Genomic DNA, 54,337 nt, shown 5'->3' with positions numbered 1-54,337 from the left:
CCGTCAGGCGCTCTCCAAGGCCGCCCAGGCGGCCACGGCGGGCCCGGACGGCTCCGGGCCCTCCCTGGAGCGGACGGGGCTCAAGGACTGGAGCATCGGCACCCTGACGAAGGTCTTCGAGACCAAGCGCGGCGGGCAGCCGGTGAAGGCCTACCCGGCGCTGGTCGACGAGGGCGACAGCGTCGCCGTCCGGCTCTTCGACTCGGAGGCCGAGCAGGCGCAGGCGATGTGGCGCGGCACCCGGAAGCTGATCATGCTGAACATCCCGGTGAATCCGGCGAAGTTCGCCTCCGACAAGCTGACCAACCAGCAGAAGCTGGCCCTGTCGGCGAACCCGCACGGCTCGATCCAGGCGCTCTTCGACGACTGCGCCACCGCCGCCGCCGACCGGCTGATCGCGCAGCACGGCGGCCCGGTGTGGGACGAGGAGTCCTTCCGGAAGCTGTACGACAAGGTCCGCGCCGACCTGGTGGAGCTGACCGTCCGCACGGTGGGCCAGGTCCAGCAGGTGCTGGCGGCCTGGCAGGCGTGCGAGCGGCGCCTGAAGGCCACCGCGAGCCCGGCGCTGCTGCCGAACCTCCAGGACGTGCGGGAGCAGCTGGCGTGGCTGATGCCGGCCGGTTTCGTGACCCGTACGGGGCTGAAGCGGCTGCCGGACCTGATGCGCTACCTGGTGGCGGCGGACCGGCGGCTCCAGCAGATGCCGACCGGGGTCCAGCGGGACACCACCCGGATGGAGAAGGTCCACGAGATGCTCGACGAGTACGCGTGGCTCCTGGAGCAGCTGCCGCAGGGGCGACCGGTGCCGACCGAGGTCACGGACATCCGCTGGATGATCGAGGAGCTGCGGGTGAGCTACTTCGCGCACGCGCTGGGCACCGCGCACCCGGTGTCGGACAAGCGGATCGTGAAGGCGATCGACGCGGCCGTGCCCGCTCCGGCGCGGTAGCGGGTCCCTCGCCGTCGGTGAGTTCGACCGGACCGCTGACCTGCTGTACAGTTCTTCTCGCAGCCACGCACGATCGGTTGCGAGGGTCCTGTGGAGCAGTTGGTTAGCTCGCCACCCTGTCAAGGTGGAGGTCGCGGGTTCAAGTCCCGTCAGGATCGCGTTGGAAGAAGGCCCGCATCGTCTCGATGCGGGCCTTCTTCGTCATGTCGTGCGCCGTCGTCATGTCGTGCGCCGTCCACGGGCGCTGCCGCCCTGATGCTTCGACTCCACTCGAACGGGGGACGAAAGTCCCACCGGCCGGTGACCTACGGCGGGTTGGGGGACACTTTCGAGGTGGCAGGCTGGTTCTGCGGCAAGGCTTCGGGAGTGTGACGGGAGTCACGTGAAGCCCTTCGGGAACCCCCTCTTTTACACCACTCCTACAACGTCCCAATTTAATACGTGCAATTGCACCCATGTTCGACGGGTGGGAGCGGGCCCAAAACGACGATCGCGCTGGACCCGGCGGAGTCCAGCGCGATCGGTGACGGTGGCCTGTTGGGGCAGGAACCGCCGGCAGAGCTATGGGGTGGGCGACCGGATTGGGGGACCCGGACAGGCCCGGTGTTACGGGGTGTTGCGTGTCTCGCGTAAGCCTCAGGCCTCGCTGCGCTGCTGCGGAATGCCCGCCAGCAGGGCGCGGACCTCGGCCTCGCGGTACCGGCGGTGCCCACCCAGGGTGCGGATGGACGTGAGCTTGCCGGCCTTGGCCCAGCGGGTCACCGTCTTCGGGTCCACGCGGAACATCGTGGCGACCTCGGCAGGGGTCAGCAGCGGCTCGGCATCAGGGGTGCGAGCGGTCATGAGCGGCCTCCTCGGGAGAACCGAACCTTCTCGGTTCTTTCCTCTAAATTCTGCACCTTGACCCGCCTTGCCCGAAATGGCAGAAGCGGGTCGAGTCGGTTATAGGACGAACGGCTTGTCCTCGGCACTACAACTACACCATCCGTCCAGCCGCGTCGGCCAAACCGATGGAATTGCCCTCGCAGGTGTTCATCAGCGGCGGAAGTCGACTGACCATGCCATAACGGACAGTCACGCCACTGTGACGATCAGTCACAGAGCGATCAGGAGTCCTCAGACCCCCCATAGAGTGCAATGCTGAGCGTTCCGCCCAAAGTTGGGCGGAAGGAACCCTCCCCGGACTCCTTGTCCTATTTTGGCACGAGGGTAGGTGATCGACGCAAGGGTACGTTTAGTGCTGTCCGTCACCCTTGAGCCAAAGGCCCGGTTCAGGACCAACGTCCCGCCGGATCCGGCCAGAACGATCCGGCCAGCCACCATGAAGATCATTTACCCCGACGGGACATGTCTTGTCCATGCACACCTGACGAAGATGCCCGTCCTATGTCAATTCGCGTGCCGGAGGTCCCTGACGGACCGCCACCGCTCCGCCAGCCGCGCGTACACCTCCGCCGCCGTCGCGTCGTCCCCCGCCCGCAGCGCCGCGAGCCCCTCCGCCACGTCCGCCGCCGACCGGTCCGCCGCCAGCCGCTCCTCCGCCACCGCGTGCACCAGACCGCCGTAGTCCAGCTCGACCAGCGCCCGCGGATGGAACTCCTCCAGCCAGCGCCCCACATCGACGAGCCCCTGCGTCAGCGCGCCCTCGTCCACCGAGTCCCGCAGCGCCCGCAGGGCCCGCGCGAGCCGCCGCCGCGCCTGCGCCATCGTCGTCCGGTAGCGCAGCACCGGCGCCCGCCCCGCCGACCGGTCCCCCGCCTCGTAGCACCGCTCCTCGTCCCCGAAGAGCGCGAACCAGCGCAGCGGGACCTGCCACACCGCCGTCCTGATCCACGGCCGCGCGTCCGGGTTCCGCTCCAGCCACCGCTCGTGGTCCGCCTCCACCTGGGCCCGCACCACCGGCGGCAGCATCGCGTCCAGGACCGACGCCGGCAGCCCGTTCTCCGCCACCAGCTCCCGCAGCGCCAGCCAGCCCCGCAGCCGGGTCCGCCACGGACAGACCACCACCACCCCGTCCAGGTGCGCCACGAACGCCTCGCCGCTCTCGTGCACCGGCACCGGCACCGGCGGCACCGGCACCAGGTCCGCCAGCGAACGCCGCAGCTCGTCCTGGGCGCCCGGGGTGCGCGGCCGGCGGGCGTACCGCGACCAGTGGGTCCGCTCCGGCTCGGGGAACGCGGCCAGCGGCTCGTACACCCGGAGATAAGAGGCGTACGGGACGAGCAACGTGGAGTCGACCGACATGCCGCGAATCCTTCCACGCGGGTACTCCGCGAGGGGGTGATCCCGCCCACTCCGCCCTACCTACGCCCAGGTAGGACTTAATCTCATGGCGCAATGGGTCCTCCCCCACCCGCAGGGGGGACCTTCCGCCGCTTCTTCCTTGGGAGTCACCACCGTGACCGCAACTGACGGCGTCCTCCACACCCTGTTCCACTCGGAGCAGGGAGGCCACGAGCAAGTCGTGCTCTGCCAGGACCGCGCCACCGGCCTCAAGGCCGTCATCGCCCTGCACAACACCGCCCTCGGCCCCGCCCTCGGCGGCACCCGCTTCTACCCGTACGCGACCGAGGCCGAGGCCGTCGCCGACGCCCTCAACCTCTCGCGCGGCATGTCGTACAAGAACGCCATGGCCGGGCTCGACCACGGCGGCGGCAAGGCCGTGATCATCGGAGACCCCGAGCTGATCAAGACCGAGGAGCTCCTCCTCGCCTACGGCCGCTTCGTCGCCTCCCTCGGCGGGCGCTACGTCACCGCCTGCGACGTCGGCACCTACGTCGCCGACATGGACGTGGTGGCCCGGACCAACCAGTGGACCACCGGCCGCTCCCCGGAGAACGGCGGCGCCGGCGACTCCTCCGTCCTGACCGCCTTCGGCGTCTTCCAGGGCATGCGCGCCTCCGCCCAGCACCTGTGGGGCGACCCGACCCTGCGCGGCCGCAAGGTCGGCGTCGCCGGCGTCGGCAAGGTGGGCCACTACCTCGTCGAGCACCTCCTGGCGGACGGCGCCGAGGTCGTCATCACCGACGTCCGCGAGGAGTCGGTGCGCCGGATCACCGACAAGCACCCGCAGGTCCAGGTCGTCGCCGACACCGAAGCGCTGATCCGCGTCGAGGGCCTCGACATCTACGCCCCCTGCGCGCTGGGTGGCGCCCTGAACGACGCCACCGTCCCGTTCCTCACCGCGAAGATCGTCTGCGGCGCGGCGAACAACCAGCTCGCGCACCCCGGCGTCGAGAAGGACCTGGAGGAGCGCGGCATCCTCTACGCCCCGGACTACGTGGTGAACGCCGGCGGCGTGATCCAGGTCGCCGACGAGCTGCACGGCTTCGACTTCGACCGGTGCAAGGCGAAGGCCACGAAGATCTTCGACACCACCCTGGAGATCTTCGCACGTGCGAAGGCGGACGGCATTCCGCCGGCCGCGGCCGCCGACCGCATCGCCGAGCAGCGGATGGCCGAGGCGCGCCGGGCCCACGCCTGACGCCCCACGGGGGCCGTCCCGTCCGCCGTCCGGGAGACTTCGCTCACGCCGGTCGGCGGGTCGGCCCCCCAGAAGAGGTTAAAATCGCGATTGACCAGCGAGGAAAGGGCACCTCGATGGTTCTGTACCGGGGTATGTGATGCGCGCGGCGTACCGTAGACCCGAGGAAACAGGTACCGTTGAAGCCCTACGGACCGGTCTCTCCGTCGAGAGCCCGTTTCGCATCATGAACGCGTGTCAAGACTCTGGGGCCAGCGAGCCCCGTCACCGAGGGGGTCGAGCCATGGGGCGCGGCCGGGCAAAGGCCAAGCAGACCAAGGTCGCCCGCCAGCTGAAGTACAGCAGCGGCGGGACTGACCTGTCGCGTCTGGCCAGCGAGCTGGGCGCTTCGACTTCGAGTCAGCCGCCGAATGGCGAGCCGTTCGAGGACGACGACGAGGAAGACGACCCGTACGCGCAGTACGCGGATCTCTACAACACGGACGACGAGGACGAGGACGACGAGTCCGGTCCGCAGTCTCCGCAGCGTCGCGCTTGACCTTCTGAACGCCGAAACTCGGTCCGGGCCACCCGGACCGGGTTTTGTGCTGCTCAGGGGCGGTACGAGCGGCTCTGGGACACGAGGAAGGGGCACCCCGCCCGGCGGGGTGCCCCTTCGTCGTGCGTCCGGGTGGTGACTACTTCGCGTAGTCGCCGACCAGCTCCGCGCCGGAGTCCTTGTCACCGCGCTCGGTGATCTCGCCGGCGACCCAGGCGTCGAGCCCGCGGTCGGCCAGCGTGGTGAGGGCGGCGTCGACCGACTCGGCCGGGACGACGGCCATCATGCCGACGCCCATGTTGAGGGTCTTCTCCAGCTCCAGGCGCTCCACCCGGCCCGCGGTGCCGACGAGGTCGAAGATCGCGCCCGGGGTCCACGTGGAGCGGTCCACGGTGGCGTGCAGCCCGTCCGGGATGACCCGGGCGAGGTTGGCCGCGAGGCCGCCGCCGGTGATGTGGCTGAAGGCGTGCACCTCGGTGGTCCGGGTGAGCGCCAGGCAGTCCAGCGAGTAGATCCGCGTGGGCTCCAGGAGCTCCTCGCCGAGGGTGCGGCCCAGCTCGTCGACCCGCTGGTCGAGGCTCATGCCGGCGCGGTCGAAGACCACGTGGCGGACGAGCGAGTACCCGTTGGAGTGAAGTCCGGAGGAGGCCATGGCGATGACCGCGTCCCCCGTACGGATGCGATCGGCGCCCAGCAGCCGGTCGTGCTCGACGACACCGGTGCCGGCACCGGCCACGTCGAAGTCGTCCGGGCCGAGGAGGCCCGGGTGCTCCGCCGTCTCGCCGCCGACCAGGGCGCAGCCGGCGAGGACGCAGCCCTCGGCGATGCCCTTGACGATGGCGGCGACCCGCTCCGGGTGGACCTTGCCCACGCAGATGTAGTCGGTCATGAAGAGCGGCTCGGCGCCGCAGACGACGATGTCGTCCATGACCATGGCGACCAGATCGTGGCCGATGGTGTCGTACACGCCCATCTGGCGGGCGATGTCGACCTTCGTGCCGACGCCGTCGGTCGCCGAGGCGAGCAGCGGACGCTCGTAGCGCTTGAGGGCGGAGGCGTCGAAGAGGCCGGCGAAGCCGCCGAGGCCGCCGAGGACCTCGGGGCGCTGCGTCTTCTTCACCCACTCCTTCATGAGCTCGACGGCGCGGTCGCCCGCCTCGATGTCGACGCCCGCAGAGGCGTAGCTGGCACCGGTGGTCTGAGACATGGGGTTCAGAGCTTTCGTGTCGTTACTGCGTCACTGCGGGGGTGCAGCGGGGGCTGTCACGGACGGCGCAGGGCGTCGGCGGCCGCGGTCGCGGCGGGGCCGGCGGCCAGCTCCGTCTCCAGGAGCTGCTTGCCCAGCAGCTCGGGGTCGGGCAGCTCCATCGGGTACTCGCCGTCGAAGCAGGCCCGGCAGAGGTTCGGCTTGGCGATGGTGGTCGCCTCGACCATCCCCTCCAGGGAGATGTACGAGAGCGAGTCCGCGCCGAGCGACTTGCCGATCTCGTCGACGGACATGCCGTTGGCGATCAGCTCCGCGCGGGTGGCGAAGTCGATGCCGAAGAAGCAGGGCCACTTGACCGGCGGGGAGGAGATCCGGATGTGGACCTCGGCGGCGCCGGCCTCACGGAGCATGCGGACCAGGGCGCGCTGGGTGTTGCCGCGGACGATCGAGTCGTCGACGACCACGAGCCGCTTCCCCTTGATGACTTCCTTGAGGGGGTTCAGCTTCAGCCGGATGCCCAGCTGGCGGATGGTCTGCGAGGGCTGGATGAAGGTGCGGCCGACGTAGGCGTTCTTCACCAGGCCGGCGCCGAACGGGATGCCGGACGCCTCCGCGTAGCCGATGGCGGCGGGGGTGCCGGACTCCGGCGTCGCTATGACCAGGTCGGCCTCGACCGGCGCCTCCTTGGCGAGGCGGCGGCCCATCTCCACGCGGGAGAGGTAGACGTTCCGGCCGGCGATGTCGGTGTCGGGACGCGCCAGGTACACGTACTCGAAGACACAGCCCTTGGGCTTCGCTTCCGCGAATCGAGAGGTACGGATGCCGTTCTCGTCGATCGCGATCAGCTCGCCCGGCTCGACCTCGCGGACGAAGCTGGCGCCGCAGATGTCGAGGGCGGCGGACTCGGACGCGACCACCCAGCCGCGCTCCAGCCGGCCGAGGACCAGCGGGCGGATGCCCTGCGGGTCACGGGCGGCGTAGAGCGTGTGCTCGTCCATGAAGACGAGGGAGAAGGCGCCCCGGACCTCGGGGAGGACCTTCGCGGCCGCCTGCTCGATGGTGAGCGGCGTGCCGTCCTCGTCCACCTGGCCCGCGAGGAGCGCGGTGACCAGGTCGGTGTCGTTGGTGGCGGCGACCTGGGTGGCGCGGCCGTCCTTCTTGGGAAGGTCGGCGACCATCTCGGCCAGCTGCGCCGTGTTCACCAGGTTGCCGTTGTGGCCGAGCGCCAGCGAACCGTGGGCGGTGGCCCGGAAGGTCGGCTGGGCGTTCTCCCACACGGACGCTCCGGTGGTCGAGTAGCGGGCGTGACCGACCGCGATATGACCTTGGAGGGAACCGAGAGAGGTCTCGTCGAAGACCTGGGACACGAGGCCCATGTCCTTGAAGACGAGGATCTGGGAGCCGTTGCTGACCGCGATTCCCGCGGATTCCTGACCCCGATGCTGGAGGGCGTAGAGCCCGAAGTACGTGAGCTTTGCGACCTCTTCACCCGGAGCCCAGACACCGAAGACGCCGCAAGCGTCCTGGGGGCCCTTCTCGCCGGGAAGCAGGTCGTGATTGAGTCGACCGTCACCACGTGGCACGTCTTCGAGTCTAGGGGACCTCGACCGCTGGTCCGAATGGGAGATCGGGGCGCGGACGGCCCCCGTGCGATCGCACGAAGAGATCGTCGCGAACTTGGAGGGGCCTACAAGGCAGGCGGGAAAAGGGTTCCCGGCCGCCGAGGCCCTCCGGACGCCCTCTCGCACACACCCGCGAGACCCTCCGGTATGTGACGCAGAACGCACGCACCGGCGGTTTCGCGAGCGTTTCGATCACACGAACTACGCGCGTCGACCCACCCCTCCGGCGTTGACGCTCCCCGCCGCTCGACCGGCTCCCGGCCCATGCGGCCCGCGCGTGACGCTCGGCACCCTCGTCCAGCGCCGGCGCGTGGACCTCGTCCGTGTCGCGAGCGCCGGCTGTCGCCGCGCGCGGCGACCCGTGCCGGGCGGGACCTGTTCTGGCGGGTGCGGGGCGAGCGGGCGCTGCGCGACACCCGTGAGGCAGGCCCGGCTGGCCGGGCTGCGGGCCGCGTGGGAGCGGATCGACGCGGGGCTGCTGCGCTACTGAGCCCGCTCCGCCCGGGCCGTGAGGCCCTCGCCGCCGCCGTCGGTGAGCGTCAGGGTCCGGTGCTCGACCCGGTAGGAGAGGGGGCCGTCGAGGAGCTCGTAGAGCTTCGTCTCCAGCGCCATCTGCGGGCCGGTGCACATCATCCGGGTCGTCGCGGCCGGGCCGTCGACGGTGAGGGTGCCGGCCTTCTCGTCGACCGTCGCGGTCGCGGAGAAGCCGTTGCAGCCGAGGTTGCCGGTGACCTCGCCGTCCGCGCCGATCACCAGGCGCGCCTTGTCCTCCGCGCCGGCCGGGAGGGAGGCGGCGGAGTCCTGGGAGACCAGGCCGTCGACCTTCCAGACGGTGCCGCGGAGCGGGGCGGACGGTTCGGCGGTCAGCTCGACCTGCCGCTTGCCGTCCGCGGAGGCGAGGGTGAGCGCGCCGTCCTTCAGGGTGCCCTTCAGCGGTCCCGTGAAGGCGGCGAGGAAGGCGGCCTCGAAGCGCTGCGGGTCATCGGGGCAGCCCCGCTCGGTGACCTCCTCCGAGGTGACGGTGACGGTGGCGCCGTCCACGGCGAAGGACGCGCCGAAGTGGTTGCAGCCGGTGTCGCCCTGCGCGCGGCCCCGGTCGGTGAAGTCGACCCGGGCACCGTCGGGGGCGGTCGACCGGCCGCCGTCGACGGTGACCGCGTCGACGGTCCAGTGGGTGCCGGAGAGCGGCAGGTCGGGATCGCCCGCGCCGCCGCCCGCGTCCGCCTGCTGGGCGCAGGCGGTGAGAGCGGCGAGCAGAGCGGTGGCGGCGGCGAGGGTGGTGCAGCGCGGCGTCGGCATGCCGGTGGGACGCGGCCGGCCCGTAACGGGTTCCCTCCGACGGGGCAGGAGACGGGCTAGCCCATGACCGGCAGCAGCGCCGCCAGGTCGGCCCGCTCGCCGCTGGCGGCGATCCGGGCCGCGTCCAGCTCGGTGGCCCAGTCGGTCCGCCCGGTGGCGAGGCGGATCCACGTCAGCGGGTCCGTCTCGACGACGTTCGGCGGGGTGCCCCGGGTGTGCCGGGGGCCCTCCACGCACTGCACCACCGCGTACGGCGGGATCCGCACCTCGACCGAGCCGCCGGGGGCCTTCACGGCGAGGGCGTCGGCGAGCAACCGGGTGCAGGCGGCGAGCGCCTGCCGGTCGTACGGGATCTCCGTCCCGGTCGCCGCGGCCAGGTCGTCGGTGTGGACGACCAGCTCGACGGTGCGGGTGACGAGGAAGTCGGCGAGGGTCATGGCGCCGAACCGGGTCGGGACGAGCCGCTCGCCGTCCGCGCCGGCCGACGCCTTCGCGAAGTCGTCCGCCACGCGCGCGTACAGCCCGGGCAGGTCGGCGGTGTCCAGGCCCCGGACGTCCTCGTCGATCCGCGCGGCGGCGGTGGCGGTGGCCAGGGGCCAGTCCAGGAGGACGAGCTCGCGGCGGGCGGGCTCCGGGCCTTCGAGGCCGCGGACGACCGAGCCGAGCGCCATCGTCACGTGCCCGGCCAGCTCCCGTACGGTCCACTCCCCCAGCCGGGTGGGCCCGTCGAGGGCTTCCGGCGCCAGGGCGAGGACCGCGTCCCGTACGTGCCCGAACTGGGCGGTGACGGCGGCACGGATCTTGGCGGGGTCGTAGCTGCGGGCGCGTTTCCTGGCGGGTGGCATGGGCCGAGGCTAACGCCGAGACTTGAAGGAGGGGGCCGAACCCTCACGAAAGGCAGTGGCGGGACCATGACCCATCACGAGCACCCCGACGCGGCTCTGGTGCGCCGAGGGTACGAGGCGTTCACCGCCGGCGACATGGAGACGCTCGCCTCCCTCATGACCGGCGACTGCACGCACCACTCGCCCGGCGAGAGCCAGATGTCCGGGCACTTCAAGGGACGCGACAACATCCTGGCCCACTACGGGAAGCTCATGGAGCTGACCGACGGCACCTTCCGCGTGGAGCTCAAGGGCATCTACCCGGACGGCAGGGGCCACGCCATGTCCGTCCACCGGTGGCACGCCGACCGGGGTGACCGGGGCATCGAGATGGACGGCGGCCTCTGGTTCACGATGATCGGCGAGAAGATCACCGACATCGACGAGTGCGTCGCGGACATCACCGAGTCCGACGCCTTCTGGGGCCCCGCGGAGTGAACGCGCACGGCCCCCGTCCCGAGGACGGGGGCCGTTTCACGTGAAACGTCAGGCCAGCAGGCCCGGGATGGTCGCCTCGTGCGCCTCGCGCAGCTCCGTGAGGGAGAGCGTGAACTCGCCCTGCACGTCGACCGCGTCGCCGTCGACGACACCGATGCGGGTCGCCGGCAGGCCGCGGGCGCCGCACATGTCGGTGAAGCGGAGCTCCTCGCTGCGCGGGACGGCGACGACCGCACGGCCGGCCGACTCGCTGAAGAGGAACGTGAAGGCGTCCAGGCCCTCCGGGACGACCAGGCGCGCGCCGTTCCCGCCGCGCAGGCAGGACTCGACGACCGCCTGCACGAGGCCGCCGTCGGAGAGGTCGTGCGCCGCGTCGATCATGCCGTCGCGGGAGGCCGAGATGAGGATCTCGCCGAGCAGCTTCTCGCGGTCGAGGTCCACGGCCGGCGGCATGCCACCGAGGTGCTGGTGGATCACCTCGGACCAGGCCGAGCCGCCGAACTCCTCCTTGGTGTCGCCGAGCAGGTAGAGGAGCTGGCCCTCTTCCGCGAAGGCGATCGGGGTGCGGCGGTTGACGTCGTCGATCACACCGAGGACGGCCACGACGGGCGTCGGGTGGATGGCGACCTCACCGGTCTGGTTGTACAGCGACACGTTGCCGCCGGTGACCGGGGTGCCCAGCTGCAGGCAGCCGTCCGCGAGACCACGGGTGGCCTCGGCGAACTGCCACATGACGGCCGGGTCCTCGGGCGAACCGAAGTTCAGGCAGTCCGAGATGGCGAGCGGCTTGGCGCCGGAGGCGGCCACGTTGCGGTACGCCTCCGCCAGCGCGAGCTGCGCGCCGGTGTACGGGTCGAGCTTGGCGTAGCGGCCGTTGCCGTCGGTCGCCATGGCCACGCCGAGGTTGCTCTCCTCGTCGATGCGGACCATGCCGGCGTCCTCGGGCTGGGCCAGGACGGTGTTGCCCTGCACGAACCGGTCGTACTGGTCCGTGATCCAGGACTTCGACGCCTGGTTGGGCGAGGAGACGAGCTTCAGGACCTGGTCCTTCAGCTCGGCGCCGTTCTGCGGCCGGGGCAGCTTGCCGGCGTCGTCGGCCTGGAGGGCGTCCTGCCACTCCGGGCGGGCGTACGGCCGGTTGTAGACCGGGCCCTCGTGGGCGACCGTGCGCGGCGGGACGTCGACGATCTGCTCGCCGTGCCAGAAGATCTCCAGGCGCTCGCCCTCGGTGACCTCACCGATGACGACGGCGATGACGTCCCACTTCTCGCAGATCTCCAGGAAGCGGTCGACGTGCTGGGGCTCGACGATCGCGCACATGCGCTCCTGCGACTCGCTCATGAGGATCTCCTCGGGCGAGAGCGTCGCGTCGCGCAGGTGCACCTTCTCCAGGTCGACCCGCATGCCGCCGGAGCCGGCCGAGGCCAGCTCGGAGGTGGCGCAGGAGAGCCCGGCGCCGCCGAGGTCCTGGATGCCGGCGACCAGCTTCTCCTTGAAGATCTCCAGGGTGCACTCGATGAGGAGCTTCTCCTGGAAGGGGTCGCCGACCTGGACGGCGGGGCGCTTGGCCGGCTTGGTGTCGTCGAAGGTCTCGGACGCGAGGACCGAGACGCCGCCGATGCCGTCGCCGCCGGTGCGGGCGCCGTAGAGGATGACCTTGTTGCCGGGGCCGGAGGCCTTGGCGAGGTGGATGTCCTCGTGCTTCATCACGCCGATGCAGCCGGCGTTGACCAGCGGGTTGCCCTGGTAGCAGGAGTCGAAGACGACCTCGCCGCCGATGTTGGGCAGGCCCAGGCAGTTGCCGTAGCCGCCGATGCCGGCGACGACACCGGGCAGCACGCGCTTGGTGTCGGGGTGGTCGGCCGCGCCGAAGCGGAGCGGGTCGACGACCGCGACCGGGCGGGCGCCCATGGCGAGGATGTCGCGGACGATGCCGCCGACGCCGGTGGCCGCGCCCTGGTAGGGCTCGATGTACGAGGGGTGGTTGTGCGACTCGACCTTGAAGGTGACCGCGTACCCCTGGCCCACGTCGACGACGCCGGCGTTCTCGCCGATGCCGACGAGCATGGCGTCGTTCTCGGGGGTCTTCTCGCCGAACTGCTTCAGGTGGACCTTGCTGCTCTTGTAGGAGCAGTGCTCGGACCACATGACGGAGTACATGGCGAGCTCGGCGCCGGTGGGACGGCGGCCGAGGATCTCGCGGATGCGCGCGTACTCGTCCTCCTTGAGGCCGAGCTCCTTCCAGGGCTGCTCGCTGTCCGGCGTCTCGCTCGCGTGCTTGACGGTGTCGAGGCTCATCAGGCGTTGACCAGCTTCTTGAGGATCGAGGTGAAGAAACCGAGACCGTCCGTCTTGCCGGTGCCGATCAGCGGCTCGACGGCGTGCTCGGGGTGCGGCATGAGGCCGACCACGTTGCCCGCGGCGTTGGTGATGCCCGCGATGTCGCGGAGCGAGCCGTTGGGGTTCATGTCCAGGTAGCGGAAGGCCACCCGCCCCTCGGCCTCCAGCTCGTCGAGCGTGCGCTCGTCGGCGACGTACCGGCCGTCCATGTTCTTGAGCGGGACCTCGATCTCCTGGCCCTCGGTGTAGTCCGAGGTCCAGGCGGTCTCCGCGTTCTCCACCCGCAGCTTCTGGTCGCGGCAGATGAAGTGGAGGTGGTTGTTGCGGAGCATCGCGCCCGGCAGCAGGTGGGCCTCGGTGAGGATCTGGAAGCCGTTGCAGATGCCGAGGACCGGCATGCCGGCCTTCGCCTGCTCGATGATGGTCTCCATCACCGGCGAGAAGCGCGAGATGGCGCCGGCCCGCAGGTAGTCGCCGTAGGAGAAACCGCCGGCGAGGACCACGGCGTCGACCTGCTTGAGGTCCTTGTCGCGGTGCCACAGCGAGACCGGCTCGGCGCCCGCGAGGCGGGCGGCGCGCAGCGCGTCCTGGTCGTCGAGCGTGCCGGGGAAGGTGACGACGCCGATGCGAGCGGTCACGACTCGACCTTCACGACGAAGTCTTCGATCACGGTGTTGGCGAGGAAGGTTTCGGCCATCTCATGGATGCGGGCGAGGGCGGCGTCGTCGACCGGTCCCTCCACCTCCAGCTCGAAGCGCTTCCCCTGACGGACGTCGGCGATCCCGGCGAACCCGAGGCGGGGCAGTGCACGCTGCACCGCCTGTCCCTGCGGGTCGAGGATCTCCGGCTTGAGCATGACGTCGACTACGACGCGTGCCACTGGCACTCCCGGTGGTGTGTTGCGTGGGCGGTTCCCTCAGCGTACCTGCCTCCAAATTCTACGCGGGTAGAGATCTGAAGGATCCTACAAATGCCCAGGCCGGAAGCCGCCCGCCGCGCAGATCCACTCCAAAGCCCCGCCACACCCCGCCGCACATGAAATGCGAGTGAAAAATTGCGTGCCCCTTTGCTCCGGGACACGCTGAGACAATTGACGGGGCTTCACAATGCGACGCCCGTCGCTGTACAAAGGAATCCAGAGGGAATCAGTATTGTCCCCGGGCAGCCAGCGGCCTGGTGTCATCGCACGTCAGAGGCGCACCCATAGCCGTTGACAGGTGACGGGCCACAGGAAAGGACCGATATCCGTGGCGCAGCGAGTGGTGGTCACCCTCTCCGACGACATCGACGGCGGAGAAGCGGCGGAAACGGTCGCGTTCGGGCTCGACGGGAAGATGTACGAGATCGACCTGAATGCTGCCAATGCAAAGAAACTCCGCAAGGCCCTCGCGCCCTACCTCGCGGCCGGGCGGAAGCAGACGGGCAAGCAGGCGTCCGGTGTGACCGGAACCACCGCCCCGTACAAGCACACGGCCCTCGCCCCCGACCCGGCGGCGGTCCGCGCCTGGGCGCAGTCCAACAAGATGGACGTGCCGGCCCGGGGCCGCATCCCCAAGCGGGTCTACGAGGCCTTCCGCGAGGCGAGCTGACCGCCGCCGGCGAGGGCGGGCGGAACGGATTTGCGTTCCACCCCCCTTGATCGGCTAGAGTCTGGATCACGCCGAGGGGCGAGGCCGAAAAGCCGAGTCCCCAGCAGCGTGCGGGTGTAGTTCAGTAGTAGAACGTCCCCCTTCCAGGGGGAAGGCGCAGTGTGCGATCCCTGTCACCCGCTCTGCATCACGGTTACCGACCACTCCGGTGGATCAGGTAGAGTGGTGCTCGCACCGAGCGGTGAAAGCCGGTCGGGAGCAATGCGGACGTGGCTCAGTTGGTAGAGCATCACCTTGCCAAGGTGAGGGTCGCGAGTTCGAATCTCGTCGTCCGCTCAGGGAGAAGGCCCCGGTTCTCAAGAACCGGGGCCTTCCGCGTTTCCGGACACCGGCCATGACATTTGTCAGTCGGGGTGATGACAGCGCGCACTGCCCTCCGCCGCGTACCGGCGGAAGGCTGGAGCCATGACTCACGCGATCGAGGCGACCGACCTGCGCCGCACCTACGCCGGCGGCTTCGAGGCGGTGCGCGGCCTCTCCCTCTCGGTGACCCGGGGCGAGATCTTCGCCCTCCTCGGCACCAACGGCGCCGGCAAGACCTCCACCGTCGAACTGCTGGAGGGCCTCGCCGCCCCGACCGGCGGCACCGCGCGCGTCCTCGGTCACGACCCGTACCGCGAACGCGCCGTCGTCCGCCCCCGCATCGGCGTCATGCTCCAGGAGGGCGGCTTCCCCTCCGACCTCACCGTGGCCGAGACCGTACGCATGTGGGCCGGCTGCACCAGCGGCGCCCGGCCCGCCGCCGAGGCGCTCGGCGCCGTCGGCCTCACCGGACGCGAGAAGGTGCGGATCAAGCAGCTGTCCGGCGGCGAGCGCCGCCGCCTCGACCTCGCCTGCGCCCTCCTCGGCCGCCCCGAGGTGCTCTTCCTCGACGAACCCACCACCGGGCTCGACGCCGAGGGCCGCCGCGACACCTGGGAACTCGTCCGCGCCCTGCGCGACCAGGGCACCACCGTCCTCCTCACCACGCACTACCTGGAGGAGGCCGAGACCCTCGCCGACCGGCTCGCGATCATGCACCGCGGCCGGATCGTCCTCTCCGGCACCCCCGCCGAGGTCACCGCCGCCCAGCCCGCCCGGATCCGCTTCGCCCTCCCGGACGGCGTGCCCGCCGCCCGGCTGCCGCTCGCGCTGAGGGCCGCCGAGGACGGCGACCGGATCGAGATCCGCACCCACGCCCTCCAGGACGACCTCACCGCCCTCCTCGACTGGGCCCGCGACCACGGCGTCCGGCTCGACGGACTCGACGCCCGCTCCGCCTCCCTCGAAGAGGCGTTCCTCGACATCGCCTCCCGCACGGAGGACGCCCCGGCCGACCCGAAGGAGACCGTGACCCGATGAGTACGACGACCGCCCCCGCCGGCCGCCCGTCCACCACCCTCACCCGGCTCGCCGCCCTCGGCCGGGCCGAACTCACCCTCCTCGGCCGCAACCGCAACAACCTCTTCATCGCGGCCGCCATGCCGCTGCTGATGATCTTCCTGCTGCGTTCCTCCCTCAAGGGCGTCGACGAGGCCACCCTCGGCATCTCCCTCGGCGCCGCCACCCTCATCGGCGGCACCGGCATGGTCCTGCTGCTCGTCGTCTACATGAGCCTCACCTCCAGCCTCGTCGCCCGCCGCGAGGAACTCGTCCTCAAGCGGCTGCGCACCGGCGAGGCCACCGACCCCGAGATCCTCGCCGGCGCCGCGCTGCCCGCCACCGCCATCGCCCTCGCCCAGTGCGCGATCCTCACCGTCGCCGGCTTCACCCTGCTCGACATCGACGCCCCGGCCCGCCCCGACCTGCTCCTCCTCGGTCTCGCCGCCGCGATCGCGCTGCTCGCCGGGCTCGCCGCCGTCACCACCACGATCACCCGCACCGTCGAGAGCGCCGGCCTCACCACCCTGCCGCTCTTCCTCGTCTCCTCCTTCGGCTCCGGCCTCTTCGTCCCCCGCGACGCCCTGCCCGACCTCGCCGCCGACCTCGCCCAGCTGCTCCCGCTCAGCGGCGTCATGGAGTTCGTCCGGGCCGGCTGGCTCGGCACCGCCCACGCGGGCAGCCTGCTCACCGCCGCGCTCAATACAGTGGCCTGGGGCGTCCTGACGGGGTGGGCGGTCCGCCACTGGTTCCGCTGGGAGCCGCGGCGCTAGGGCGGGACCGGAGGGGAGACGGGGACGGATGTCCGCGATGACGGGGTGGTGGTCACGGCGCAGCGTCGCCGGGAAGGTCGAGCTGTACACGCGCTGGACCTTCCACCTCTTCGTACCGATCGAGCTGTTCGCCTTCGGGGGCATCCCGCTCTCCCGGTCCGCCGACAGCCCGCTGTCCACCGCCGGTGCCGTCGGGCTCTGCCTGTGGGTCCTCGTCCACGCGCTGCTCTGCGGGTTCCTCGCCTCCCGGAGCCTCGACCACACCACGGGCGTCCGGCCCCGGCCCGTCCGGCTCGCGACCGGCGTCTCCGCCGCGACCGCGACCGGCAATCTGGCCGTCGTCGTGCTGTGGACGACCGGGGCGCTGCCCGACGCCTCCGTGAACGCGAGCGTGATCGTCGGCACCGCCGTCTTCACCGTGGGCACGCTCGCCCTCTGCGTCGACGGCGTCCGGCGGATGCTGTACGTGGCCCTCGGCGCCGGGCTCGTCACCGCGCTGCCCGTCGTCCTGCTCGGCCACGGCCTGCTGCCCGGCGCCGCCACCGTCGTCGCCGTCGCCGTCGGCGGCTGCGGGACCGCCGGCGCCTGTGGCTTCTCCTCCTGGCTGCTCGGCGTCGTCCAGGAGCTGGAGCGCTCCCGCGACCTGAAGGCCCGGCTCGCCGTCGCCGAGGAACGGCTCCGCTTCGGCCGCGACCTGCACGACGTCATGGGCCGCAACCTCTCGGTGATCGCGCTCAAGAGCGAGCTGGCCGTCCAGCTCACCCGGCGCGGCCGGCCCGAGGGCGTGGACCAGATGGTCGAGGTCCAGCGGATCGCCCAGGAGTCGCAGCGGGAGGTCCGGGAGGTCGTCCGCGGCTACCGGGAGGCCGATCTGCGGGTCGAGCTGGAGGGAGCCCGGGGCGTCCTCGACGCCGCCGGCATCGACTGCGCCGTCGACGCCCCCGCCGTCGAGCTGCCCTCCGGGGTGCAGTCCGCGCTCGGCTGGGTCGTCCGCGAGACCACCACCAACGTGCTGCGGCACGGCGACCCCCGCCGCTGCGCGATCGCCCTGCGGCGCACGGCGGACGGGGTGCTGCTGACCGTCGAGAACGACGGCGCCGCCGTCCGGGACGGTGCCGCCGCCCCCGGCCGCACCGGCTCCGGCCTCGCCGGGCTGCGCGAACGGCTCGGGGCGGTGGGCGGCACCCTGGAGGCCGGGTTCGTGGACCCGCACTCCTTCCGCGTCACCGCCCGGGTGCCGCTGGCCGTGCCGGAGCAGACCGGTACCCGACAGGAGAGGGAGACGGTCGCGTGACCGAGCCCGTACGCGTGCTGCTCGCCGACGACGAGCACCTGATCCGGGGCGCGCTCGCCGCCCTGCTGGCCCTGGAGGACGACCTGGTCGTCGTCGCCGAGGCGGCGACCGGCCCCGAGGCGCTGGCCATGGCCCGCGCCCACCGGCCCGACGTCGCCGTCCTCGATCTGCAGATGCCGGGGGCGGACGGTGTGACGGTGGCCACATCGATCCGGGACGAACTCCCGGACTGCCGCACGATGATCGTGACCAGTCACGGCCGTCCCGGCCACCTCAAGCGGGCCCTCGCGGCGGGCGTCCGCGGCTTCGCCCCGAAGACCGTCAGCGCCCAGCGGCTGGCCGAGCTGATCCGTACCGTCCACGCCGGAAACCGTTACGTGGACCCGGAGTTGGCGGCCGACGCGATCGCCGCCGGCGACTCCCCGCTGACCGCCCGCGAGGCCGAGGTGCTCGAACTCGCCGCCGACGGCGCCCCCGTCACGGAGATCGCCCGGCGGGCCGCCCTCTCCCCCGGGACGGTCCGGAACTACCTCTCCTCCGCCGCCGCGAAGCTCGGTGCGGAGAACCGTCACGCGGCAGTGCGTCTCGCGCGGTCGAAAGGTTGGGTATAGTTAGCAGCGCGCTACGGCGCAGGCGGACGTGGCTCAGTTGGTAGAGCATCACCTTGCCAAGGTGAGGGTCGCGAGTTCGAATCTCGTCGTCCGCTCAGCGTGAAGGCCCCGGTTCTCAGGAACCGGGGCCTTCTTCGTGTGCGCGCGACCGGCGCGCCGGAGCCGTACGGGCCCCGGGAGGGGACCCGTACGGCTCGGCCCGGCTAGAAGCTGTCGGACCAGGACCTGCCGGTCAGCAGCTCGTACGCCTCCAGGTACTTGGCGCGGGTCGCGTCCACGATCTCCTGCGGGAGGGCCGGCGGCGGCTGCTCGCTCTTCCGGTCCCAGCCGGAGGCCGGGGAGGTCAGCCAGTCCCGGACGAACTGCTTGTCGTAGGAGGGCTGGGCGCGGCCCGGCTGCCACTGGTCGGCCGGCCAGAAGCGGGAGGAGTCCGGCGTGAGCACCTCGTCGGCGAGGACGAGGGTCCCGCCCTCGAAGCCGAACTCGAACTTGGTGTCGGCCAGGATGATCCCGCGCTCGCGGGCGATGTCCCGGGCCCGGCCGTAGACGGCGAGGGTGGTCTGGCGCAGCAGGGCGGCGGTCTCGGCGCCGACCTGGCGGGCCACCTCCTCGTACGACACGTTCTCGTCGTGGTCGCCGACGGCGGCCTTGGTCGCCGGGGTGAAGATCGGCGCGGGCAGCTCGGAGCCGTCGGTCAGCCCCTCGGGAAGCGCGAGGCCGCAGACCGTGCGCGACTCGTCGTACTCGACCAGGCCGGAGCCGGTCAGGTAGCCGCGGGCGACGCACTCGACCGGGACCATGTCCAGGGACTTGCAGATCAGGGTCCGGCCCGCCCAGTCGGCGGGGGCGCCGGCCGGCAGCTCGGTGGAGAGCACGTGGTTCGGGGCCAGGTCGGAGAGCTGGTCGAACCACCACAGCGAGAGCTGGGTGAGGACGCGGCCCTTGTCCGGGATCTCGGTGGGCAGGACCCAGTCGTACGCGGACATGCGGTCGCTCGCCACCATCACGAGCTCGCCGGCCTCGTTCCGGTACAGGTCGCGCACCTTGCCCGTGTGCAGGTGGGTCAGGCCCGGAACCTCGACGGGCTCGGGCTTTTCTACGAATCCGGACACGGTTCCTCCGCGTAGGTTGATCCAGGAACGGTCCGATTCTCTCGCACGCGCGAGCGGGCCCGCCGACCGGGGCGGGCTCGCCCCGGTCAGTCCCTCTTACAGATGCGGTCGAGAAGGTTGGCGGTGGCGCGCTGCACCCGGGGGTCCACATGGCCCGGCCGGTCCAGCGCCGGCGACCAGGCGAAGGTGCCGGAAGCGAAGACCCAGGCGCCCGACGGCGCCCGGTAGAGGCTGGTCTCCTGGTGGCGCAGCACGCCCTCGCCGTCCCGGTAGGGCGAGTGGGCGAGCAGGATGCGGCTCTCGTGCTCGGGGAGCGGGGTGCGCGGGAAGTAGCGGTCCGCCTCGCCGGCGACCAGGCCGGGCAGCTCGTCGCCGTCGCCGGCGCCGGTCGCCTCCCAGAGCCAGTGCTCCGCGTTCCGCACGACGAGCGGGTGCGGTTCGGGCACCCGGCCGGCGTACTGGATGCCGAGGAGCTGCTGCTCGGGGCGGTCCACCTCGCGCCAGAGGGCGGGGCGGCCGGGGCCCCGGCGCTTCCGGCAGGTGAGGAGCCGGTCCGGCACGCCGGACGGCGAGGGGCCCAGCTCCACGTGCCAGTACATGGTGTTGGCGGAGAGGAAGACCAGGGAGGTGCCCTGGTCGCGGGCCCGCTCGGCGGCCTTCCGCATCGGCGCCGACCAGTACTCGTCGTGGCCGGGGAAGACCAGGCCCCGGTAGCGGGTCGGGTCGATCCGGCCCGCGTGCAGGTCGCGGGTCTCCGCGTAGGCCAGGTCGTAGCCGTACCGCTCCGCCCAGCGGATGAAGTCGTAGGCGTGCCCCACGTGCAGGGGCAGGCCCGCGCCCGCGTACGGCCGGTCGAAGGAGACGGTGATCGCCGCCTCCTCCTCGCCGAGCAGCCGGCCCTCCTCGTCCCAGGCGTGGTACAGGCTGGCGCCGGTGCGCCCGTCCTCCGGGTAGAGGTTGTACGCCTGCCAGGTCACGTCCGGGAGGACGAGCAGCAGGTCCGCCGGGTGGGAGTCGCGGACCGTGAAGGGGATGTGGGAGCGGTAGCCGTCGGCGGTCGTGAGGACGGCGACGTACGCGCCGATCGACCAGTAGCTGGGGACCTGGAGCCGCCAGGACTGCCACCAGTGGTGGCAGGAGACCGTGCGGTCGGCGGTGAGCGGCGGGGGCTGGACGATGCCGGAGAGCCGCGGGCTGGTGGTGATCTTCGCGGCTCCGTCGCCGCCGTAGTGCCCGATCCGGTAGACGTCGACCGAGAACGGCTGCGGCGGGTCGACCGTGACGTGGAAGTCGATCGACTCGCCGGGCGCCACGGCGCCGCCGGAGGCGAAGCCCTTGATCTGGCGGCGTACGTCGTCGGCGGTGCGGGGCCCGCCCGCGCCGCCGCCGGCCAGCGTCTCGTCCGCGTACCAGGGCACCATCTGGCCCGTGTCGTCGAAGTAGTTCTCCGAACCGCGCAGCCAGGGCAGTGGGCCCTGGCCGAAGGGATCGGAGACCGCGTGCGCGAGCGCGCCCGACTCCCAGCGTCTGATCTGCTCCGCCCCCATGGCGCCCCTCCTTCGACTCCCCCGGTCAGTGCCGCGGGCCCCTGCCCGCGGATGGTGCCTCTGTCAGTGCCGGTCTCCAGCACATCACATAACGCACGCGGTCCGTCACCGTTCGTCGTGAAATCGTTGCAGGTGGAACACGACGCTCCGGTAGGGCGGCCCGAGGCCGGGCTCTCCGGGGCGGGGTCAGAGGAGCCGGACGGGCTTCTCGGGGCGGACGCCGGTCGTGCTGAGCCAGGCCCGCAGCGGCGCCGGGTCGCCCTCCTCGACCAGGGCCAGCACGCGCGGCCCGAGGTCCGCCGCCCGCTCGCCGCCGACGAGCAGCGCGGGCCCGTCGAGCCAGTCCAGGCCGGGCGCGGCGCCGGTGGAGTCGACGGCGGCGCAGCAGACCAGCGCGGTCACGTGGTCGGCGAGCAGGTCCCGGCCGGTGCGGGGCGGGAGCAGCGGACAGAGCGGCCAGGGCCCGTCGGGGCCGGTGAAGCCGGCGATGCCCCCGCCGGCCGGCGCGGCGGCCGCGGCCCGGGCCTCGCGCTGGGCCTCCTCGCGCGCCACCTGGGCGCTGAGCGCGGCGGCGAGCGCGTCGGCGGCGGGGTTGCCGACCTCGTCGTCGTCCGCCTCCCCGGCGGTGTCCGGGAAGACGGCGGGGAGGTCGTCGGGCTTCTCCGGCGCGGCGCTCGGGGCCGGGGCCGTCAGATGGGTGAGGACCCGGCTGAGGGTCGGCCCCTCGGCGGTGCGGGGGCCGCTGCCCGTCCCCAGCCGGTCGAGGACGTCGTGGAGGCGGGCCGCCTCCACGCGCCACTTCCGGTCGACGACCTCCTCCGGGTACCGGCTCCACTCGACCGGCGCCCAGTCCGGGCCCGGCTCGGCCGGGCCGCCGTGGAAGAGCCGGGCGGCGAGCAGCGAGGCGGCCTCGTCGACGGCGCCGGGCTCCTCCAGGAGGTCGCAGGCGGGGCGCTCGCCGAGCCGGGAGGAGAAGCCCTCCGCGAGCCGGTCGCGGTTCGACAGCTCGGTCAGCGCGGAGACCACGCCCGCGTCGAGCCCGGAGGGCCAGCGGCCCATCCGCCAGGCGGGCAGCGCGACCCGGGTGAGGAGCCGGTCCCAGCCGGCGTAGGCCAGGCCGACCTGCTCCTGGGCGACGATCCTGGCCCCGTGGTCCACGGCCTGGGCCCGCTCGGAACCGGCGGCGGCGACCCCGCGCTCCATCTCGGCGGCGTGCGTGCCGCAGGCCCGCAGCAGCAGCCGGGCCACCCGGCCGACGCCCCGGGCGCCGAGCCGGCGCAGCGCGCCGAGGCCGGGCTCGCCGGGGACGGCGACGGCCGCGTCGAGCCCGCGGACGAAGCGGCGGGCGGCGGCTATGTCGGGATCGGCGGCCGGGCCCGTACCGGCGACGACGGGGGCGAGGACCGCCCGCAGCTCGCCGACCCGCATCCACCAGAGGAACGGGGAGCCTATGACGAGGACCGGACCGGCGCCGGCGGGGACGGCCGCCCGCCCGTGCGCCGGATGGGAGCGGTCCTCCAGCCAGCTGTCGCAGTCCGGGGTGAGGGCTATCGCGGAGGGCGCGGGCACGTCGAGCCGGTCGGCCAGGTCCCGTACCAGGCGGTGCAGATCGGGGGCGGCGGCCTCGGTGAGCTCCACCGTCGGCGTCACGGCCGGGCGGGCCCGGGCGACGACGAGGGCGACGGCCGCGGCGGCGAGCAGGACGAGGACGGCGACGACGGTCACGGTCCAGCGGGCGGTGGTCCACCCCGTCCCCGTGAAGTGGCCGGTGACCTCGCCCGCGTACAGCACGACGGCGACGGCGGCGGGGAGGATCGCGGCGCCGAGCGCCCGCCCCCGGACGCGGAGGACGGCGAGGGCGCGGGAGCGCGCGGCCCGCACGCCCCACTCCTCGCCGAGGCTGCTGTCGCTGCCGCCGTTTCCGAAGCCACTGCCGGACACGCCGTACCTCACCCCCTCTCCCCGTCCAGGACGGGACTACCCGTGGTGGTGTTGCTCACTCCCCCACTGTGGCACCCGTCACCGACATCGCAATGCCGGTGGGCCAAGTGCCGGAACGCCTGCGCCGCACCCTAGTTGGGGCTTCGGCGGGCGTCATCCAGATGGCCGAGCCGTCACTCGATCGAATGGCTTTGGGTAAAGGTGGTGCCGGTGGCGCGGCCGGTCGCTTGACTTCCCGGCCGCGCCCTCGCTCCCGCGCGGGTCAGCCCTGGGCGGCCTTGAGCGCGATGTCCGTCCGGTGCTGCGCACCGTCAAGGCGGATGCGGCCGACTGCCGCGTAGGCGCGCTCGCGGGCCTGGGCCAGGTCCGAACCGGTGGCGGTGACGGAGAGGACCCGTCCGCCGGCGCTCACGACCGCGTCGCCGTCCCGCCGGGTGCCGGCGTGCAGCACGTACGCGTGCGGCGCGTCCAGCTCCGCGACCTCGGCGAGACCCTCGATGGGGTCGCCGGTGCGCGGGGTGCCCGGGTAGTTGTGCGAGGCGACGACCACCGTGACGGCGGCGTCGTCGCGCCAGGCCAGCGGCGCCTGGTCGGCGAGGGTGCCGTTGGCGGAGTGCAGCAGGACGCCCGCGAGCGGGGTCTTGAGGCGGGCCAGCACGACCTGGGTCTCGGGGTCGCCGAAGCGGGCGTTGAACTCGATGACCCGCACGCCGCGGCCGGTGATCGCCAGACCCGCGTACAGCAGGCCGGAGAAGGGGGTGCCGCGGCGGCGCAGCTCGTCGACGGTCGGCTGGAGGACGGTCTCCATGACCTCGTCGACCAGCTTCGGGTCGGCCCACGGCAGCGGCGAGTAGGCGCCCATGCCGCCGGTGTTCGGGCCCTCGTCGCCGTCGAGCGCGCGCTTGAAGTCCTGCGCGGGCTGGAGCGGGAGGACGGTGGTGCCGTCGGTGATCGCGAAGAGGGAGACCTCGGGGCCGTCCAGGTACTCCTCGATGACCACGCGGTCACAGGCCAGCGCGTGGGCGCGGGCCGCCTCGACGTCGTCGGTGACGACGACGCCCTTGCCGGCCGCGAGACCGTCGTCCTTGACGACGTACGGGGCGCCGAACGCGTCGAGGGCCTCGTCGATCTCGGCGGGGGTGGTGCAGACGTAGCTGCGGGCGGTGGGCACACCGGCGCCGGCCATGACGTCCTTCGCGAACGCCTTGGAGCCCTCCAGCTGCGCCGCTTCCCGGGAGGGGCCGAAGACCGGGATGCCGACGGCGCGGACGGCGTCGGCGACACCGGCGACGAGCGGGGCCTCCGGGCCGACGACGACCAGGTCGGCGCCGAGCTCCGTGGCGAGCGCGGCGACCGCGCCGCCGTCCAGCTGGTCGACCGGGTGCAGCTCGGCGACCTCGGCGATTCCGGCGTTGCCGGGCGCGCAGTGCAGAGCGGTGACGTCGGGATCGAGGGAGAGAGAGCGGCACAGGGCGTGTTCGCGGGCGCCGCCGCCGATGACGAGGACCTTCACGCCAGCCAGGGTAGCCGGATGGCCGGGAAGGTCCTTGTGCGGGCCACCGAGCGAGACGGCCCTAGTCGTTCGTGTATTCCTCCACAACGGTGGCGCCGAGCTCGCGCACGATCAGCTCGTGCCCGGAGAGCGCCGACTCCACGAGGTCCGGATCGTCCTCCTCCGGCACGTCGTCCTCGGGCGCCACCGGCTGCGGCTGGTGCTGCTGTACGGGGGCGGGCGCGGGCGCCGGAGCCTGTACGGGCGCGGGCGCGGCGGCCTGCGCGACGGGCGGGGCGGCCTGCGCCGGCGCGGGGGCGGGCGCCGCGGCGGGGGCGGCCGCGGGCGGGGCGGGGGGCCGGCCGCCGCCTCCGCCGAAACCGCCGCCGCCGAAGCCGCCGGCTCCGCCACCGGAGAAGTTGCCGCCACCGGAGAAGTTCCCGGCGCCCGGCGGGGGCGCGGAGCCGCCCGACGGGTCGACGATCGCCTCGACCTTCCAGTGCACGTTGAACTGCTCGGCGAGCGCGGCCTTGAGGACGTCCTCGCTGCCGCTGCTCGCGAAGTTGTCCCGCGCGCCGGCGTTGAGGAAGCCGAGCTGGAGCGTGGTGCCGTCGAACCCGGCCACCTGCGCGTTCTGGCTCAGCAGGATCCAGGTGAAGCGGCGCCGGTTCTTGACCGCTTCGAGGATGGACGGCCACATGTTCCGCACCTGGGCGGCCCCGGCGGCCATGTCCCCGGCGGGAGCCTGGCCGGCGGGCTGCGCCTGCGGCTGGGCCGGTGCCTGCGCCGGTGCCTGGACGGGAGCGGGCGCGGGCGCCGCGGTCGGCCAGCCGCCCGGGCGCGCGGCCCCGGGCCAGGCACCGGGCCGCGCGGCGTCGGCCGGGGCGGACGGCTGCGGCTGCGCCTGCGGCTGTTGCTGTACGGGGGCGGCCTGCTGCGGGGGCGGCGGCGGGGCCATCGGCGTGTGGGCCTCGGGGCCGGGGACGTACCCCATCGGCGGCGCGCCGGGCGGGGCCGGCGTGAAGACGGGCGCGGCGGCCTGCGGCGCGGCGGCGGCGGCGCCGCGCTCCAGCCGGTCGAGGCGGGCGAGCAGCGACCGCTCGTCGTCGAAGGCGGCGGGCAGCAGCACGCGCGCGCAGATCAGCTCCAGCTGGAGGCGCGGCGAGGTCGCGCCGCGCATCTCGGTCAGCCCCTCGTTGACGAGGTCGGCGGCGCGGCTCAGCTCGGCGGCGCCGAACACCGACGCCTGCGCCTGCATCCGCTCCACGACGTCGGCGGGCGCGTCGATGAGCCTCTTCTCGGCGGCGTCGGGCACGGCGGCCAGGATCACCAGGTCCCGCAGCCGCTCCAGCAGATCGGTGACGAACCGCCGGGGGTCGTTCCCGCCCTCGATGACCCGGTCGACGACCTCGAAGGCCGCGGCGCCGTCGCCCGCGGCGAACGCGTCCACGACCGAGTCCAGCAGCGAGCCGTCCGTATAACCGAGCAGCGAGGTCGCCATGGCGTACGTCACGCCGTCCTCGCCGGCACCGGCGAGGAGCTGGTCCATCACGGACATCGAGTCACGCACGGACCCGGCGCCGGCGCGCACGACGAGCGGCAGCACCCCGTCCTCGACGGGGATCCCCTCGCGCCCGCAGACGTCCCCGAGGTACTCCCGCAGCGTGCCCGGCGGCACCAGCCGGAAGGGGTAGTGGTGGGTGCGCGACCGGATGGTCCCGATGACCTTCTCGGGCTCGGTCGTCGCGAAGATGAACTTGAGGTGCTCCGGCGGCTCCTCGACCACCTTCAGCAGGGCGTTGAAGCCCGCCGAGGTGACCATGTGGGCCTCGTCGATGATGTAGATCTTGTACCGGCTGGAGGCGGGTCCGAAGAACGCCTTCTCGCGCAGGTCACGGGCGTCGTCCACACCACCGTGCGAGGCGGCGTCGATCTCGATGACGTCGATCGACCCCGGCCCGTTCCGCGCCAGGTCCCGGCAGGACTGGCACACGCCGCAGGGCGTGGGCGTCGGCCCCTGCTCGCAGTTGAGACAGCGGGCCAGGATCCGCGCGCTGGTCGTCTTGCCGCAGCCGCGCGGTCCGCTGAACAGGTACGCGTGATTGACCCGGTTGTTCCGCAGGGCCTGCTGCAACGGGTCGGTGACATGCTCCTGCCCGATGACCTCGGCGAAGGACTCGGGGCGGTAGCGGCGGTACAGCGCGAGAGACGACACGTATACGAGGTTATAGGCGCCCGCCGACAACCCGGGAAAAAGCCGGGGGCCACAACCTGAGCTCCCCGCTCCCCGTTCCCCGGGGTAGGGCCTCGCCCCCCCGCTCCCCGGAAACGCAAGCGCCCCCCACGCACCCGCCAGAGCCGACCTACCCTTGCTGCCTTCCGGCCCTGGGGGAGTTCAGTCAGATAGCGCCGCGTGAGGGGCTCCGCCCAGCCTACCCGATCCGCGCCCCGCGCCGGACCCCCTCCCCCACCTGCGTCCGACCGCCCCGGACGACGTTCGCGAGCACCCTCCGCGGTCATGTAATGTTCTCCCCGGAGGATTCGCCTAGAGGCCTAGGGCGCACGCTTGGAAAGCGTGTTGGGGGCAACCCCTCACGAGTTCGAATCTCGTATCCTCCGCCAGTGCCTCACCGGGCACGTTGTCGAAGGGCCCCACCGTTCGCGGTGGGGCCCTTCGACGTTCTCGGCGGCCTCCCGGCCCGGGCGGCGGGGCGGTCCGGGCCGGGAGAGAGCCGGATCACACGGGGCAGGGGCGGTACTCCAGGCTCAGTTCACGGTCGACCGCGTAGCTGGTGCGCATGGAGGCGTCGATGACCTTCGCCCAGGAGCCGTACTTGGCGTAGAGCTGGTCGGCGGTGGGGCCGAGAGGGTTGCCGTACTTCGCCTGGTTCCGGGCCTCCAGGACGCGCACCTCCTCCTCGGTCATCCCGGCACGGGTGATGGCCTTGGCCTGGTTCCGCATGTCGACCATCTCCCGGGCGATCTCCTCGTCGCTCGCCCCCGCCTCGCGCATGCGGGCCTCGGTGCTGCGCATGTCCTCCAGGAGCCCGTGGTACCGCATCCGGGTCCGCTGGGCCTCCACCTTCTCGTCCATCGGCATCACCCGGATCCGGCACACCACCGGGTCGGTGCTCGGACAGGGGTCGTCCGCGGAGACGGGCCGCTCCAGCGGCGCGGTGATCACGGACCCGCACGCGTCGGCCGCCGAGGCGACGGAGGCGGCGCCGGTGCCGAGGAGGGCGAGGGCGGCGGCGAGGGGGACGAGGGCGCGGCGGAGGACGTGACGGGGGGTGAGGTCGATACGCATGCGCGCATCCTCGGGGGGCGGTGTGGATCACTTCACGCAGGCGCACCGTTGATCACCCCTACGGCCCCACCGTGACCCGCCCCTCACCCACGAGAGCCGTTCTGACCTGGCCTTTTGTGCCGCCCGAAAGTCTCCGAAGAGATCCTTTTCCGACGTTCCGTTCACCGGATCGGGCGGTGATCCGACGGAGGCACGTTCCTGCGGCACCCTCCCCGCAGCGGAGGCGCTACTTTCTGTGACGACCAGTCGGCTCTTTAAGCAATCAGGGGCAACTCATGGGGAAGTTGAGGAAGTCGCTCACCGCGGCGGTCGTCGCGGGGCTGTTCTTCGGCGGGGCGGGGGTGGCGGTGGCGGACTCGTGGAAGGGGCTGAAGATGCGCTCTTCGGGCGTCTTCTTCAAGGGCTCCTACAAGTGGGAACCCAGGTTCGTGCACCACGGCGGATTCCACGTCGACGGGAACCTGAAGGACTCCGACCCCGGCGATGGGCACAACGTCTACCTCCGCGCGCGGGTCGAGGCCTATGGCTGGACCCGGGTCAAGGGCGTCCAGAAGAAGACGGTCCACGTCGACCACGTCTTCTTCGACGGCGCGATGCTCGAGACGGGTCAGGCGCGGATCCAGGCGTGCCGGGACCGTGGCTCCCTGCGGCCGGACAACTGCTCGAAGCTTCGAGAGTTCCACCGCTGACCTTGACCCACCGGGGGAGCCGCGCTCAGCGGCTCCCCCTTTTTCAGAGAGCCCGGCATCATGGACGTCATCCTCCGCGCCGAGGGCGTGGACTTCTTCTACGGCGAGCAGCAGGCCGTCAGCAACGCCGATTTCGTACTCGCGCGCGGCGAAGTGGCCGCCATCATGGGGAGCAGCGGCTCCGGCAAGTCCTCCCTTCTGTACTGCCTCGCCGGTGTACTGCCGCCGACGCGCGGGACGGTGACGTTCGACGGGGTCGAGCTGTCGTCCCTCCCCGACACCGAGTTGAGCGCCTTACGCCGGGAACGCATCGGGTTCGTCTTCCAGTACGGCGAGCTGCTCGACGAACTGACCGTCGAGGAGAACGCCGCTCTGCCCCTGCGCCTGGCGGGCGTCGCCAAGGACCGGGCCCACGCGGCGGCGGCGCGCGTACTGGGTCGGCTGGGCCTGGGCGACCTGCTCCGCCGCAGGGCCTCGAAACTGTCCGGCGGACAGCGTCAGCGGATCGCCGTCGCACGGGCGCTCGTGCACCAGCCGGACGTGGTCTTCGCGGACGAGCCGACCGGGGCGCTCGACAGTGCCAACGCCTCGGCGGTCCTTGAGGAGTTCCTGCGGCTCGCGAAGGACCAGGACACCGCGGTGGTCATCGTCACCCACGACCCGGAGGTCGCCGCCCGCGCGGACTCCCAGTACGCGATGGTGGACGGCGTGCTCACCCAGCGGGTGACCGTGTGAACCCCTTCCTGCTCGGACTGCGCCTGCTGTGGGGCAGCGGGCGCAGGGGGCGCCTCCGCTTCCTGCTGATGGCCTTCGGCTCCGGGCTTGGGGTGGCCTGTCTCGCGGCGGTTCTGACCATCCCCACGATCCTGTCGGCCCACGACACCCGCACCACTGCGCGGCAGCCCGTTCCTGCCGAGCGCGGTGCCGTCGCCTTCCAGAAGTTCCTCGACCCCTATGGATCGAGGCCGCTGCGGCGGGTCTTCCTCGCCCGCACGGGACCAGGCCGGGTTCCGCCTCCGCCGGGCCTCGCCGCGCTCCCCGGTCCGGGGGAGGCCGTCGTCTCGCCGGCGCTTCGGGACGTCCTCACAGCGAACCCCGGCGCCTCGGGTCTCGTCCCCGGCCGGGTGACGGGCACCATCGGATCCGAAGGTCTCGGCGGCCCGGACGAGCTCTACGCCTATGTCGGCACCACCCCGGACCGGCTGACCGAGCCGCAGGCGCTCGCCCGCTTCGGGGGCGGAAGGCTCCACGACGAGGTCATCGACCCGGAGACACTGGACATCCTCCGGTTCACCCTCGGGTGCATCGTGCTCCTGCCCCTCGGCATCTTCCTGTCCGTCTGCGCCCGGCTCTCCGGTGAGTCCCGCGCACGGCGGCTGGCGGCGCTGCGGTTGGTAGGTCTCAGCATCAAAGACACCGTGCGGGTCAACGCCGGGGAGACCGTCGCGGCGGCGGGCCTCGGGGCGGTGCTCGGGCTCGTCGGCTATCTCGGCGTCAACGAGATCGCGGCGCGGATCGGCCTGCCGGGGCTGCGGTGGTACCCGGCGGACGGGCGTCCCGAGTGGGCGACCGTGGCGGTGTGTCTGGTCGGGTGCCCGGCGCTCGCCTGGGTCGTCGGACTGTTCAGCGCCCGACGGGCCGCGCTCACGCCTATCGCCGTGCGCCGGACGGCGGAGCGCAGGCCGCCGCGGACATGGGGGGCGCTGCTGCTGGTACCGGGGCTGGGCGTGATCTGCGGTTACTGCCTGATGAGCGTGATGGGGCGGGACCCGTCCGGCGGATCCGCCAGTTCCCTGCTCGTGCCCGGTGCCGTGCTGCTGACCGGCGTCGGGCTCGTCCTCGGGCTGCCGCCCGTCACCGCCTGGCTCGCGCGGCGTCTCGCCGGAGCGTCCAGGTCTCTTCCCATGACGCTGGCGATGCGGCGTACGGAGGTGGATCCGGGGTCCTCGCTGCGGGTCGCCACCGGGCTGGTCCTGCTGGTGTTCGGGGCTTCGCTCACGCAGGGCGTGCTCATCGAACTGGACCAGGTGAGCCGGCGTACGGCACCGGTGCAGGAGTACCAGTTGCCGTTGAGCAGGCTCAGCGCGGCGCAGCAGCGCGACCTGGCGCGGGTGCCCGGCGTACGGGCCCATCTGGCCTCGTACAGCTCGTGGAGCGCGCCCGGCGCTCCGTTCAGCACCGGGCTCGACGTGGTCGTCGGCACGTGTGAGCAGGTCGCCGCGTTCGCGGTCTCGGTGCGGGGCTGTGTCGACGGCAGGGTCGTGCGGCTGGGCGACGGCACCCCGCCGTCCGAGTACGACCCGAAGCCCGGGGACCGCTTCCCGTTCGCGCTCCGGGACGGGCGGAAGTCCGTCGTCACCGTGCCGGAGAGCAGCGCGGAGATGCGCGCGTACCAGCCTTCCGTCCTGCAGCCGCACAGCCTGCTCGTGCCGCCCTCGATGGCGCCGACGGGGCTCGCCGCGGGGGCGGGGACGCTGACGCTGGTCTCGGGGGCCGACGCGGGCACCGTGCGGGCCGTGCTCGACGGAATCGGGGCCGTGGCGCCGACCGTGGAGGTGGACGCGGTGGGAATCGTCATCGACGCGCTGGCACAACTCACCGTCGTCCGCAGCCTGCTGGTGGTGGGGATGGTGCTCGGGCTTGTCGTCGGGGTGGCCGCGTTCGTCGTGTCCGTGGCCGATCGGGCGTTGGAGCGGCGGGGGCAGGTGGCGGCCCTGGGGTTGTTGGGGGCTCGGGGCGGGACCTTGCGGGTGGTGCAGGTCGTGCAGGTGGTCGTGCCGTTGGGGGTGGGGCTGGGTGGGGCCGTCGTCGCCGGGTGGCTGGCCGAGTCGAGTTACCTGATCACCGGGGGCGGGGCCGTGCACTGGGACTGGGGCGGGCTGCCGCTGCTCGTCGGGAGTGCGGTGGGGGTGCTCGTCGTCGCCGGGGTCGCCTCCGTACCGATGGTGCGGCGGCACGTGGATCCCGAGCACATCCGGAGAGATTAGTTTCGGGCCGGAGCGCGGTCTGTAGGGAGGGAGGCGGGGCGCCTCCCGTACCGACCGTCGGAGGTCTTCGTGTCCAGTTCGCCCAAGGGTCCCGCCGGCTACTTCCCCTCCATCGAGAAGAAGTACGGGCGGCCCGTGTCCGAGTGGTTCGAGCTGATCCGGTCCTCGCCGCTCGCCAGGCACATGGAGCTCGTCGGCTGGCTGAAGAGCGAGTACGGGCTCGGGCACGGGCATGCCAACGCGCTCGTGGCGGCCGTCCGGGCCGAGGACGGCCGGGTGGGGAACTAGGAGAACTGGCCCGGGACGTAGTCGCCGGCCGGCATCTGGGTCATGACGTTCAGGCGGTTGAAGGCGTTGATGATCGCGATGAGGGAGACCAGCGCGGCGAGCTGCTCCTCGTCGTAGTGCTTCGCGGCGTTCTCCCAGGCCGCGTCGGTCACGCCGGTGTGGTGGTCCGCGAGGCGGGTGCCCTGCTCGGTCAGTTCGAGGGCGGCGCGCTCGGCGTCCGTGTAGACCGTGGCCTCGCGCCAGGCGGCGACCAGGTTGAGGCGGAGGGCGGTCTCGCCGGCCGCGGCGGCGTCCTTGGTGTGCATGTCGAGGCAGAAGCCGCAGCCGTTGAGCTGGCTCGCGCGGATCTTCACCAGCTCCTGGGTGCTGTGCGGGAGCACGGTGTCCGGGATCGCGAAGCCGGCGGAGGCGAGGTGCTTGACGACCTTGCCGGCGACGGGGCTGGCGAAGAGGTTGAGGCGGGGGTTCATCCGGGTCTCCCTGAGGGTGTTCGGTGTGGTCCGTGCTGTCCGTTCGGCGCTTTCATGGGACTGACGGGTCTGCGACGGGGTTTGTGACAGGGACGGGGCGGAGATGGGTGTGAGCTGGGTCACGCACGAATTCGAGCGGGACGGTACGGCGCTGTCGCTGCGCGACTGGGGCGGCGACGGGCCCGGCGTGCTGCTGTTGCACGGGCTCGCCGGGCACTGCGGGGAGTGGGACGGGCTCGCCGGGCCGCTGAGCGCCGACGGCTACCGGGTGCTGGCGCTCGACCAGCGGGGGCACGGGGCGAGCGAGCGGAAGCCGCGGGACGTCTCCCGGGCCGCGTACGTCGAGGACGTGCTCGCGGTCGTCGAGGAGCGGCCGGGGCGGCCGTTCGTGCTCGTCGGGCAGTCGTACGGCGGGGTCGCCGCGCTGCTCGCCGCCGCGCGGCGGCATCCCCGGATCGCCGGGGCCGTGCTGGTCGAGGCCGGGCCCGACAGGTCGTCGCCCGAGGACGTGGCGCAGGTCGTCGGGTGGCTGGAGGGGTGGCCGGTGCCGTTCGCGAGCCGGGCGGCGGCCGTCGCGCACCTCGGGGGCGGGGCGGTCGGCGAGGGGTGGGCGGCGGGCCTGGAGGAGCGGGACGGCGGGTGGTGGCCGCGGTTCGACGCCGCCACGCTGGCGCACTCCCTCGCCGAGAACGCCTTCCGCGCCTGGTGGGAGGAGTGGGAGGCGATCGACGTGCCGCTCCTCGCCGTCCTCGGACAGCACGGGATCATCGGGGACGCGCAGTGGGACGGGATGGTCCGGCGGCAGCCGGGGCTGCGCGGGGTCTGCTTCCCGGGCGCCGGGCACGACCTCCATCTGGAGCGGCCGGAGGAGCTGTACGGGGTGGTGGCGCCGTTCCTGCGGGAGGTCACGGGCCAGGACGCGCCCCGGGTCGTGCAGGAGGTCGCGCGCTAGCTCGGGCGCCGGTCCCGCGCGAGGCCGTGCAGGAGGTCCGACGGGGCTCGCGCTGGAGTGCGCTCGACGTCCTCACGGGACTCGCGCTGGAGTGCGCTCGACGTCCTCACGGGGCTTGCGCTGGAGTGCGCTCGAAGTCCTAGGGTGCCGCGCATGCGCTATCGGGTACTCGGCGGGACCGGGATCGAAGTCAGCACCTACTGCCTCGGCACCATGATGTTCGGGTCGGTCGGCAACCCCGACCACCAGGACGCCGTACGGATCATCCACTCCGCCCTCGACCGGGGCGTCAACTTCGTCGACACCGCCGACATGTACTCGGCGGGCGAGTCCGAGGAGATCGTCGGGAAGGCGCTGCGCGAGCCGCGCCGCCGGGACGAGACCGTGCTCGCGAGCAAGGTGTACTTCCCCGTCGGCGGGGACGGGCCCGCGCGCGGCGGACTGTCCCGGCGGTGGATCGTCCGGGCCGTGGAGGCCAGTCTGGCGCGGCTCGGGACCGACCGGATCGACCTGTACCAGGTCCACCGGCCGGATCACCGGACCGACATCGAGGAGACCCTGGACACCCTCGGCGACCTCGTCTCCCAGGGGAAGATCCGGGCCTTCGGCTGCTCGACCTTCCCCGCCGAGCGGATCGTCGAGGCGCACGCGGTGGCCGAGCGGCGCGGGCTGCGCCGGTTCCGGACCGAGCAGCCGCCGTACTCGCTGCTCGCGCGCGGGGTGGAGACCGCGGTGCTGCCGGTGGCGCAGCGGTACGGGATGGGCGTGCTGACCTGGGCGCCGCTCGCCTCCGGGTATCTCTCGGGGGCGTACCGGAAGGGGCGGGAGGTGGACCTCTCGCGCGGTCGGGCGGCGATCACCCCGCACCGCTTCGATCCGGCCCTGCCGGAGAACGCGGCGAAGCTCGACGCCGTCGAGGAACTGGCCCTGCTCGCCGAGGAGATCGGCTGCTCGCTCCCCGAGCTCGCGGTCGCCTTCGTCGCCGCGCATCCGGCCGTGACCTCGGTGATCCTCGGGCCGCGGACCATGGAGCAGCTGGACGGGCTGCTGAAGGGCGCCTCGCTGGTCCTCGACGACGAGGTGCTCGACCGGATCGACGCGATCGTGCCGCCGGGGACGGATCTCTACCGTGCCGACGGGGTCTGGCGGCCGCCGGCCCTGGTCGAACCGGCGCTGCGGCGGCGGCCGTTGGGCGAGCGGGCCGCGTCGGACGCCTGAGGGCGGGGCGCCGTCAGGGCGTGAACCGGTCGGTGCCGACCCCCGCGAGCAGGGCCAGGCGGTCGGCCGTGTCGGTGCCCGGCGGCGGGGTGAGGAAGACCGGGCCCTGTTCGCCCGCCGGGCGCCCGGCGGGAGTCCGGGCCTAGGTCGTTTCAGGCCGGATCAGGGAGCGGCGTCTGGTGCGTGCGCGCCAGGCGTCGCGAGCCCGGCATGATCCGGAAGAGACGGCCTAGCGCCGGTCCAGGCCGGGGACGCCCAGGTCGAAGAGGCCGTCGAGGAGCAGGTCCACGCCGACCGCGGCGAGCAGCAGGCCGAGGAGCCGGCCGAGGAGTTCGATGGTGGCGTGGTGGGTGCGGCGCAGGATCGGGGCGAGCAGCAGGACGCAGATCAGGTCGAGCGCGATGACCGCCACGTACGCCCCGACCACCGTCGAGCGCCAGCTGAACGAGGAGCGGTCGGCGGCCTCGATGAGCAGGGCGGTCATCGCGAGGGGGCTGACGACGTACGGCATGAGGAGTTCGCGGACTCCCCTGCGGAGGTCGGGGGCGTCGTCGTGCGGGCCGTCGGAGCCGAGGTGCACGCCGAGGACGAGCCCGACGGCGTAGATGAAGAAGATGACGCCGCCCGCGAGCTGCAGGGCGGGGGTGCTGATGTGGAAGAGCTCCAGCAGCCAGGGCGCCGTGCTGCCGGTGACCAGGCCCACGAGGACCGCCGCGCCGGAGGAGGCGAGGGCGATCGTGCGGAGCTGCCGCACCGGGTGGACCTGGGCGAGGCCGCCGAAGGCGAGGAGCACCTTCGGCGGGCCGACGACGGAGAAGAAGGTGATGAAGGCGCCGGCGAAGGTGAAGGTTTCCATGGCGGACATCATGGGATGTACGGGTGATTCCGGACGTATTTCAAGAATCCCGCCCGCGCGGTGTCGAGATCCCGGGGCCGGCTCCGACCCACCTTCGAGAGGGGACACCACCCCCCGCACGAGACGGAGGAGGACGTCATGAAGTACCTGGTGATGGTGCAGGGCTCGCACGCCGACTACGAGGCGATGTCCGGACGCGGCTCGGCTCACAGCCCGGCCTGGGACAAGGAGGCCCTGACCGCGATGTTCGACTTCATGAACACGCTCAACAAGGAGCTGACGGAGAGCGGCGAGATGCTCGACGGGCAGGGCCTGGCGGACCCGGGCGAGACCCGCTTCGTGTCGCTGGACGGCGACGGCCGCCCGGTGGTGACGGACGGCCCGTACGCCGAGACCAAGGAGGTCCTGGCCGGCTACTGGGTCCTGGAGTGCGCGAGCCTGGACCGCGTCACGGAGATCGCCGCCCGCGTGGCCCGCTGCCCCCAGCCCGCGGGCGCCCCGGAGTACCCGGTGGTGATCCGCCGGATCGACGAGGCGGGTCCGGGGCAGGACTGAGCGGAGCGGGCAGGTGTCATCCTTGGTGGTCGAAGGCCTCCCGCATCCGGGGAGGCGATGACCCCCCGGGGTCGGTGCTGGAGGAGTGGTTGTGGAACTCGATCTCGCGGGCGCGGAGCTCAAGGCCGTGCTGAACCGGCTGCGCCGGGCGCAGGGCCAGATCTCGGGCGTGATCCGGATGATCGAGGAGGGGCGCGACTGCGAGGAGGTCGTGACCCAGCTGGCGGCCGCCTCGCGGGCGCTGGACCGGGCCGGGTTCGCGATCATCGCGACGGGGCTCCAGCAGTGCCTGACGGAGATGGAGAACGGGAAGCGGGACGGCGAGGACCCGGACAGGATGCGGGCCCGGCTGGAGAAGCTGTTCCTGTCGCTGGCCTGACCCCTGATAAAGGAAGCACCCCCGGCGGTCGTCGTGCGCCGGGGGTGCTTCACGTCGTGCGACGGGGTCAGTCGACCGCGAGGCCCTTCAGGCGCTTGGCGATCGTGGCGAGGCGGGCGCCCTGGTAGCGGGCGGCGGCCAGGACGTTCTCGGCGGGGGCGCCGTTGGCGCCGGGGTGCGCGGTGCCGTACGGGTTGCCACCGGCCGCGTAGACGGCCGGGTCGGTGAAGCCGGGGGAGACGATGACCGAGCCCCAGTGGTGGAAGGTGTTGTAGAGGGCGAGCAGCGTGGACTCGTTGCCGCCGTGGACGTTGTGGGCGCTGGTGAAGGCGGTGGCGGGCTTGTCCGCCATGACGCCGCGCTGCCACAGGCCGCCGGTGGTGTCGACGAACTGCTTGAGCTGCGCGGCCACGTTGCCGAAGCGGGTCGGCGAGCCGAGCGCGTACGCGTCCGCCCACTCCAGGTCGTCGAGGGTGGCGACCTCGACGCCGGTGGTGGCGTCGACATGGGCGCGCCAGGCCGGGTTGGCGTCGATCGCGGCGTCCGGGGCCAGCTCCGGCACGCGGCGGAGGCGCACCTCGGCGCCGGCCTTCTCGGCGCCCTCGGCCACGGCCTGGGCGAGCTGGTGCACGGCACCGGTGGACGAGTAGTAGACGACGGCGACCTTCACGGACATGACGGGCTCCTCGCTGCGTACGGCACTCAAGCGGAACTCAAGCGGATCGTTATCCGATTAACTGGTTCCAGCTTAAGCGGATAGCAATCCGGATGGCAAGGGAGGCGGGTATGCTCGAAGCACGGGACACCGACGGGCGGGGGCGCGACGAAGGGCAGGGCAGGCGGATGAGCAGCACGAGAACACCGGGGACCGGCGACGGGCCCGCGCCGCTGCTCACGGTGCTCCCGGCCGCGCCCGGCACCGGCCCGTCCGCCGCCCCCGAGCGGGCCGACGCCGCCCGCAACCGGCGCAAGATCCTCGACGCCGCCAACCGGATCGTCGCCGAGAAGGGCCCCGACGCGGTCACCATGAACCAGGTCGCCCACGCCAGCGGCATCGGCGTCGGCACCGTCTACCGCCGCTTCGGGGACGTCTCGCAGCTGCTCTGGGCGCTCCTCGACGACCGCGAGCGCCAGTTCCAGGAGGCGTACATGAGCGGCCCGCCGCCGCTCGGGCCGGGCGCCCCCGCCGGGGAGCGGCTCGACGCCTTCCTCGACGCGCTCGTCGACCGGGTCGCCGAGCAGCGCGCCCTCCTGCTCGCCGCGCACTCGGCCGCGCCCCGCGCCCGGTACCACAGCGGCGCCTACCAGGTCATGCACACCCACGCGGCGATGCTGGTCTCCCGGCTGCGGCCCGACGCCGACGCCGCCCTGCTCGCCCATCTCGTCCTCGCGCCGTTCGCGCCGGACCTGCTGCACCACCTCGCGGTGGAGCAGGCGCTCCCGGCGGAGCGGATCAAGGCGGGCGTACGGGAGCTGCTGACGCTCCGGACGTGAGAAACGGCCCCGGGCGGGGTCCGGAGGACGGCCCGGGCCGCGGCCTGAGGGACGGGGCCCCGGGCGCGGCCTGCGCAACGGCCCCGGGCCCGCGGCCCGCGCCGCCCCGCCGTCCGCTCCTCGGAACGCCCTGGACCGCGGGCCGGGGCACACCCCACGATGCGGGCCATGACCGCACCGAAGACCTTCCTCGTCCTGCACGGCTTCCAGAACCACCGGCCCGTCGGCCACTGGCAGCACTGGCTCGCCGGCGAGCTGCGCGCCCGCGGCCACGAGGTCCGCTACCCGCAGCTGCCCGAGCCGGACGCGCCCGTCCTCGGCGACTGGCTGGACGCGCTGGAGGAGCACGGGAAGCGGCCGGCCGAGGGCGAGTTCGTCGTCCTCGCGCACAGCCTCTCCGTGCTGCTCTGGCTGCGGGCGGGCGCGCGCCGGCCCGACGCCGACCGGGTGCTGCTCGTCGCCCCGCCCTCCCCCGGCGTCACCGCCGGCATCCCGGAGATCGCCGCCTTCGCCGACGGCCTCGACCTGGCCGAGGAGGGCGTACGGGCCCGGCTGGTGTACGGGGACGGCGACGCGTACTGCCCCGAGGGCGCCGCCCACCACTACGGCACCCCGCTCGGCCTCGACACCGACCTGGTGCCGGGCGGCGGCCACCTCACCCCCGACAGCGGACTCGGCCCGTGGCCGGCCGTGCTGCGCTGGTGCGAAAACCCGGAGACCCGGATCACCGGCACCGACTAGCGTCGGCCGGATGCGATCCGAGACCCCGCTCCCCGTCCCGTACGAATCCGGCCTGCTCGACGTCGGCGACGGCAACCGCGTCCACTACGAGGTCCACGGCAATCCGGCGGGCAAGCCCGCGCTCGTCGTGCACGGCGGGCCGGGCTCCGGGTCCTCCCCGACCGCGCCCCGGCTCTTCGACCCGGAGAAGTACCGGGTCGTCCAGTTCGACCAGCGCGGCTGCGGGCGCTCCCTCCCGCACGCCAGTGACCCGGCCGCCGACCTCTCCGTGAACACCACCGCCCATCTGGTGGCCGACATGGAGCGGCTCCGCGTCCACCTGGGCGTCGACCGCTGGCTGCTGTACGGCGGCTCCTGGGGCTCGACGCTGATCCTGGCGTACGCGGAGGCGCACCCGGAGCGGGTCAGCGAGATCGTGATCCGCGCCGTCACCACCACGCGCCGCTCCGAGACGGCCTGGCTGTACGAGGGCGTCGCCCGGTACTTCCCCGAGGCGCACGAGCGGTTCCGGGCCGGGGTGGACCACGCGGAGGACCTGGTGGGGGCGTACGCGGCCCGGATGAACCACCCCGACCGGGCCGTCCGGGAGAAGGCGGCGGCCGACTGGTGCGCCTGGGAGGACGCCGTCCTGTCCGGGGAGGGCATGGGGACCCCGTACACCGACCGGGTCGACGACACCCGCCTCGGCTTCGTCCGGATCTGCTCCCACTACTTCGCGCACGGCGCCTTCCTGGAGGAGGGCGCCCTGATCAGGGACGCGCACCGGCTGGCCGGCATCCCGGGGGTGCTGGTCCACGGGCGGGCGGACATGGGCGGGCCGCTCGTCACCGCCTGGGAGCTCGCCCGGGCCTGGCCGGACGCCGAGCTGCACGTGGTGGAGCAGGCCGGGCACCTCGGCGGGGACGAGACCCGGCGGCTGGTCGTCGAGGCCCTGGAGCGCTTCGCGGACAGGTGAGCCGGGTGATTCCGCCGGGCGGCGGCGCCCGCCCGGCGGGATCATCGGAACATGAGCCCCGAGATCCACCTCGCCCAGCAGCCCGACGCCGACGCGCTCCTCGGCCGGTCCCCGCTCGCCGCGCTCGTCGGCATGCTGCTCGACCAGCAGGTCCCGATGGAATGGGCCTTCTCCGGCCCGCACACGATCGCAGGCCGCCTGGGGCGGGACGACCTGGACGCGCACGAGATCGCCTCGGCGGACCCCGAGGCGTTCGCCGCGCTGCTCTCCGAGAAACCTGCCGTGCACCGCTACCCGGGCTCGATGGCCCAGCGGATCCAGCAGCTGTGCGCGTACCTCGTCGAGGAGTACGACGGCGACGCCGAGGCCGTCTGGCGGACCGCCGCCACCGGCAGGGAACTGCTCGCCCGGCTCCAGGACCTGCCCGGCTTCGGGAAGCAGAAGGCGCAGATCTTCCTCGCCCTGCTCGGCAAGCAGTACGGCGTCCGGCCCGAGGGCTGGCGGGAGGCGGCGGGCCCGTACGGCGAGGAGGGCGCCCACCGCTCGGCCGCCGACATCACCGGCCCGGAATCGCTCGCCAAGGTCCGCGCGCACAAGCAGGAGATGAAGGCCGCCGCCAAAGCGGCCAAGGCGGCGACATCAACAAAAGCGACGAAATCCACCAAGGGCGTCAAAGCATCCGGGAATTGAGAATTCCAGATGTCAATCCTGTTCAACGTGACAGGAATTGTGCCGAACGTGTTCACAGAAGGCCCCCAAGGTGGCTAACTTCCCCTCAACCTCGTCCCCCTCGGGAAGGACTTCTGTGAACGCATCGCAGCGTCGCGCCGCGGCCATCCTCGCCGCGGCCGCCCTCGCCGCCCCCCTGGTCCTCGCCTCGCCGGCCACCGCCGTCAAGGACCCCGCCGCCGCCCCCGCCCGGGACGCGGCGAAGCTGGCGAAGAAGCTGGTCCGGGAGACCACCGGCCAGGACGCCTTCAAGCACCTGCAGAAGTTCCAGGCGATAGCCGACTCGGCGGGCGGCAACCGCGCGGCCGGCACCCTCGGTCACGACGCCTCGGCCGCGTACGTGTACACCCAGCTCAAGAAGGCCGGCTACGACGTCTCGTACGAGAAGTTCGACTTCATCTACACCGAGACGCTGGCCGAGAAGGCGTCCGTCCTCGGCGCCGCGCCCCGCGCGCTCGACATCAAGGCGATGACCTACACCAAGTCCACCCCGGTGGGCGGCATCACCGCCGAGCTGGCGGCCGTCCCCGTGGACGCCGACGGCACCACCGGCTGCGAGCCGGGCGACTTCGCCGCCGGCGCCTTCACCGGGAAGATCGCCCTGATCAAGCGCGGCGGCTGCAGCTTCGCGATCAAGCAGCAGAACGCGGGCGCGGCCGGCGCGGCCGGCGCGATCGTCTACAACAACGTGGCGGGCACGCTCTCCGGCACCCTGAGCGACCCGGCCAACGGGGCGGTCCCGACCGGTGGCATCAGCCTCGCCGAGGGCGAGAAGCTCGCCGCGGACCTCGCCGCGGGCCCGGTCAACCTCTCCTTCGAGATCCGCCAGCTCCAGGAGAAGCGTTCCACCAACAACGTCATCGCCGAGACCAGGGGCGGCAACGCCGCCAACACCGTGATGCTCGGCTCGCACCTCGACTCCGTCACCGCCGGCCCCGGCATCAACGACAACGGCTCCGGCTCCGCCGGCCTCCTCCAGACCGCCCTGGAGCTCGCCGAGTCGAAGGCCAAGGTCCGCAACAAGGTCCGCTTCGCCTGGTGGTCCGCGGAGGAGAACGGCCTCCTCGGCTCCGAGCACTACGTCGCCAACCTGACGGAGCTCGACAAGAAGGAGATCAAGCTCTACCTCAACTTCGACATGATCGCGTCGCCGAACTACGGCCTGTTCGTGTACGACGGCGACAACTCGGACAACGTCGGCGCGGGCGCGGGCCCCGAGGGCTCCGCCCAGCTGGAGCGCGACATCACCGACTTCATGGACAAGCAGGGGCTCCCGCACGAGGGCACCGACTTCACCGGCCGCTCCGACTACGGCCCGTTCATCGAGGTCGGCATCCCCTCCGGTGGCACCTTCACCGGCGCCGAGGGCATCAAGACCGCCGCGCAGGCCGCCAAGTTCGGCGGCGAGGCCGGGGTCGCGTACGACGTGAACTACCACGCGGCCGGCGACGACATCGACAACATCAACAGGACGGCCTTCGACGCCAACATCGACGTCATCGCCAACGCCGTCGGCACCTACGCCCACGACATCTCCTCGCTGCGCAAGCCGGTCGTCTCGGTCCCGACCGAGGGCGACGCGGGCAGCGGCGGCGGACTGCACGACGACCACCACGAGGTCACCGAGTAGACCCCGGTCACCTGCGGCGGCGGGCCGTCCCGAAGATCGAGCGGCTGATCTCCCGGCCCAGCTGGGTGCCGACCGACCGGGCGAGGGACTTGAACATCCCGCTGCCGACGACCTGTTCGACGAGCGAGGGCTCCTCCCGGGGGGCCCTCGCCCGCGTCGTCCCCGCGGCCTTCGCCTCCGCCGCGCGGGCCGCCTCCGCCGTCCGGGCCTCCTCGTCCGCCGCCAGGCGCTCGTACGCCGACTCCCGGTCCACCGCCTGCGCGTACCGCCCGTACAGCGGGGAGTCCTTCACCGCCGCCTCCAGCGCGGCCGCGTCGATCGGCCCCATCAGCGACTCCGGCGCCCGCAGCCGGGTCGCCGCCACCGGGGTCGGCGCGCCCCGCTCGCTCAGTACGGTGACCACCGCCTCGCCCGTGCCGAGCGAGGTCAGCACCTCCTCCAGGTCGTACGCCGACTCCGGGAAGGTCCGCACCGTCGCCTTCAGGGCCTTGGCGTCGTCCGGGGTGAAGGCGCGCAGCGCGTGCTGGACCCGGTTGCCGAGCTGGGCGAGGACCTCCGCGGGCACGTCCTTCGGGGTCTGGGTCACGAAGAAGACGCCGACGCCCTTGGAGCGGATCAGCCGGACCGTCTGCGTGATCGACTCCAGGAACGCCTGCGAGGCCCCCTTGAAGAGCAGGTGGGCCTCGTCGAAGAAGAAGACCAGCTTCGGCTTCTCCAGGTCCCCGACCTCCGGCAGGTCGTGGAAGAGGTCCGCGAGCAGCCACATCAGGAAGGTCGAGAAGAGCTGCGGCTGCCGCTGCACCGACGGCAGCTCCAGGACCGAGACGATCCCCCGCCCGTCCTCGGCGGTGCGCAGGAACTCCGAGGTGTCGAACTCGGGCTCCCCGAAGAAGCCGGCCGCGCCCTGCTGCTCGAAGGCGGTCAGGGCGCGCAGGATCACCCCGGCGGTCACCGTGGACAGACCGCCGATCCCCTTCAGCTCGGGCTTGCCGACGTCCGAGACGAGGAAGGCGACCACCGCCCGCAGGTCCTTCAGGTCCACCAGCTCCAGGCCCTTGGCGTCGGCGTAGTGGAAGATCAGGCCGAGGGACTGCTCCTGCGTCCGGTTGAGCTGGAGCACCTTGGAGAGCAGCACCGGGCCGAAGCTGGTGACCGTGGCGCGGACGGGGATGCCGGGGCCGGTGCCGCCGAGGCCGTAGAACGCGCAGGGGAAACCGGTGGGGGTCCACTCCTGGCCGGTCTGCGCGGCCCGCTCCCGGACCTTCTCGCCGTCCTCGCCGGGGGCGGAGACGCCGGAGACGTCGCCCTTGATGTCGGCGAGGAAGACCGGGACGCCGTGGGCCGAGAGCTGCTCGGCGATCAGCTGGAGCGTCTTGGTCTTCCCGGTGCCGGTGGCGCCCGCGACGAGCCCGTGCCGGTTGAGGACCGGCAGCGGGATCCGCACCTGCGCCTCCCGGTGGCAGACCCCGTCCCACAGCACGGCCCCGAGATCGAGTGCCTCCCCCTCGAACCCGTACCCCGCGGCGATCTCCGCCACGGGCCCGGGCAGCGCGTCGGACGCCTCCGGCGCGGGCGGGGGCGCTTCCGGCGCGGGGCTCGCGGACGCGGGGGGCGCGGACGCGGGGGGCGTCGGCGCAGGGCTCGCGGACGCGGGGGTCGCCGGCGCGGGGGTCACGGAGGAGGGAGCCGCCGGCGCGGGGCTCGCCGGCGCGGGGGTCGCGGAGGCGGGGGCTTCGGGCGTGGACACCGGTGGGTCCGGGGTCGTCGGCTGCTGCTCCGGCTCGCTCATGCGGCACCCCAATGTCGCTTATGTCACGTTCTGCACCAGCATCCCATCGGTTCCGCGTGGCTGCGCCGGGAGCCGCTCGCCCGGTAGGCTTTCCGTGTGATCTTCAAGCGCATCGGAAACGGCCGGCCGTATCCCGACCACGGCCGGGAAAGCACCCGGCAGTGGGCGGACGTCGCCCCGCGCCCGGTCCGCCTCGACCAGCTGGTGACCACCAAGGGCCAGCTGGACCTGGAGACCCTGCTCGCCGAGGACTCCACCTTCTACGGCGACCTCTTCGCGCACGTCGTGAAGTGGCAGGGCGACCTGTACCTCGAGGACGGACTGCACCGCGCCGTCCGCGCCGCCCTCCAGCAGCGCCAGGTGCTCCACGCCCGCGTGCTGGAACTGGACTGACGTACCGCCTCCAGGCCCCGCGCGCTGATCCTTTCGGGGGCAGTTCGCGCCCATCCGGCCGCGATCACATGATCATCAAGTAGGCATCGCGCACAGGCGGCATTACGCTGCGCCCATGAGCATGCTCACTCCCCCCGGCATGGGCGGAAAGTACCGCATCACGGGGGATGTCTACCCGCGCATGCGCCGACCCCACCGCCGGCGCAGGATCGTCCTGGCCTCCGCCGCCGCCGTGGTCGTGCTCGGCGCGGCCGGCTGGGGCACGCTGCAGCTCGTCGACGTCTTCTCCGGCGACGACGGGACGAAGAAGACCACCGCCGGCAAGCAGACCGACTGCAAGCCCGCGCCCACCCCCAGCGCCGCCGCCAAGCCGCCGAAGCCCGCCCAGGTCACGGTGAACGTCTACAACGCGACCCCGCGCAGCGGACTCGCCAAGACCACCGCCGACGAACTGAAGAAGCGCGGCTTCGTCATCGGCAAGATCGGCAACGCGCCCGCCGCCTACGACAAGAAGGTGAAGGGCTCCGGGCTGCTGCTCGGCGCCCCCGCCGCCGCCAAGGGCGCCTTCGCCGTCCTCGGCACCCAGCTCGCGGGCACCACGACGAAGGTCGACGCCCGCACCACGGCGGACGTCGACCTGATCATCGGTACGGCGTTCAAGACCCTGTCGCCCAAGGCGACGGCGGACGCGGCGCTGGCGGCCCTGAACAAGCCCAAGCCCGCGCCGGCCCGCTGCTGACCCCGCCGGGAACTACTCGGCGGTGCCGTACATGCGGTCACCGGCGTCGCCCAGGCCCGGGACGATGTAGCCGTGCTCGTTGAGCCGCTCGTCGACCGAGGCCGTCACGACCGTCACCGGCGTGCCCGCGAGCTCGCGCTCCATGACCTCGACGCCCTCCGGGGCGGCGAGCAGCACCACGGCCGTCACGTCGTCGGCGCCGCGCCGGATCAGCTCCTGGATCGCGGCGACCAGCGTGCCGCCGGTCGCCAGCATGGGGTCGAGCACGTACACCTGGCGGCCCGAGAGGTCCTCCGGCATCCGGGTGGCGTAGGTCGACGCCTCCAGCGTCTCCTCGTTCCGGATCATGCCCAGGAAGCCGACCTCGGCCGTCGGGAGCAGCCGCACCATGCCGTCGAGCATGCCGAGCCCGGCACGCAGGATCGGGACCACCAGCGGACGCGGGTACGACAGCTTCACGCCGGTCGTCGGCGTGACGGGGGTCTCGATGTCGACCTGCTCGGTCCGCACGTCCCGGGTCGCCTCGTAGGCGAGCAGGGTGACCAGCTCGTCGGCGAGCCGGCGGAAGGTCGGGGAGTCCGTGCGCTTGTCGCGCAGGGTGGTGAGCTTGTGGGCGACCAGCGGGTGATCGACGACGTGGAGACGCATGACTCAACAGTAGCCCGCCGCGCACTGGCACCGACCCACACCGCTGCGGCAAGGTGGGGGCACAGGGACCCAGCGATGGGGTGGTGTGGCCGATGCCCGACCCGCAGAACACATCCGGCCAGGTCCGGGGCGACACGGAGCCCCGGGAGCCGGAGACACAGCCGGAGACCGACGCGGAGCGCCGCAGGCGCCGCGCCCAGTTCCTCCGCGAGCTCGGCGAGGCGAAAGCGCTGCGCGACCGGGTTCAGCCGCGGCGCGCCCGGGCGGCCCGGATGAGACAGGCCATGCGCATGCGCACCTTCCGTTGGTGAGGGGCCCGGCCACGGCCGACGCGCCCCCTCCGCGCGCCGGGGTCGCACGCCCACCCGAACGCGGTGTGGTTCAGACTGATGCACGACGCAAGAGCCGAAGACCTCTCCTGAGGCCGTCGTTTCTGTCACGATGCCGATTGGGCGGGGCTCAGGAGCGCGCCGCCGGATCATCACACCTCTGATCAGTGGGAGAGTCAGGTGTACTTCGCCGCACTGCTCGCGCGCACCGAAGACGGGTGGGAAGCGAGCGATACGGAGCTCGACGACGTGGAGACGCTGGCGGACCTGGCCGATCTGGCCCGTGAGGCGGCGGCCGACGAGGGGGAGACCGTCCTCGTCTTCATCGAGCAGGAGGACGCGTGGTTCGGCATCGTCCGCGTCGACGGGGAGGACGACCCGCGGGTCTACGTCTCCGACGCGGCGGCCGCGGCCCGCTCCTCGTACGGGGAGATCCTCACCTCGGAACTGCTCGGCGACGACGACCCGGACCGCGAACTCGACGAACTGGTGAACCTGGACGGCACCGAGGACGGTGAGCCGGAGCACGCGGCGGACGAGGACGACGACGCCGCCGCGGGCAGCGCCGGCATCGCGCCGGCCGGTCCGCTCGGCGAGGGCCGGATCCTCGCCGACCTCGGCATGCCGGAGCGGACCCTGCTCGCGGTGACCGACGACGCCCTCGGGGAGATCGCCGACGCCATCGGCGCCTCCGACATCCTGGAGGCCGTCCGCTAGTGCAGTCCGCGGTACCCGGCCCCGTGCCGGAGCTCTGGCGGGACGCCATGCGGCTCGCCCTCGCCGAGGCGGCGGCGGCCGTGCCGGCCGGTGACGTACCGGTCGGCGCGGTCGTGCTCTCCCCCGCCGGCGACGTCCTCTCCCGCGGTCACAACGAGCGGGAGGCGACCGGCGATCCGACGGCGCACGCGGAGGTCCTGGCGCTGCGCCGGGCCGCCGCCGCCACCGGCGAGTGGCGGCTGACCGGCTGCACCCTCGTGGTGACCCTGGAGCCCTGCGTGATGTGCGCGGGCGCCCTGGTCCAGTCGCGGGTCGAGCGGGTCGTCTACGGCGCCGACGACGAGAAGGCGGGCGCCGCCGGCTCCCTCTGGGACCTGGTCCGCGACCGTCGGCTCAACCACCGCCCGGAGGTCGTCAGGGGCGTCCTCGGGGACGCGTGCGCCGAGCAGCTCACCGGCTTCTTCCGCACCCGCTGACCCCCGCCGTGACCTGCGCGGGGATACGGATTTCTTCGCTGGGCCGGTTTGGGCTAAGCTCTCTCTCGGTAGCGTGTCCGAGCGGCCGAAGGAGCTCGCCTCGAAAGCGAGTGTGGCGCAAGTCACCGAGGGTTCAAATCCCTCCGCTACCGCTGAAGACGCCCCTCCCGCCAGGCAACTGGCCGGAGGGGCGTTCTGCATGCCCGCGGGGACCCGCAGGGGTCAGTAGTAGGCGCGCATGATCTCGGTGGCCCACTCCGGCTGGGTGGTGGCCCCGCGCGGCCCGAACTCGGCCATGTAGGGCTTGATGTCGAGCACGGGGGTGCCGTCGACCGCGTCCAGGCCCTCCACGTGGACGTCACGGCCGTCGACGCGCAGCAGCCGGCAGCGGGAGACGCCGAGCCGGTTGGGGCGGTTCTTGCCGCGCTGGGCGAAGATGCCGACGAGGGGCCAGTCGGTGTTGCCGCGCGGGTGCCGGGCGCCGGTCTCCACCTTCTCCGCCGGCACCCGGTCGAAGTGGTAGACGACCTCGACGTGCGAGAAGGCGTCCAGGCCGGCCAGGGCCTCCGGTGCGAAGCGGTCGTCCAGCCGGATCACCGCCGCCACCCCGCCCCACTCGTCGTCCCGGACCTCCACCCGGCCGCCGACCACCCGGCCGACCGGAGCGGAGACGACCTCCACGGGGCTGCTGCTCTCGGACATGCGCCGCACCTTTCGCGAGACGGAGACGATCACGGGCCACCGTACGACGGACGGGGTGTGAGGGGGCGTCAGGCGACGGAGGAGGGCGGTCCCTCCCGGCGTGAGGAAGAGGACGGGGGGAGCGGCATCGGGGGGACAAGCCGCTCCCCCCGATGAGAACCGGTCCGACAAGTCCTGCGCCGCTGTCAGGGGGGAAGCTCGCGGCGCGGACCCCGCAGTGCGGGCCGGTTCCATGTGCCCCGCGGATTCCTGCCAGATCCGCCGGGCTCGCTCTCCATCCTGCTCCCCCCCGCACCCGTCCGGGGGACGGCGAAAGACCCCGAAGCACGGGCCCTTGGTCCATAAAGGCTCGGTTAGAGTGGGCCACCGCCGAGGCCGAATCCCGGCGCCGGGAGGGGGAGGACAGATGTCCCAGGCGAGGAAAGTCGCGGTCTACGCGTTCGGGGTCTTCGTGCTGTACGCGATCATCACGTCCCCGGACCGGTCCGCGGACCTGGTCCAGATAGGCTTCGAGGGCCTTTCCAGCGCCGCCAAGGGTGTCGGAGAGTTCATGACGGAACTCATCAACTAGGAGCCCTCAGTGATCCGCCATCTGGTCCTCTTCAAGCTGAACGAGGGCGTCGAGCGCGACGACCCGCGCGTCGTCGCCGGCGTCGAGGCGTTCCGGGCGCTCGGCGGGCAGATCGACGAGCTGCGGTTCTGGGAGTGCGACTGGAACGTGTCGGACCGGCCGATCGCGTACGACTTCGCGATCAACTCGGCCGTCGAGGACCTGGACGCGCTCCAGCGGTACCTCGACCACCCGGCGCACCAGGCCGGGGTCGCGCTGTGGCGCGAGTTCTCCACCTGGGTGATCGCGGACTACCCCTTCTAGGCGCTTCCGCGGCCTTCTGTCGACGAGACCCCCCGCCGTCCGGGCGGGGGGTCTCGCGCGTTGCGGCCCCGCGCGCGCCTGGCCTCCGCTTCTTCCTTCACGATGCCTTCAACACGTGGTTATGCGGTGCTTGCACACAGTGGACATGTCTTGTGATGCTATGACCGCTTTTGACGGATGAGTTCACCGTTTGACCGTAGTTGACCCAGTCGACCAGCTACACCAGCCAAAGGGGTGGCGTGAACGTGCCGGCCAGTACAGCACCTCAGGTCCCGCCCCAGCACGAGGCGGGCGGCGCCGCGGACACCCCGCGGCCCCGGCCGCAGAGCAGCCGCGGCGCCGACACCCGGGCGCTCACCCAGGTGCTCTTCGGACAGCTCAAGAACCTGGAGCCCGGCACCCCCGAGCACGACCGGGTGCGCGGGGCGCTCATCGAGGCCAACCTCCCGCTCGTGCGGTACGCGGCGGCCCGCTTCCGCTCGCGCAACGAGCCGATGGAGGACGTCGTCCAGGTCGGCACCATCGGCCTCATCAACGCGATCGACCGCTTCGACCCGGACCGGGGCGTGCAGTTCCCGACCTTCGCGATGCCCACCGTGGTCGGCGAGATCAAGCGGTACTTCCGCGACAACGTCCGCACCGTCCACGTGCCGCGCCGGCTGCACGAGCTGTGGGTGCAGGTGAACGGCGCCACCGAGGACCTGACGACGGCCCACGGCCGCTCCCCCACGACCGCCGAGATCGCCGAGCGGCTGCGGATCGGCGAGGACGAGGTGCTCGCCTGCATCGAGGCCGGACGGTCGTACCACGCCACCTCCCTGGAGGCGGCGCAGGAGGGCGACGGGCTGCCCGGACTGCTCGACCGGCTCGGCTACGAGGACCCGGCGCTGGCCGGCGTCGAGCACCGGGACCTGGTCCGGCACCTGCTCGTCCAGCTGCCCGAGCGCGAGCAGCGGATCCTGATGCTGCGCTACTACAGCAACTTGACGCAGTCTCAGATCAGCCAGGAGCTCGGTGTCTCGCAGATGCACGTGTCAAGGCTCCTCGCCCGGAGCTTCGCCCGTCTGAGATCCGCAAACAGAATCGAGGCATGACCGGAACGGGTAGACCGGTTCGGAGGAGTTCCCCGCCGTCCCAATTGCCGTACACCCCTTGTTTCCTGCGGATATGCGGCCTCTCCTTGTCGACAAGTCACTACAGCGTGTTGCCGACATGTGACATTCTGCTGGGGACGCGTTTGCCGCAGCCCCACGGCCGGTATTCAGGTGGAAGCTGCGTTCCTCCGATGGTCGCGGCCCACCGCGACCGTCCGCGACCTCTAGGGGGTGGCATGTCCGCAGATCAGGGCAGCTCGAAGGTGCTCACGCTCACGCCCGTCCCGGTCCACGCGCCCGAGCCCGTGCCCACGCAGACGACGGCGCCGACCGCGGCCGAGAGCGGGGCGCTGCCCGCTCCGGAGCCCGCCGTCGCGCCGGCGGCGCTCGACACCCGCACCCTCTCCCGCTCCCTCTTCCTGCGGCTGCGGGCGCTGGACGCCGAGGGCGCGGCCGCGGACAGCCCGGAGCGGACCTACGTCCGCGACACCCTCATCGAGCTGAACCTCCCGCTCGTGCGGTACGCGGCGGCCCGCTTCCGCTCGCGCAACGAGCCGATGGAGGACATCGTCCAGGTCGGCACCATCGGCCTGATCAAGGCGATCGACCGGTTCGACTGCGAACGGGGCGTGGAGTTCCCGACGTTCGCGATGCCGACGGTCGTCGGCGAGATCAAGCGCTTCTTCCGCGACACCTCGTGGTCCGTGCGGGTGCCGCGCCGGCTCCAGGAGCTGCGGCTCGCCCTCACCAAGGCCAGCGACGAACTCGCGCAGAAGCTGGACCGCTCGCCGACCGTGCCCGAACTCGCCGCCGTGCTCGGGGTGTCGGAGGACGACGTCGTCGACGGCCTCGCGGTGGGCAACGCGTACACGGCCTCCTCGCTCGACTCGCCGTCCCCGGAGGACGACGGCGGCGAGGGCTCCCTCGCGGACCGCCTGGGCTACGAGGACGCGGCCCTGGAGGGCGTCGAGTACCGGGAGTCGCTGAAGCCGCTGCTCGCCAAACTCCCGCCCCGGGAGCGGCAGATCATCATGCTCCGCTTCTTCGCGAACATGACCCAGTCGCAGATCGGCGAGGAGGTCGGCATCTCGCAGATGCACGTCTCGCGACTGCTCACCCGCACGCTCGCACAGCTCCGCGAGGGCCTGATCTCGGACTGACCGCCAGTGGGTCGACTTCCGCAAATCCGCCCCCGGGTGACGAGGCGTCAGCCACACTGGGCGCATGAGGCGCAGGAAGCAGCCGGTACTCGTGACGGTGGCGCTCTGCCTCGGCGGAGCGCTCACCGCGTGCGGAGGCGGAGGAGACGGCGAGGGGTTCGCGGCGGTCGGCGCCGGTCCCTCGCCGGGCGGCGCCGTCGGCCCCTCGGGCGCGGTCACCCTGGTCCCGCTGGACAGCCCCACGGCGAGCGGGACCGCCTCCAGCACGTCCTCCCCGCCCCCGGCCCCCGGGTCGGAGCCGCCGCCGGGCGCCTCGCCGTCGCCCGCCCCCGGTACGGGGTCCCCGACCGCCCGCCCGGGCGCGGGACCGGGAGGCGGCGCCACGGCCCGCCCCGGCGGTTCCGGAGGGGGTACGGAGCCGGGCGCGCCGCCCGGCGGCCCTTCCGGCGGCGGCTCGCCCTCCGGCGGCCCCTCGCCCGGCGTGACGACGCCCCCGCCGCGTACCCCGGTCCCCACCTCGGCGCCCTCCACCTCCTCGCCCCGGCCGACCACGTCCACGCCGCCGCCCGGGCCGGCCGTGCTCACCGTCTCCGCGCCGGTCACCGCGGACGCCGACGCGCGCTGGTGCGAGCGGGTCACGGTGACCTTCCGGAACACCGGCGGCTCCCCCGCCGCCTCCGGCACCGCCACCTTCGAGACCCATGTCATCGGGGCCCTCGGCATCGACTGGGGCACGGTCACCACCAGCCAGCCGCTGCCGGCCCCGATCGCCGCCGGGGCGGCGCGGACGCGGACGTACGAGGTGTGCGTGGAGTCCTGGCGGGTGCCGCTGGGCATGCGCGTCGACACCCGCGCGGTGACCGCCACCTGGCGGTGAGCCCGGCCCGGGAACGACAGGAGGGGCCGGTTCCGTACGGACGGAACCGGCCCCTCCTCGTCGGTACGAGTGCTGCCGGGTACTGCGGGTGATGCGGTGCTGCGGTGCTGCGGAGTGCCGCGGTTCAGGAGAAGACGGCGAGCCAGACGACGCCGGCCACGACCGCGATCCCGGCGATCACCGCGGCGATCACGCCGACGCGCGGGCCGCCCTGGACCGCCGCCTGCTGCGGCTGGTGCTGCTGGGGGGTGCCCTCGTCGACGAAGGCGCGGAACATCTGGGTGCTGCCGGCGGGGTCGTAGCCCTCGGGGCCCTGGGCGCCCTGGCCGTACGGTGCTTGCGGGTTGTGTGCCATGGGCCAGGACCCTAGCGAAAGCGGGGTGACGGGCCCAAGCCCTGGCACTCCGCCTCCCCCGGGCCTCCCCCTCGTCTCCCCTTTGCCGATTCTTTAGCGCCGTTTGACCGATTTAGTTTGCCTGGAGCAACCATCCATCTCTATGGTTGCCCTAAGCAACAAGTTGGAAGGGGTCCGCCGTGGAACCGAGCAGCCGCTACGAGGACCTCGCCCGCGCCATCAGCGCGTTCGGCGCCGTGAAGCGCGGCCTCGCACGCGTCCTGCCCGGCGACTGCCAGGGCGGCTCGGCCGCCGTGCTCGCCCTGCTCAAGCACCACGGAGCCATGCGGATGAGCCGGCTGGCCGAGCTCATGGCCGTGGACATGTCGGTGTGCAGCCGCCATGTGGCCCACACCGTCACCCACGGCTGGGTCGAGCGCCTGCCCGACCCCGCCGACGGCCGCTCCCGCATCCTGCGGCTGACCGACGAGGGCGTCGCGATGCTCGCCGAACTCGACCGGCGGGTGACCGAGGCCTTCGCCCGCCACCTCGCGGAGTGGTCCGACGACGACGTCGCACTGCTCACCACCCTGCTCGCCCGACTCCGCGACTCCTTCGGGGACTGCCGGGCCACCCACGCCTGACCACGCACGCCCGACCTCCCGCGCACGAGACCGCTCGACCACGCCCGAGCGCGCCCCGCACCCGCGCGGACACGCTGGAAACCAGAGGAACCTCATGGCTACGACCACACCCGACACCGGTGTGCGGAGCGCCCCGGCCGACACCGGAGACTCCGCCGCTCCGATGACACACCGTCAGATCATGGAGGCGCTCTCCGGGCTGCTGCTCGGCATGTTCGTCGCCATCCTGTCCTCGACGATCGTCTCCAACGCCCTGCCCCAGATCATCACCGACCTGGAGGGCACCCAGTCCGCCTACACCTGGGTGGTCACCGCGACCCTGCTCGCGATGACCGCCACCACCCCGCTCTGGGGCAAGCTGGCCGACCTCTTCTCCAAGAAGCTGCTCATCCAGATAGCCCTGACGATCTACGTGGCGGGCTCGATCGTCGCCGGCCTCTCCCAGTCCACCGGCATGCTCATCGCCTGCCGCGTCGTCCAGGGCATCGGCGTCGGCGGCCTCACCGCCCTCTCCCAGATCATCCTCGCCGCGATGATCGCCCCCCGCGAGCGCGGCCGCTACAGCGGCTACCTGGGCGCGGTCTTCGCCGTCGCCACCGTCGGCGGCCCGCTGCTCGGCGGCGTCATCACCGACACCGAGTGGCTCGGCTGGCGCTGGTGCTTCTACGTCGGCGTGCCGTTCGCGGTCATCGCCCTCTTCGTCCTCCAGAAGACCCTCAAGCTCCCCGTCGTGAAGCGCGAGGTCAAGGTCGACTGGGCCGGCGCCTTCTTCATCAGCGCCGCCGTCTCGCTGCTCCTCATCTGGGTCACCTTCGCCGGCGACAAGTACGACTGGGTGTCCTGGCAGACGGGCGTCATGGTGGCCGGTTCGGTGCTGCTCGGCGCGCTCTTCGTGCTCGTCGAGTCGAAGGCGTCCGAGCCGATCATCCCGCTGCGCCTGTTCCGCAACCGGACCATCACCCTGGCCTCGCTCGCCTCGCTCTTCGTCGGCGTCGCGATGTTCGCCGGCACGGTCTTCTTCAGCCAGTACTTCCAGCTGGCCCGCAACGAGTCGCCGACCATGTCCGGCGTCCTCACCATCCCGATGATCGCCGGCCTCTTCGTCTCCTCGACGGCCTCCGGCATGATCATCACCAAGACCGGCCGCTGGAAGGCGTGGCTGGTCAGCGGCGGCGCGCTCGCCACCGCGGGCCTCGGCCTCCTCGGCTCGCTCCGGTACGACACGGAGTACTGGCACATCGCGGTCTACATGGCGGTCCTCGGCCTCGGCCTCGGCATGATGATGCAGAACCTGGTGCTCTGCACGCAGAACCAGGTGGCCCCCGCCGACCTCGGCGCCGCCTCCTCCGTCGTCACCTTCTTCCGCTCCCTCGGCGGCGCGATCGGCGTCTCCGCGCTCGGCGCGGTCATGGCCCACCGGGTCACGGACTACGTCAAGGAGGGCGTGGCCGAGCTCGGCCCGAAGGCCGCGGCGGCGATGGGCCAGGGCGGCAGCGGCGGCACCATCCCCGACATGGACAAGCTGCCGGCCCCGATCCGCACGGTGATGGAGAGCGCGTACGGCCACGGCGTCGGCGACGTCTTCCTCTACGCGGCGCCGTTCGCGCTGCTCGCCTTCCTGGTGACGCTCTTCATCAAGGAGGTCGCGCTGAAGAGCAACACCGTCACGGCGGAGGACGCCTGAAAGACCCCCGGCCGCGCTTCGAGCGGAGGCGCGGCCGGGTGAGAACGGAGCGGCGGGCAGGGGACGGCCCGCCGCTCCGTCATGTTCC

Annotated in this window: 57 protein-coding genes, 6 tRNA genes and 1 other RNA gene (2 of these 64 running past the window's edge); 40 read left to right on the top strand and 24 right to left on the bottom strand. The window is 72.5% G+C overall.

Annotated features, from left to right (window positions below; translation table 11 throughout):
* Positions 1–949: the 3' end of an ATP-dependent RNA helicase HrpA gene (gene hrpA / locus ABFY03_RS19785; protein WP_346170486.1), read on the top strand. The gene continues 3,038 nt to the left of window position 1, outside the view; only the last 949 of its 3,987 coding nucleotides appear in the window; the start codon falls outside the window, past its left edge; the stop codon is at positions 947–949.
* Between the two features lie 84 nt (positions 950–1,033).
* A tRNA-Asp gene (locus tag ABFY03_RS19780) sits at positions 1,034–1,107 on the top strand.
* Between the two features lie 478 nt (positions 1,108–1,585).
* On the opposite strand, the gene bldC is transcribed toward ABFY03_RS19780, so the two are convergent.
* Together bldC and ABFY03_RS19770 are read right to left on the bottom strand one after the other, a co-directional pair.
* On the bottom strand, positions 1,586–1,792 hold the full coding sequence (bldC, locus tag ABFY03_RS19775) for a developmental transcriptional regulator BldC (protein ID WP_003949541.1): 207 nt from the start codon (positions 1,790–1,792) through the stop codon (positions 1,586–1,588).
* 546 nt (positions 1,793–2,338) lie between these two features.
* On the bottom strand, positions 2,339–3,193 hold the full coding sequence (locus ABFY03_RS19770) for a DUF8083 family protein (RefSeq protein WP_319011677.1): 855 nt from the start codon (positions 3,191–3,193) through the stop codon (positions 2,339–2,341).
* Between the two features lie 139 nt (positions 3,194–3,332).
* Between ABFY03_RS19770 and ABFY03_RS19765 the strand changes: the two genes are divergently transcribed.
* Both ABFY03_RS19765 and ABFY03_RS19760 read left to right on the top strand, forming a co-directional pair.
* Positions 3,333–4,433 (top strand): Leu/Phe/Val dehydrogenase, encoded by a 1,101-nt coding sequence (locus ABFY03_RS19765; RefSeq protein ID WP_319011676.1) that lies wholly within the window; start codon positions 3,333–3,335, stop codon positions 4,431–4,433.
* 283 nt (positions 4,434–4,716) lie between these two features.
* Positions 4,717–4,971, top strand: a complete 255-nt coding sequence (locus tag ABFY03_RS19760; RefSeq protein ID WP_319011675.1) for a DUF3073 domain-containing protein — start codon at positions 4,717–4,719, stop codon at positions 4,969–4,971.
* Between the two features lie 139 nt (positions 4,972–5,110).
* Here the strand turns inward: ABFY03_RS19760 and purM are convergent, their stop codons facing one another.
* The 4 genes from purM to ABFY03_RS19740 form a co-directional block, all read right to left on the bottom strand.
* Complete coding sequence (gene purM, locus ABFY03_RS19755; RefSeq protein ID WP_319011674.1) at positions 5,111–6,178, bottom strand: phosphoribosylformylglycinamidine cyclo-ligase; 1,068 nt, start codon at positions 6,176–6,178, stop codon at positions 5,111–5,113.
* 56 nt (positions 6,179–6,234) lie between these two features.
* Positions 6,235–7,761 (bottom strand): amidophosphoribosyltransferase, encoded by a 1,527-nt coding sequence (purF, locus tag ABFY03_RS19750; RefSeq protein ID WP_319011673.1) that lies wholly within the window; start codon positions 7,759–7,761, stop codon positions 6,235–6,237.
* 522 nt (positions 7,762–8,283) lie between these two features.
* Positions 8,284–9,099 carry an META domain-containing protein gene (locus ABFY03_RS19745; RefSeq protein WP_346170485.1) on the bottom strand — a complete coding sequence of 272 codons (816 nt, stop codon included), beginning with the start codon at positions 9,097–9,099 and terminating at the stop codon, positions 8,284–8,286.
* A 56-nt stretch (positions 9,100–9,155) separates the two neighbouring features.
* Positions 9,156–9,944: a maleylpyruvate isomerase family mycothiol-dependent enzyme gene (locus ABFY03_RS19740; RefSeq protein ID WP_346170484.1), complete on the bottom strand. Its 789-nt coding sequence runs from the start codon at positions 9,942–9,944 to the stop codon at positions 9,156–9,158.
* A gap of 66 nt (positions 9,945–10,010) precedes the next feature.
* Here ABFY03_RS19740 and ABFY03_RS19735 point away from each other — a divergent pair, with 66 nt between their 5' ends.
* Positions 10,011–10,421 carry a nuclear transport factor 2 family protein gene (locus tag ABFY03_RS19735; RefSeq protein WP_346170483.1) on the top strand — a complete coding sequence of 137 codons (411 nt, stop codon included), beginning with the start codon at positions 10,011–10,013 and terminating at the stop codon, positions 10,419–10,421.
* A 48-nt stretch (positions 10,422–10,469) separates the two neighbouring features.
* Here the strand turns inward: ABFY03_RS19735 and purL are convergent, their stop codons facing one another.
* From purL to purS, 3 genes are read right to left on the bottom strand one after another with little or no spacing between them, the layout of a single operon-like run.
* Entirely contained in the window at positions 10,470–12,719 is a 2,250-nt protein-coding gene (purL, locus tag ABFY03_RS19730; protein WP_346170482.1) for a phosphoribosylformylglycinamidine synthase subunit PurL, read from the bottom strand.
* Complete coding sequence (gene purQ / locus ABFY03_RS19725; protein WP_265861196.1) at positions 12,719–13,399, bottom strand: phosphoribosylformylglycinamidine synthase subunit PurQ; 681 nt, start codon at positions 13,397–13,399, stop codon at positions 12,719–12,721. Before purQ ends, purL begins: the two co-directional genes overlap by 1 nt.
* Positions 13,396–13,641 (bottom strand): phosphoribosylformylglycinamidine synthase subunit PurS, encoded by a 246-nt coding sequence (purS, locus tag ABFY03_RS19720; RefSeq protein ID WP_015035032.1) that lies wholly within the window; start codon positions 13,639–13,641, stop codon positions 13,396–13,398. The genes purQ and purS overlap by 4 nt, the downstream gene beginning before the upstream one ends.
* Before the next feature lie 367 nt (positions 13,642–14,008).
* Here purS and ABFY03_RS19715 point away from each other — a divergent pair, with 367 nt between their 5' ends.
* The 8 genes from ABFY03_RS19715 to ABFY03_RS19680 all read left to right on the top strand — a co-directional run bounded on the left by ABFY03_RS19715 (position 14,009) and on the right by ABFY03_RS19680 (position 18,542).
* Complete coding sequence (locus ABFY03_RS19715) at positions 14,009–14,350, top strand: histone-like nucleoid-structuring protein Lsr2 (protein ID WP_319011667.1); 342 nt, start codon at positions 14,009–14,011, stop codon at positions 14,348–14,350.
* Positions 14,351–14,460: 110 nt separating this feature from the next.
* Positions 14,461–14,532 (top strand) — tRNA-Gly (locus ABFY03_RS19710).
* Between the two features lie 81 nt (positions 14,533–14,613).
* Positions 14,614–14,686 (top strand) — tRNA-Gly (locus tag ABFY03_RS19705).
* Between the two features lie 129 nt (positions 14,687–14,815).
* The gene (locus tag ABFY03_RS19700) at positions 14,816–15,751 is read left to right on the top strand and encodes an ABC transporter ATP-binding protein (protein ID WP_319011666.1); all 936 of its coding nucleotides are present in this window, start codon (positions 14,816–14,818) and stop codon (positions 15,749–15,751) included.
* Complete coding sequence (locus tag ABFY03_RS19695; RefSeq protein ID WP_319011665.1) at positions 15,748–16,542, top strand: ABC transporter permease; 795 nt, start codon at positions 15,748–15,750, stop codon at positions 16,540–16,542. Before ABFY03_RS19700 ends, ABFY03_RS19695 begins: the two co-directional genes overlap by 4 nt.
* 28 nt (positions 16,543–16,570) lie before the next feature.
* The gene (locus tag ABFY03_RS19690) at positions 16,571–17,836 is read left to right on the top strand and encodes a sensor histidine kinase (protein WP_346170481.1); all 1,266 of its coding nucleotides are present in this window, start codon (positions 16,571–16,573) and stop codon (positions 17,834–17,836) included.
* Complete coding sequence (locus tag ABFY03_RS19685; protein WP_031011447.1) at positions 17,833–18,447, top strand: response regulator transcription factor; 615 nt, start codon at positions 17,833–17,835, stop codon at positions 18,445–18,447. The genes ABFY03_RS19690 and ABFY03_RS19685 overlap by 4 nt, the downstream gene beginning before the upstream one ends.
* Before the next feature lie 22 nt (positions 18,448–18,469).
* Positions 18,470–18,542: transfer RNA gene (locus ABFY03_RS19680), tRNA-Gly, on the top strand.
* Positions 18,543–18,650: 108 nt separating this feature from the next.
* On the opposite strand, the gene ABFY03_RS19675 is transcribed toward ABFY03_RS19680, so the two are convergent.
* The 6 genes from ABFY03_RS19675 to ffs form a co-directional block, all read right to left on the bottom strand.
* Complete coding sequence (locus ABFY03_RS19675; protein ID WP_319011663.1) at positions 18,651–19,559, bottom strand: phosphoribosylaminoimidazolesuccinocarboxamide synthase; 909 nt, start codon at positions 19,557–19,559, stop codon at positions 18,651–18,653.
* Between the two features lie 86 nt (positions 19,560–19,645).
* Positions 19,646–21,106: a N,N-dimethylformamidase beta subunit family domain-containing protein gene (locus tag ABFY03_RS19670; RefSeq protein WP_319011662.1), complete on the bottom strand. Its 1,461-nt coding sequence runs from the start codon at positions 21,104–21,106 to the stop codon at positions 19,646–19,648.
* A gap of 186 nt (positions 21,107–21,292) precedes the next feature.
* Positions 21,293–23,047: a M48 family metalloprotease gene (locus tag ABFY03_RS19665; RefSeq protein ID WP_346170480.1), complete on the bottom strand. Its 1,755-nt coding sequence runs from the start codon at positions 23,045–23,047 to the stop codon at positions 21,293–21,295.
* A gap of 262 nt (positions 23,048–23,309) precedes the next feature.
* Entirely contained in the window at positions 23,310–24,560 is a 1,251-nt protein-coding gene (purD, locus tag ABFY03_RS19660) for a phosphoribosylamine--glycine ligase (RefSeq protein WP_346170479.1), read from the bottom strand.
* Positions 24,561–24,621: 61 nt separating this feature from the next.
* Positions 24,622–26,754, bottom strand: a complete 2,133-nt coding sequence (locus ABFY03_RS19655) for a DNA polymerase III subunit gamma and tau (protein ID WP_346170478.1) — start codon at positions 26,752–26,754, stop codon at positions 24,622–24,624.
* Positions 26,755–26,866: 112 nt separating this feature from the next.
* An RNA gene (ffs, locus tag ABFY03_RS19650) (signal recognition particle sRNA small type) lies at positions 26,867–26,965 on the bottom strand.
* Between the two features lie 108 nt (positions 26,966–27,073).
* Here ffs and ABFY03_RS19645 point away from each other — a divergent pair.
* Positions 27,074–27,161: transfer RNA gene (locus tag ABFY03_RS19645), tRNA-Ser, on the top strand.
* A 115-nt stretch (positions 27,162–27,276) separates the two neighbouring features.
* On the opposite strand, the gene ABFY03_RS19640 is transcribed toward ABFY03_RS19645, so the two are convergent.
* On the bottom strand, positions 27,277–27,846 hold the full coding sequence (locus tag ABFY03_RS19640) for a hypothetical protein (protein WP_346170477.1): 570 nt from the start codon (positions 27,844–27,846) through the stop codon (positions 27,277–27,279).
* Between the two features lie 275 nt (positions 27,847–28,121).
* Between ABFY03_RS19640 and ABFY03_RS19635 the strand changes: the two genes are divergently transcribed.
* From ABFY03_RS19635 to ABFY03_RS19620, 4 genes are all read left to right on the top strand, one after another.
* Positions 28,122–28,535 carry a hypothetical protein gene (locus ABFY03_RS19635; protein ID WP_319011655.1) on the top strand — a complete coding sequence of 138 codons (414 nt, stop codon included), beginning with the start codon at positions 28,122–28,124 and terminating at the stop codon, positions 28,533–28,535.
* 60 nt (positions 28,536–28,595) lie between these two features.
* Positions 28,596–29,270 (top strand): ABC transporter ATP-binding protein, encoded by a 675-nt coding sequence (locus tag ABFY03_RS19630; RefSeq protein ID WP_346170476.1) that lies wholly within the window; start codon positions 28,596–28,598, stop codon positions 29,268–29,270.
* Complete coding sequence (locus tag ABFY03_RS19625; protein WP_346170475.1) at positions 29,267–31,522, top strand: ABC transporter permease family protein; 2,256 nt, start codon at positions 29,267–29,269, stop codon at positions 31,520–31,522. The genes ABFY03_RS19630 and ABFY03_RS19625 overlap by 4 nt, the downstream gene beginning before the upstream one ends.
* Positions 31,523–31,591: 69 nt before the next feature.
* Entirely contained in the window at positions 31,592–31,810 is a 219-nt protein-coding gene (locus tag ABFY03_RS19620) for a DUF4287 domain-containing protein (RefSeq protein WP_346170474.1), read from the top strand.
* On the opposite strand, the gene ABFY03_RS19615 is transcribed toward ABFY03_RS19620, so the two are convergent.
* Positions 31,807–32,280: a carboxymuconolactone decarboxylase family protein gene (locus ABFY03_RS19615; protein ID WP_346170473.1), complete on the bottom strand. Its 474-nt coding sequence runs from the start codon at positions 32,278–32,280 to the stop codon at positions 31,807–31,809. The genes ABFY03_RS19620 and ABFY03_RS19615 overlap by 4 nt on opposite strands.
* Before the next feature lie 109 nt (positions 32,281–32,389).
* Between ABFY03_RS19615 and ABFY03_RS19610 the strand changes: the two genes are divergently transcribed.
* Positions 32,390–33,232, top strand: a complete 843-nt coding sequence (locus ABFY03_RS19610) for an alpha/beta fold hydrolase (protein ID WP_346170472.1) — start codon at positions 32,390–32,392, stop codon at positions 33,230–33,232.
* Positions 33,233–33,385: 153 nt separating this feature from the next.
* Positions 33,386–34,450 carry an aldo/keto reductase gene (locus tag ABFY03_RS19605; RefSeq protein ID WP_319011649.1) on the top strand — a complete coding sequence of 355 codons (1,065 nt, stop codon included), beginning with the start codon at positions 33,386–33,388 and terminating at the stop codon, positions 34,448–34,450.
* Between the two features lie 229 nt (positions 34,451–34,679).
* Here the strand turns inward: ABFY03_RS19605 and ABFY03_RS19600 are convergent, their stop codons facing one another.
* On the bottom strand, positions 34,680–35,306 hold the full coding sequence (locus ABFY03_RS19600; RefSeq protein WP_319011648.1) for a MarC family protein: 627 nt from the start codon (positions 35,304–35,306) through the stop codon (positions 34,680–34,682).
* A 138-nt stretch (positions 35,307–35,444) separates the two neighbouring features.
* On the opposite strand from ABFY03_RS19600, the gene ABFY03_RS19595 reads away from it, so the two are divergent.
* A complete protein-coding gene (locus tag ABFY03_RS19595) occupies positions 35,445–35,861 on the top strand; it encodes a YciI family protein (RefSeq protein WP_319011647.1) in 417 nt (138 codons plus the stop codon).
* Between the two features lie 91 nt (positions 35,862–35,952).
* Positions 35,953–36,240, top strand: a complete 288-nt coding sequence (locus ABFY03_RS19590; protein WP_189852505.1) for a metal-sensitive transcriptional regulator — start codon at positions 35,953–35,955, stop codon at positions 36,238–36,240.
* Positions 36,241–36,307: 67 nt separating this feature from the next.
* On the opposite strand, the gene wrbA is transcribed toward ABFY03_RS19590, so the two are convergent.
* Complete coding sequence (gene wrbA / locus ABFY03_RS19585; RefSeq protein WP_319011646.1) at positions 36,308–36,916, bottom strand: NAD(P)H:quinone oxidoreductase; 609 nt, start codon at positions 36,914–36,916, stop codon at positions 36,308–36,310.
* 167 nt (positions 36,917–37,083) lie between these two features.
* On the opposite strand from wrbA, the gene ABFY03_RS19580 reads away from it, so the two are divergent.
* From ABFY03_RS19580 to ABFY03_RS19560, 5 genes are all read left to right on the top strand, one after another.
* Positions 37,084–37,734, top strand: a complete 651-nt coding sequence (locus tag ABFY03_RS19580) for a TetR/AcrR family transcriptional regulator (RefSeq protein ID WP_386723644.1) — start codon at positions 37,084–37,086, stop codon at positions 37,732–37,734.
* Between the two features lie 168 nt (positions 37,735–37,902).
* Complete coding sequence (locus ABFY03_RS19575) at positions 37,903–38,475, top strand: RBBP9/YdeN family alpha/beta hydrolase (protein WP_346170471.1); 573 nt, start codon at positions 37,903–37,905, stop codon at positions 38,473–38,475.
* Between the two features lie 10 nt (positions 38,476–38,485).
* Positions 38,486–39,430: a prolyl aminopeptidase gene (pip, locus tag ABFY03_RS19570; RefSeq protein WP_346170470.1), complete on the top strand. Its 945-nt coding sequence runs from the start codon at positions 38,486–38,488 to the stop codon at positions 39,428–39,430.
* A 51-nt stretch (positions 39,431–39,481) separates the two neighbouring features.
* Positions 39,482–40,120 carry an HhH-GPD-type base excision DNA repair protein gene (locus ABFY03_RS19565; protein WP_319011642.1) on the top strand — a complete coding sequence of 213 codons (639 nt, stop codon included), beginning with the start codon at positions 39,482–39,484 and terminating at the stop codon, positions 40,118–40,120.
* A 115-nt stretch (positions 40,121–40,235) separates the two neighbouring features.
* Positions 40,236–41,789, top strand: a complete 1,554-nt coding sequence (locus tag ABFY03_RS19560) for a M28 family metallopeptidase (RefSeq protein WP_319011641.1) — start codon at positions 40,236–40,238, stop codon at positions 41,787–41,789.
* A 7-nt stretch (positions 41,790–41,796) separates the two neighbouring features.
* On the opposite strand, the gene ABFY03_RS19555 is transcribed toward ABFY03_RS19560, so the two are convergent.
* Positions 41,797–43,578, bottom strand: coding sequence for a helicase HerA-like domain-containing protein (locus ABFY03_RS19555; RefSeq protein WP_346170469.1), 1,782 nt, complete (start codon positions 43,576–43,578; stop codon positions 41,797–41,799).
* 96 nt (positions 43,579–43,674) lie between these two features.
* Here ABFY03_RS19555 and ABFY03_RS19550 point away from each other — a divergent pair, with 96 nt between their 5' ends.
* Positions 43,675–43,971 carry a type II toxin-antitoxin system VapB family antitoxin gene (locus tag ABFY03_RS19550; RefSeq protein WP_003999914.1) on the top strand — a complete coding sequence of 99 codons (297 nt, stop codon included), beginning with the start codon at positions 43,675–43,677 and terminating at the stop codon, positions 43,969–43,971.
* 115 nt (positions 43,972–44,086) lie between these two features.
* Positions 44,087–44,710 (top strand): LytR C-terminal domain-containing protein, encoded by a 624-nt coding sequence (locus tag ABFY03_RS19545; RefSeq protein ID WP_319011640.1) that lies wholly within the window; start codon positions 44,087–44,089, stop codon positions 44,708–44,710.
* Between the two features lie 12 nt (positions 44,711–44,722).
* Here the strand turns inward: ABFY03_RS19545 and upp are convergent, their stop codons facing one another.
* Complete coding sequence (gene upp, locus ABFY03_RS19540) at positions 44,723–45,358, bottom strand: uracil phosphoribosyltransferase (RefSeq protein WP_319011639.1); 636 nt, start codon at positions 45,356–45,358, stop codon at positions 44,723–44,725.
* 92 nt (positions 45,359–45,450) lie between these two features.
* On the opposite strand from upp, the gene ABFY03_RS19535 reads away from it, so the two are divergent.
* The 4 genes from ABFY03_RS19535 to ABFY03_RS19520 all read left to right on the top strand — a co-directional run bounded on the left by ABFY03_RS19535 (position 45,451) and on the right by ABFY03_RS19520 (position 47,032).
* Positions 45,451–45,669 carry a hypothetical protein gene (locus tag ABFY03_RS19535; protein ID WP_031003324.1) on the top strand — a complete coding sequence of 73 codons (219 nt, stop codon included), beginning with the start codon at positions 45,451–45,453 and terminating at the stop codon, positions 45,667–45,669.
* Between the two features lie 198 nt (positions 45,670–45,867).
* Positions 45,868–46,404: a tRNA adenosine deaminase-associated protein gene (locus ABFY03_RS19530; protein ID WP_319011638.1), complete on the top strand. Its 537-nt coding sequence runs from the start codon at positions 45,868–45,870 to the stop codon at positions 46,402–46,404.
* A 47-nt stretch (positions 46,405–46,451) separates the two neighbouring features.
* Positions 46,452–46,880 (top strand): tRNA adenosine(34) deaminase TadA, encoded by a 429-nt coding sequence (gene tadA / locus ABFY03_RS19525; RefSeq protein ID WP_319011759.1) that lies wholly within the window; start codon positions 46,452–46,454, stop codon positions 46,878–46,880.
* Between the two features lie 67 nt (positions 46,881–46,947).
* Positions 46,948–47,032: transfer RNA gene (locus ABFY03_RS19520), tRNA-Ser, on the top strand.
* A gap of 70 nt (positions 47,033–47,102) precedes the next feature.
* Here the strand turns inward: ABFY03_RS19520 and ABFY03_RS19515 are convergent.
* The gene (locus ABFY03_RS19515; protein WP_346170468.1) at positions 47,103–47,582 is read right to left on the bottom strand and encodes an SAM-dependent methyltransferase; all 480 of its coding nucleotides are present in this window, start codon (positions 47,580–47,582) and stop codon (positions 47,103–47,105) included.
* A gap of 406 nt (positions 47,583–47,988) precedes the next feature.
* Here ABFY03_RS19515 and ABFY03_RS19510 point away from each other — a divergent pair, with 406 nt between their 5' ends.
* From ABFY03_RS19510 to ABFY03_RS19490, 5 genes are all read left to right on the top strand, one after another.
* Positions 47,989–48,153, top strand: a complete 165-nt coding sequence (locus tag ABFY03_RS19510; RefSeq protein WP_199806607.1) for a hypothetical protein — start codon at positions 47,989–47,991, stop codon at positions 48,151–48,153.
* Positions 48,154–48,162: 9 nt separating this feature from the next.
* Positions 48,163–48,456 (top strand): Dabb family protein, encoded by a 294-nt coding sequence (locus tag ABFY03_RS19505; RefSeq protein WP_031003320.1) that lies wholly within the window; start codon positions 48,163–48,165, stop codon positions 48,454–48,456.
* 245 nt (positions 48,457–48,701) lie between these two features.
* Entirely contained in the window at positions 48,702–49,550 is an 849-nt protein-coding gene (locus ABFY03_RS19500) for an RNA polymerase sigma factor SigF (protein WP_031003319.1), read from the top strand.
* Positions 49,551–49,786: 236 nt separating this feature from the next.
* Positions 49,787–50,710, top strand: coding sequence for an RNA polymerase sigma factor SigF (locus ABFY03_RS19495; RefSeq protein WP_346170467.1), 924 nt, complete (start codon positions 49,787–49,789; stop codon positions 50,708–50,710).
* 64 nt (positions 50,711–50,774) lie between these two features.
* Positions 50,775–51,587 carry a hypothetical protein gene (locus ABFY03_RS19490; RefSeq protein WP_346170466.1) on the top strand — a complete coding sequence of 271 codons (813 nt, stop codon included), beginning with the start codon at positions 50,775–50,777 and terminating at the stop codon, positions 51,585–51,587.
* A 124-nt stretch (positions 51,588–51,711) separates the two neighbouring features.
* Here the strand turns inward: ABFY03_RS19490 and ABFY03_RS19485 are convergent, their stop codons facing one another.
* Entirely contained in the window at positions 51,712–51,942 is a 231-nt protein-coding gene (locus ABFY03_RS19485) for a hypothetical protein (protein WP_346170465.1), read from the bottom strand.
* Between the two features lie 179 nt (positions 51,943–52,121).
* On the opposite strand from ABFY03_RS19485, the gene ABFY03_RS19480 reads away from it, so the two are divergent.
* Together ABFY03_RS19480 and ABFY03_RS19475 are read left to right on the top strand one after the other, a co-directional pair.
* The gene (locus ABFY03_RS19480) at positions 52,122–52,565 is read left to right on the top strand and encodes a MarR family winged helix-turn-helix transcriptional regulator (RefSeq protein ID WP_319011633.1); all 444 of its coding nucleotides are present in this window, start codon (positions 52,122–52,124) and stop codon (positions 52,563–52,565) included.
* Between the two features lie 163 nt (positions 52,566–52,728).
* Entirely contained in the window at positions 52,729–54,249 is a 1,521-nt protein-coding gene (locus ABFY03_RS19475) for an MDR family MFS transporter (RefSeq protein ID WP_487222187.1), read from the top strand.
* Between the two features lie 79 nt (positions 54,250–54,328).
* On the opposite strand, the gene ABFY03_RS19470 is transcribed toward ABFY03_RS19475, so the two are convergent.
* A protein-coding gene (locus tag ABFY03_RS19470; RefSeq protein ID WP_319011631.1) for a TetR/AcrR family transcriptional regulator crosses the window boundary here: on the bottom strand, positions 54,329–54,337 show its end. It continues 774 nt past the right edge of the window; the window shows 9 of its 783 coding nt (coding positions 775–783); its start codon lies beyond the right edge, outside the window — the gene reads right to left on this strand; it ends in the stop codon at positions 54,329–54,331.

Source organism: Streptomyces roseofulvus (assembly GCF_039534915.1).
Lineage (GTDB): Bacteria > Actinomycetota > Actinomycetes > Streptomycetales > Streptomycetaceae > Streptomyces > Streptomyces roseofulvus.
The sequence above is the reverse complement of the archived record's forward strand: the minus strand, read 5'-3'. Positions and strand labels throughout refer to the sequence as shown.

Excerpts from the sequence above, each read along its gene's own strand:
- bldC (WP_003949541.1), bottom strand. The coding sequence starts at position 1,792 with ATGACCGCTCGCACCCCTGATGCCGAGCCGCTGCTGACCCCTGCCGAG.
- ABFY03_RS19770 (WP_319011677.1), bottom strand. The coding sequence starts at position 3,193 with ATGTCGGTCGACTCCACGTTGCTCGTCCCGTACGCCTCTTATCTCCGG.
- ABFY03_RS19760 (WP_319011675.1), top strand. The coding sequence starts at position 4,717 with ATGGGGCGCGGCCGGGCAAAGGCCAAGCAGACCAAGGTCGCCCGCCAG.
- purM (WP_319011674.1), bottom strand. The coding sequence starts at position 6,178 with ATGTCTCAGACCACCGGTGCCAGCTACGCCTCTGCGGGCGTCGACATC.
- ABFY03_RS19745 (WP_346170485.1), bottom strand. The coding sequence starts at position 9,099 with ATGCCGACGCCGCGCTGCACCACCCTCGCCGCCGCCACCGCTCTGCTC.
- ABFY03_RS19740 (WP_346170484.1), bottom strand. The coding sequence starts at position 9,944 with ATGCCACCCGCCAGGAAACGCGCCCGCAGCTACGACCCCGCCAAGATC.
- ABFY03_RS19735 (WP_346170483.1), top strand. The coding sequence starts at position 10,011 with ATGACCCATCACGAGCACCCCGACGCGGCTCTGGTGCGCCGAGGGTAC.
- purL (WP_346170482.1), bottom strand. The coding sequence starts at position 12,719 with ATGAGCCTCGACACCGTCAAGCACGCGAGCGAGACGCCGGACAGCGAG.
- ABFY03_RS19700 (WP_319011666.1), top strand. The coding sequence starts at position 14,816 with ATGACTCACGCGATCGAGGCGACCGACCTGCGCCGCACCTACGCCGGC.
- ABFY03_RS19695 (WP_319011665.1), top strand. The coding sequence starts at position 15,748 with ATGAGTACGACGACCGCCCCCGCCGGCCGCCCGTCCACCACCCTCACC.
- ABFY03_RS19690 (WP_346170481.1), top strand. The coding sequence starts at position 16,571 with ATGTCCGCGATGACGGGGTGGTGGTCACGGCGCAGCGTCGCCGGGAAG.
- ABFY03_RS19670 (WP_319011662.1), bottom strand. The coding sequence starts at position 21,106 with ATGGGGGCGGAGCAGATCAGACGCTGGGAGTCGGGCGCGCTCGCGCAC.
- ABFY03_RS19640 (WP_346170477.1), bottom strand. The coding sequence starts at position 27,846 with ATGCGTATCGACCTCACCCCCCGTCACGTCCTCCGCCGCGCCCTCGTC.
- ABFY03_RS19635 (WP_319011655.1), top strand. The coding sequence starts at position 28,122 with ATGGGGAAGTTGAGGAAGTCGCTCACCGCGGCGGTCGTCGCGGGGCTG.
- ABFY03_RS19630 (WP_346170476.1), top strand. The coding sequence starts at position 28,596 with ATGGACGTCATCCTCCGCGCCGAGGGCGTGGACTTCTTCTACGGCGAG.
- ABFY03_RS19615 (WP_346170473.1), bottom strand. The coding sequence starts at position 32,280 with ATGAACCCCCGCCTCAACCTCTTCGCCAGCCCCGTCGCCGGCAAGGTC.
- ABFY03_RS19605 (WP_319011649.1), top strand. The coding sequence starts at position 33,386 with ATGCGCTATCGGGTACTCGGCGGGACCGGGATCGAAGTCAGCACCTAC.
- ABFY03_RS19600 (WP_319011648.1), bottom strand. The coding sequence starts at position 35,306 with ATGGAAACCTTCACCTTCGCCGGCGCCTTCATCACCTTCTTCTCCGTC.
- ABFY03_RS19595 (WP_319011647.1), top strand. The coding sequence starts at position 35,445 with ATGAAGTACCTGGTGATGGTGCAGGGCTCGCACGCCGACTACGAGGCG.
- wrbA (WP_319011646.1), bottom strand. The coding sequence starts at position 36,916 with ATGTCCGTGAAGGTCGCCGTCGTCTACTACTCGTCCACCGGTGCCGTG.
- ABFY03_RS19580 (WP_386723644.1), top strand. The coding sequence starts at position 37,084 with ATGAGCAGCACGAGAACACCGGGGACCGGCGACGGGCCCGCGCCGCTG.
- ABFY03_RS19575 (WP_346170471.1), top strand. The coding sequence starts at position 37,903 with ATGACCGCACCGAAGACCTTCCTCGTCCTGCACGGCTTCCAGAACCAC.
- pip (WP_346170470.1), top strand. The coding sequence starts at position 38,486 with ATGCGATCCGAGACCCCGCTCCCCGTCCCGTACGAATCCGGCCTGCTC.
- ABFY03_RS19565 (WP_319011642.1), top strand. The coding sequence starts at position 39,482 with ATGAGCCCCGAGATCCACCTCGCCCAGCAGCCCGACGCCGACGCGCTC.
- ABFY03_RS19555 (WP_346170469.1), bottom strand. The coding sequence starts at position 43,578 with ATGAGCGAGCCGGAGCAGCAGCCGACGACCCCGGACCCACCGGTGTCC.
- ABFY03_RS19545 (WP_319011640.1), top strand. The coding sequence starts at position 44,087 with ATGAGCATGCTCACTCCCCCCGGCATGGGCGGAAAGTACCGCATCACG.
- upp (WP_319011639.1), bottom strand. The coding sequence starts at position 45,358 with ATGCGTCTCCACGTCGTCGATCACCCGCTGGTCGCCCACAAGCTCACC.
- ABFY03_RS19535 (WP_031003324.1), top strand. The coding sequence starts at position 45,451 with ATGCCCGACCCGCAGAACACATCCGGCCAGGTCCGGGGCGACACGGAG.
- tadA (WP_319011759.1), top strand. The coding sequence starts at position 46,452 with ATGCGGCTCGCCCTCGCCGAGGCGGCGGCGGCCGTGCCGGCCGGTGAC.
- ABFY03_RS19515 (WP_346170468.1), bottom strand. The coding sequence starts at position 47,582 with ATGTCCGAGAGCAGCAGCCCCGTGGAGGTCGTCTCCGCTCCGGTCGGC.
- ABFY03_RS19510 (WP_199806607.1), top strand. The coding sequence starts at position 47,989 with ATGTCCCAGGCGAGGAAAGTCGCGGTCTACGCGTTCGGGGTCTTCGTG.
- ABFY03_RS19495 (WP_346170467.1), top strand. The coding sequence starts at position 49,787 with ATGTCCGCAGATCAGGGCAGCTCGAAGGTGCTCACGCTCACGCCCGTC.
- ABFY03_RS19490 (WP_346170466.1), top strand. The coding sequence starts at position 50,775 with ATGAGGCGCAGGAAGCAGCCGGTACTCGTGACGGTGGCGCTCTGCCTC.
- ABFY03_RS19485 (WP_346170465.1), bottom strand. The coding sequence starts at position 51,942 with ATGGCACACAACCCGCAAGCACCGTACGGCCAGGGCGCCCAGGGCCCC.
- ABFY03_RS19475 (WP_487222187.1), top strand. The coding sequence starts at position 52,729 with ATGACACACCGTCAGATCATGGAGGCGCTCTCCGGGCTGCTGCTCGGC.